This window comes from Streptomyces sp. NPDC037126, from assembly GCF_055605965.1.
Genome location: NZ_JBVJTD010000041.1, coordinates 1 through 46,307 on the forward strand (window position 1 = coordinate 1; position 46,307 = coordinate 46,307).

37 protein-coding genes and 6 pseudogenes are annotated in these 46,307 nt (G+C 70.1%); 25 read left to right on the plus strand and 18 right to left on the minus strand.

Going from position 1 to position 46,307, the window contains the following annotated elements; all coding sequences use genetic code 11:
- A pseudogene (locus tag ACZ7FF_RS42055) lies at positions 1-472 on the minus strand (substrate-binding domain-containing protein); the annotation flags it as partial.
- 998 nt (positions 473-1,470) lie between these two features.
- Here ACZ7FF_RS42055 and ACZ7FF_RS42060 point away from each other — a divergent pair.
- Both ACZ7FF_RS42060 and ACZ7FF_RS42065 read left to right on the plus strand, forming a co-directional pair.
- Positions 1,471-1,884, plus strand: a pseudogene (locus ACZ7FF_RS42060) (glycoside hydrolase family 78 protein); the annotation flags it as partial.
- Between the two features lie 746 nt (positions 1,885-2,630).
- Positions 2,631-4,745: a family 78 glycoside hydrolase catalytic domain gene (locus ACZ7FF_RS42065; RefSeq protein ID WP_470819677.1), complete on the plus strand. Its 2,115-nt coding sequence runs from the start codon at positions 2,631-2,633 to the stop codon at positions 4,743-4,745.
- Positions 4,746-5,108: 363 nt separating this feature from the next.
- Here the strand turns inward: ACZ7FF_RS42065 and ACZ7FF_RS42070 are convergent, their stop codons facing one another.
- Entirely contained in the window at positions 5,109-5,318 is a 210-nt protein-coding gene (locus ACZ7FF_RS42070) for a DUF6207 family protein (RefSeq protein WP_470819679.1), read from the minus strand.
- A gap of 199 nt (positions 5,319-5,517) precedes the next feature.
- Between ACZ7FF_RS42070 and ACZ7FF_RS42075 the strand changes: the two genes are divergently transcribed.
- The 5 genes from ACZ7FF_RS42075 to ACZ7FF_RS42095 all read left to right on the plus strand — a co-directional run bounded on the left by ACZ7FF_RS42075 (position 5,518) and on the right by ACZ7FF_RS42095 (position 9,528).
- On the plus strand, positions 5,518-5,757 hold the full coding sequence (locus tag ACZ7FF_RS42075) for a hypothetical protein (protein ID WP_470819681.1): 240 nt from the start codon (positions 5,518-5,520) through the stop codon (positions 5,755-5,757).
- Positions 5,757-6,134, plus strand: a complete 378-nt coding sequence (locus ACZ7FF_RS42080; RefSeq protein WP_470819682.1) for a fic family toxin-antitoxin system, toxin component — start codon at positions 5,757-5,759, stop codon at positions 6,132-6,134. The genes ACZ7FF_RS42075 and ACZ7FF_RS42080 overlap by 1 nt, the downstream gene beginning before the upstream one ends.
- 372 nt (positions 6,135-6,506) lie before the next feature.
- On the plus strand, positions 6,507-7,754 hold the full coding sequence (locus ACZ7FF_RS42085; RefSeq protein ID WP_470819684.1) for an ABC transporter substrate-binding protein: 1,248 nt from the start codon (positions 6,507-6,509) through the stop codon (positions 7,752-7,754).
- 56 nt (positions 7,755-7,810) lie between these two features.
- A complete protein-coding gene (locus ACZ7FF_RS42090; protein ID WP_470819731.1) occupies positions 7,811-8,698 on the plus strand; it encodes a carbohydrate ABC transporter permease in 888 nt (295 codons plus the stop codon).
- The gene (locus ACZ7FF_RS42095) at positions 8,695-9,528 is read left to right on the plus strand and encodes a carbohydrate ABC transporter permease (protein WP_470819685.1); all 834 of its coding nucleotides are present in this window, start codon (positions 8,695-8,697) and stop codon (positions 9,526-9,528) included. The genes ACZ7FF_RS42090 and ACZ7FF_RS42095 overlap by 4 nt, the downstream gene beginning before the upstream one ends.
- A gap of 41 nt (positions 9,529-9,569) precedes the next feature.
- On the opposite strand, the gene ACZ7FF_RS42100 is transcribed toward ACZ7FF_RS42095, so the two are convergent.
- Positions 9,570-10,385: a DeoR/GlpR family DNA-binding transcription regulator gene (locus ACZ7FF_RS42100; protein ID WP_470819686.1), complete on the minus strand. Its 816-nt coding sequence runs from the start codon at positions 10,383-10,385 to the stop codon at positions 9,570-9,572.
- 655 nt (positions 10,386-11,040) lie between these two features.
- On the opposite strand from ACZ7FF_RS42100, the gene ACZ7FF_RS42105 reads away from it, so the two are divergent.
- The 9 genes from ACZ7FF_RS42105 (at position 11,041) to ACZ7FF_RS42145 (ending at position 21,576) form a co-directional block, all read left to right on the plus strand.
- The gene (locus ACZ7FF_RS42105) at positions 11,041-12,375 is read left to right on the plus strand and encodes an ABC transporter substrate-binding protein (RefSeq protein ID WP_470819687.1); all 1,335 of its coding nucleotides are present in this window, start codon (positions 11,041-11,043) and stop codon (positions 12,373-12,375) included.
- Between the two features lie 7 nt (positions 12,376-12,382).
- Positions 12,383-13,324 carry a carbohydrate ABC transporter permease gene (locus ACZ7FF_RS42110; RefSeq protein ID WP_470819688.1) on the plus strand — a complete coding sequence of 314 codons (942 nt, stop codon included), beginning with the start codon at positions 12,383-12,385 and terminating at the stop codon, positions 13,322-13,324.
- Positions 13,321-14,220, plus strand: a complete 900-nt coding sequence (locus tag ACZ7FF_RS42115) for a carbohydrate ABC transporter permease (RefSeq protein ID WP_470819690.1) — start codon at positions 13,321-13,323, stop codon at positions 14,218-14,220. The genes ACZ7FF_RS42110 and ACZ7FF_RS42115 overlap by 4 nt, the downstream gene beginning before the upstream one ends.
- 64 nt (positions 14,221-14,284) lie before the next feature.
- Positions 14,285-15,241, plus strand: coding sequence for a carbohydrate kinase family protein (locus ACZ7FF_RS42120; protein WP_470819692.1), 957 nt, complete (start codon positions 14,285-14,287; stop codon positions 15,239-15,241).
- Complete coding sequence (melA, locus tag ACZ7FF_RS42125; protein WP_470819694.1) at positions 15,241-16,551, plus strand: alpha-galactosidase; 1,311 nt, start codon at positions 15,241-15,243, stop codon at positions 16,549-16,551. Before ACZ7FF_RS42120 ends, melA begins: the two co-directional genes overlap by 1 nt.
- 35 nt (positions 16,552-16,586) lie before the next feature.
- Positions 16,587-17,471, plus strand: coding sequence for an SIS domain-containing protein (locus tag ACZ7FF_RS42130; RefSeq protein WP_470819696.1), 885 nt, complete (start codon positions 16,587-16,589; stop codon positions 17,469-17,471).
- Positions 17,472-17,490: 19 nt separating this feature from the next.
- A complete protein-coding gene (locus ACZ7FF_RS42135; RefSeq protein ID WP_470819697.1) occupies positions 17,491-18,351 on the plus strand; it encodes a class II fructose-bisphosphate aldolase in 861 nt (286 codons plus the stop codon).
- A 389-nt stretch (positions 18,352-18,740) separates the two neighbouring features.
- Positions 18,741-19,697, plus strand: coding sequence for a 1-phosphofructokinase family hexose kinase (locus ACZ7FF_RS42140; RefSeq protein WP_470819699.1), 957 nt, complete (start codon positions 18,741-18,743; stop codon positions 19,695-19,697).
- Between the two features lie 1,009 nt (positions 19,698-20,706).
- Positions 20,707-21,576, plus strand: a complete 870-nt coding sequence (locus ACZ7FF_RS42145) for an endo alpha-1,4 polygalactosaminidase (protein WP_470819700.1) — start codon at positions 20,707-20,709, stop codon at positions 21,574-21,576.
- Between the two features lie 185 nt (positions 21,577-21,761).
- On the opposite strand, the gene ACZ7FF_RS42150 is transcribed toward ACZ7FF_RS42145, so the two are convergent.
- The 3 genes from ACZ7FF_RS42150 to ACZ7FF_RS42160 all read right to left on the minus strand — a co-directional run bounded on the left by ACZ7FF_RS42150 (position 21,762) and on the right by ACZ7FF_RS42160 (position 26,717).
- Complete coding sequence (locus tag ACZ7FF_RS42150) at positions 21,762-23,231, minus strand: glycoside hydrolase family 18 protein (protein ID WP_470819702.1); 1,470 nt, start codon at positions 23,229-23,231, stop codon at positions 21,762-21,764.
- A 428-nt stretch (positions 23,232-23,659) separates the two neighbouring features.
- A complete protein-coding gene (locus ACZ7FF_RS42155; protein WP_470819704.1) occupies positions 23,660-25,015 on the minus strand; it encodes a cellulose binding domain-containing protein in 1,356 nt (451 codons plus the stop codon).
- Positions 25,016-25,310: 295 nt separating this feature from the next.
- On the minus strand, positions 25,311-26,717 hold the full coding sequence (locus tag ACZ7FF_RS42160; protein ID WP_470819706.1) for a cellulose binding domain-containing protein: 1,407 nt from the start codon (positions 26,715-26,717) through the stop codon (positions 25,311-25,313).
- A gap of 626 nt (positions 26,718-27,343) precedes the next feature.
- Here ACZ7FF_RS42160 and ACZ7FF_RS42165 point away from each other — a divergent pair.
- Positions 27,344-28,870: a YwqJ-related putative deaminase gene (locus tag ACZ7FF_RS42165; protein ID WP_470819707.1), complete on the plus strand. Its 1,527-nt coding sequence runs from the start codon at positions 27,344-27,346 to the stop codon at positions 28,868-28,870.
- 733 nt (positions 28,871-29,603) lie between these two features.
- Here the strand turns inward: ACZ7FF_RS42165 and ACZ7FF_RS42170 are convergent.
- Together ACZ7FF_RS42170 and ACZ7FF_RS42175 are read right to left on the minus strand one after the other, a co-directional pair.
- Complete coding sequence (locus ACZ7FF_RS42170; protein ID WP_470819709.1) at positions 29,604-30,092, minus strand: DUF6281 family protein; 489 nt, start codon at positions 30,090-30,092, stop codon at positions 29,604-29,606.
- A 953-nt stretch (positions 30,093-31,045) separates the two neighbouring features.
- On the minus strand, positions 31,046-31,633 hold the full coding sequence (locus ACZ7FF_RS42175) for a flavodoxin family protein (RefSeq protein ID WP_470819710.1): 588 nt from the start codon (positions 31,631-31,633) through the stop codon (positions 31,046-31,048).
- Between the two features lie 243 nt (positions 31,634-31,876).
- Here ACZ7FF_RS42175 and ACZ7FF_RS42180 point away from each other — a divergent pair, with 243 nt between their 5' ends.
- Positions 31,877-32,605: a TetR/AcrR family transcriptional regulator gene (locus tag ACZ7FF_RS42180; RefSeq protein ID WP_470819711.1), complete on the plus strand. Its 729-nt coding sequence runs from the start codon at positions 31,877-31,879 to the stop codon at positions 32,603-32,605.
- A gap of 611 nt (positions 32,606-33,216) precedes the next feature.
- Here ACZ7FF_RS42180 and ACZ7FF_RS42185 read toward each other — a convergent pair.
- From ACZ7FF_RS42185 to ACZ7FF_RS42195, 3 genes and pseudogenes are all read right to left on the minus strand, one after another.
- Positions 33,217-33,603 carry a fic family toxin-antitoxin system, toxin component gene (locus ACZ7FF_RS42185; protein WP_470819713.1) on the minus strand — a complete coding sequence of 129 codons (387 nt, stop codon included), beginning with the start codon at positions 33,601-33,603 and terminating at the stop codon, positions 33,217-33,219.
- Positions 33,600-33,878: a hypothetical protein gene (locus tag ACZ7FF_RS42190; protein ID WP_470819733.1), complete on the minus strand. Its 279-nt coding sequence runs from the start codon at positions 33,876-33,878 to the stop codon at positions 33,600-33,602. The genes ACZ7FF_RS42185 and ACZ7FF_RS42190 overlap by 4 nt, the downstream gene beginning before the upstream one ends.
- Before the next feature lie 351 nt (positions 33,879-34,229).
- Positions 34,230-34,694: pseudogene (locus tag ACZ7FF_RS42195) on the minus strand (dihydrofolate reductase family protein); the annotation flags it as partial.
- A gap of 353 nt (positions 34,695-35,047) precedes the next feature.
- Between ACZ7FF_RS42195 and ACZ7FF_RS42200 the strand changes: the two are divergent.
- Positions 35,048-35,503: a DoxX family protein gene (locus ACZ7FF_RS42200; protein WP_470819715.1), complete on the plus strand. Its 456-nt coding sequence runs from the start codon at positions 35,048-35,050 to the stop codon at positions 35,501-35,503.
- Positions 35,504-36,307: 804 nt separating this feature from the next.
- Complete coding sequence (locus ACZ7FF_RS42205; protein ID WP_470819717.1) at positions 36,308-36,952, plus strand: protein-L-isoaspartate(D-aspartate) O-methyltransferase; 645 nt, start codon at positions 36,308-36,310, stop codon at positions 36,950-36,952.
- Positions 36,953-36,976: 24 nt separating this feature from the next.
- Here ACZ7FF_RS42205 and ACZ7FF_RS42210 read toward each other — a convergent pair.
- Together ACZ7FF_RS42210 and ACZ7FF_RS42215 are read right to left on the minus strand one after the other, a co-directional pair.
- Positions 36,977-37,339, minus strand: a pseudogene (locus ACZ7FF_RS42210) (transposase); the annotation flags it as partial.
- 40 nt (positions 37,340-37,379) lie between these two features.
- Positions 37,380-38,072, minus strand: coding sequence for a hypothetical protein (locus tag ACZ7FF_RS42215; protein ID WP_470819718.1), 693 nt, complete (start codon positions 38,070-38,072; stop codon positions 37,380-37,382).
- A 3-nt stretch (positions 38,073-38,075) separates the two neighbouring features.
- On the opposite strand from ACZ7FF_RS42215, the gene ACZ7FF_RS42220 reads away from it, so the two are divergent.
- Both ACZ7FF_RS42220 and ACZ7FF_RS42225 read left to right on the plus strand, forming a co-directional pair.
- Positions 38,076-38,240 (plus strand): hypothetical protein, encoded by a 165-nt coding sequence (locus tag ACZ7FF_RS42220; protein ID WP_470819720.1) that lies wholly within the window; start codon positions 38,076-38,078, stop codon positions 38,238-38,240.
- A 582-nt stretch (positions 38,241-38,822) separates the two neighbouring features.
- Positions 38,823-39,104, plus strand: a complete 282-nt coding sequence (locus tag ACZ7FF_RS42225) for a hypothetical protein (RefSeq protein ID WP_470819722.1) — start codon at positions 38,823-38,825, stop codon at positions 39,102-39,104.
- A gap of 547 nt (positions 39,105-39,651) precedes the next feature.
- Here ACZ7FF_RS42225 and ACZ7FF_RS42230 read toward each other — a convergent pair.
- Positions 39,652-39,792 (minus strand): hypothetical protein, encoded by a 141-nt coding sequence (locus ACZ7FF_RS42230; protein WP_470819723.1) that lies wholly within the window; start codon positions 39,790-39,792, stop codon positions 39,652-39,654.
- Between the two features lie 582 nt (positions 39,793-40,374).
- On the opposite strand from ACZ7FF_RS42230, the gene ACZ7FF_RS42235 reads away from it, so the two are divergent.
- Positions 40,375-40,857, plus strand: coding sequence for a hypothetical protein (locus ACZ7FF_RS42235; protein ID WP_470819725.1), 483 nt, complete (start codon positions 40,375-40,377; stop codon positions 40,855-40,857).
- 31 nt (positions 40,858-40,888) lie between these two features.
- Positions 40,889-41,566 carry a potassium channel family protein gene (locus ACZ7FF_RS42240; RefSeq protein ID WP_470819726.1) on the plus strand — a complete coding sequence of 226 codons (678 nt, stop codon included), beginning with the start codon at positions 40,889-40,891 and terminating at the stop codon, positions 41,564-41,566.
- Positions 41,567-41,822: 256 nt separating this feature from the next.
- Here ACZ7FF_RS42240 and ACZ7FF_RS42245 read toward each other — a convergent pair.
- The 4 genes and pseudogenes from ACZ7FF_RS42245 to ACZ7FF_RS42260 form a co-directional block, all read right to left on the minus strand.
- Positions 41,823-42,170, minus strand: a pseudogene (locus ACZ7FF_RS42245) (WhiB family transcriptional regulator); the annotation flags it as partial.
- A 131-nt stretch (positions 42,171-42,301) separates the two neighbouring features.
- Positions 42,302-42,643: pseudogene (locus ACZ7FF_RS42250) on the minus strand (GvpL/GvpF family gas vesicle protein); the annotation flags it as partial.
- 78 nt (positions 42,644-42,721) lie between these two features.
- Positions 42,722-43,135: a gas vesicle protein GvpJ gene (gvpJ, locus tag ACZ7FF_RS42255; RefSeq protein WP_470819728.1), complete on the minus strand. Its 414-nt coding sequence runs from the start codon at positions 43,133-43,135 to the stop codon at positions 42,722-42,724.
- 993 nt (positions 43,136-44,128) lie between these two features.
- Positions 44,129-44,746: a TetR/AcrR family transcriptional regulator gene (locus ACZ7FF_RS42260; RefSeq protein ID WP_470819729.1), complete on the minus strand. Its 618-nt coding sequence runs from the start codon at positions 44,744-44,746 to the stop codon at positions 44,129-44,131.
- Between the two features lie 68 nt (positions 44,747-44,814).
- Between ACZ7FF_RS42260 and ACZ7FF_RS42265 the strand changes: the two genes are divergently transcribed.
- Positions 44,815-46,137 (plus strand): alpha/beta fold hydrolase, encoded by a 1,323-nt coding sequence (locus tag ACZ7FF_RS42265; RefSeq protein ID WP_470819730.1) that lies wholly within the window; start codon positions 44,815-44,817, stop codon positions 46,135-46,137.
- Positions 46,138-46,307 lie beyond the last annotated feature (170 nt).

Below are 46,307 nucleotides of genomic sequence, written 5' to 3' on the forward strand. Positions count from 1 at the left end.
ACGAACGCGTTGCGGCAGCCGGGGGTGGTGTCGGAGTCGTAGGTGACGACCTTGATGCCGTTGCTCATCGCCTGCTTCAGCGCCGTGCACAGCGCGCCCGGGTCCTGCGCGGACACGGCGATCCCGTCGACTGCTGCTGGGTGAGCGTGTTGACGTAGGAGACCTGCCCGGAGGTGTCGGTGGCGCTGGACGGACCCACCTCCTTGTACTTCGAGCCCAGTTCGGCCAGCGCCTTCTCACCGCCCTTGTCGGAGGTGGTGAAGTAGGGGTTGTTGACCTGCTTGGGCAGGAAGCCCACGGTCAGGCCCTTCTTGGTCGCCGCGTTCGGATCGGCGCTGCCCGCGACGGTCTTGGGGCCGTCGGAGTCGGTCACGTCCTTCTTGCTGGTCCCGCTGCAGGCGGTCGCGGTCAGGACGGGGCACGAGACGGCGGTCAGAACCGCACAGGCACGACGGGATGACGACTTGTGCATGAGAGTGTTCCTTGCGGAGAAGGGTGGCAGGAGCGACAGGCGGCCTACGGCGTGGGTGTGTGCCAACCCGGCGTGGAGCGACGCATGACGGGCCCCGGATCCCGGCCATCACGAAGCAGGTTTTGAAAGGTTTCAGGAGAGTGGGGGGGAAGCTAGCTGCCGTCCGGTGGCGCGTCAAGGGTGTTCGCCGGGCCCGTGATCACCGCCGGCCCCTCGGCCTCGGGACATCGCATGGCGTCAGGTGCTCTGACCTGCCCGGTCATGCCGCAGCGTGCCTATCGGGAAGGCAAAATGCAATTCAACAACGAGCGTGCGGGCGTCCGCTCCGGACTCCACGCCGGGCGGGATCGCGACGGCGCGGTCGGGTGGGTTGCCCGGCGGGGCGACATCGGCGAACAGGTCCGCTGCGTCCCGCGCCCTGCCTGCCCTGTGCCATGAACAACTCCAGCTCAGGGCGTGCGGTCCGCCCGCCGAGCTGAGGCGGAGGGCGCCGCCGGCCCCGACCCCGGCCCGCCGTACGAGCCTGCGGGCCGGGGCCGCGCCGGTGGTCGGACCGACGGCAGGGCGCCGTTCACCAGCCGGGAAGCGGTCATGCGCAGATCGTCATCCGGCGTGAGCATTCGGGCGGCGCCTCTCCCGCCGGGAACCTCGGTGTGGAACGGGGCAGGATCCGGCCGGTCCCGCGAGGGTGGCGCGGCTGGAAGAGGAGGTCCAACCACCAGCGTCCACCTGCCCGTTCACGGCCGTGTCGGTGACGGATTCCCCGGAAGGCGCCGGCTTGGCGCAGGATCTCCCGGGAGACAGCCGGGGCCCGCCGCTGCTACTCGGTCCACACGGTGGACAGCACCCCGCCGCGGATGTCCGAACGTGCCTATTGAAGCGTGTGGGTGCCTTGCATAGCATCACGCCATCTTTGCCCGTGGTGAAACGTTTCAATCCCTGCACGGACACCTCTGCCGTTCCGCTTCCCGGTACCCGCACCCGTCCTAAGGACCACGATGACTCCTGACTGGCATCGAAGAAGCTTCCTGCGCACCTCCGCCGTCACGGCCGGCGCCGCCGTCGTGGCGGGTTCTGCCCTCGGGGCCGTGCCCGCGGCGGCGGCTCCCGGTCCGGGGGGCGACGGGCACGAGCGCCTTGAGGTAAGGCGCACGACGGTCGAGTACGCCGAGACCTTCCTGGGCACGAACGTGGCCAGGCCCCGGCTGGGCTGGGAGCTGTCGGCCGAAGGCCAGCGCGGGGCACGCCAGACGGCGTACCAGATCCGGGTGGCCCAGGACCCGGAGGACCTGGACCACCCGCGTCGACAGTACTGGGACTCCGGCCGGGTGGCCTCGGCCCGCTCCGTCGGAGTCGAGTACGCAGGCCCCGCCCTGAAGCCCCGAACCCGCTACTACTGGCAGGTCAGGGTCTGGGACGGCAAGGGGCGTCCTTCGCAATGGAGTTGCGTGCGCTGGTGGGAGACGGCACTGCCGGAGGACGGCTGGGCGGGCCACTGGATCGGCGCGGTGGGCGACGAGGCCGCCATCGACCTCGACGGCGCCGACTGGATCTGGTCGTCGGATGCGACGGTCTCCAGCGCGCCCAAGGGAACCCGGCAGTTCCGCGGGGCTCTGGACCTGCCGGCGAACACACAGGTGGCCAGGGCGGTCGTGGTGGTGACCGCGGACGACGACTTCACCCTTTATGTGAACGGCGAACAGGTCGCGTACCAGCCACAGGCATCCGAATCCTGGCGAACGGGGCACTTCGTAGACGTCACGGATCAGGTGGGCAAGGGCGGCCGGGTCGTCGTCGCCGCCACCGCGAACAACTACCTCTGGGGTGCCGGGCTCGTGGCGCGCCTCGTCGTGACGGCCACGGACGGCAAGAAGACCGAGCTGGTGACCGACGGGACGTGGAAGGTCACCAAGGACGCGCCGGAGGGCTGGTACACGCCAGGCTTCGACGACAAGGACTGGGAAGCGGCCACCGCGCTGGCCCCCTACGGCGAGGGCCCGTGGGGTCGCGGCGTGAACGTACCCTCCGGAGCGGAGACGCCGGCGCCCCTGCTGCGCCGGAGCTTCAAGGTGCGCAAGCGGGTCGCCAGCGCCCGCCTGTACATCAGCGGTCTCGCCTACTCGACGCCGAGATCAACGGCAAGCCCGTCGGCCACCAGGTGCTCGACCCCGGTTTCACCGACTACGACGACACCGTCCTGTACACCGTCCACGACGTCACCGACCACATCAAGGAGGGCGAGAACGCCATCGGCGTCACGCTGGGCCGCGGCTTCTTCGGCCTCATGACACCGAACGCGTGGAACTGGACGAACCCGCCGTGGCACGGTGAGCCGCGCATGATCGCCCAACTGGAGATCCGGTGCACCGACGGCAGCACCGTCAGGGTGGTCTCGGACGAATCGTGGCGCGTGACGGACGGGCCCACCCGCTCCAACTCGCTGTACGCCGGGGAGACCTATGACGCCAGGCTGGCTCCCAAGGGTTGGACCCGCCCCGGGTTCGACGACGACGGCTGGCGGAGCGCGCTGAAGGTGACGGCGCCCAAGGGCACGCTCACGGCGCAGCCGCACGAGCCGATCCGCGTCATCGAGACCGTGAAGCCGGTCGAGGTGAAGGACGTCGGTGACGGGATATACCGGGTCGACATGGGACGCACCATGGCGGGCTGGACCCGTCTCACCGTCCGCGCCGCCGCCGGCACCAAGGTGACGCTCGCCCACGGCGAGAAGCTGCGGGACGGCAGCGACCGGGTGGTGACGGACAGCGGCTTCACCCCGGGCCGCTTCCAGACGGACGAGTACGTGTGCGCCGGGACCGGTGGGGACGAGGTGTGGGAGCCCAGCTTCAGCTACAAGGGTTTCCGCTACGTCGAGGTCAGTGGCCTGGACGCGGCCCCGACGCCGGACCAGATGGTGGGCCGGCTGGTGCGCAGCGGGGTCGCGAAGGTCAGCGACTTCGCCTGTTCCGAGAAGCTCTACGAGCAGATGGACCAGGCGATGCGCCGTACGATCGGCAACAACCTGCACGGCATCCCCACGGACACGCCGACGTACGAGAAGAACGGCTGGACCGGCGACGCGCAGCTCGGTGTCCCGGCGATGATGTACTCGTTCGGCATGCAGCGCTTCTTCACCAAGTGGCTCGGCGACCTCAGGGACAGCCAGAAGCCCGAGGGCAAGATCTCGTCGATCGTGCCCAGCGGCGGCTGGGGCTACAACGAGTACAGCCCGGCACCGGAATGGACGACGGTCTACCCGTTCCTGCTGCGGGAGATGTACCGCGTCTATGGCGACGAGCGGATAGTGCGCGAGCACTGGAAGCCCGTGGTGAACTACCTCGACTGGGAGCTCGGCCGGGCGCAGGACGGCCTGGTGTCCGGTGTGATCGGTGACTACCTCGCTCCGGGCACCGGAGGCGAACTGCCGGGGGAGGACATCCGGCTCGTCGCGACCGCCTACCTCTACCGTGCTCTGACCGGCATCGCGGAGCTGGCGGACGTGATCGACGACGCGGTGGTCGGCGAACGGTACCGAAAGGCCGCGGCGGATACCATGACCGCGTTCAACAAGGCGTTCCTCACCCCGCAGGGGTACTACCGCGGAGCGGTCAGGGGGACGGATCCCGGATACCTGCAGACGAGCAACTGCGTTCCGCTCGCCTTCGGGCTCGTGCCCGCGGGCGCGCGGGCCACCGTGGCCGACTCCCTCCTCAAGGACATCGAGAACAGGGGGAACCACCTGAACACGGGCGCGCTCGGCACCAGCGTCCTGCTGCCCGCGCTCGCGGCCCAGGGACACGCGGACGTCGCCCACGCCATCGCCACCCAGACCACCTACCCCAGTTGGGGCTTCTGGTTCTCCAACGGGGCGGACACGATGTGGGAGTACTGGCAGAAGGAGTCCCGCTCCCGGAACCACCTCTTCAAGGGCACGGTGGTCCAGTGGCTCTACGAGAACGTGGCGGGACTGCGCCCCGGCGACGACGGCTACCGGACGTTCACCGTGCGCCCCGACAGCCGCGTGGGAGTCCACTGGGCCCGCACCTCGCTGCGCACCGTCCGCGGTGAGATCGACACCGCCTGGACGGAAGTCGACGGCACCGTCCGGCTGACCGTCGGGGTACCCGTCGGATCCACCGCCGAAGTGCACGTACCCGCCGCCGAGAACGCCGCCGTCTCCGCACCCGACGATGCGCAGAAGCTCCGCTACGAGGACGGGTACCAGATCTATCGCGTCAGCCAGGGCAGGTGGCACTTCTCCGCCAAGATCTGACCGGATACTGTTCCAGTGCGGCGAACGGCTGGGCCGGTCGGAGCCGCACTGGCCAGGGGCGGTGCCCTGGCCAGTGCGGCAGCGGCTTCAGGAACCCCTTCCCACGAGGGGGCACGGTCGTGGCTGGCCCGCGGATCGGCGGCGGTCAACCCGACCCGGGCGCGGGCCGTGGTCTCGCCCGGGCCGACTGGGGATGTGCGGTCCGCAGGCCGGAGGTGTGCGGGCCGCGGGGCCCTGAAGATCGCCCGCGGGTCACTCGGACAGCGGTTCGCCCCCGTGGAGCGACGTGCGCGCTGCCCTGACCGCGCCGTAGCCCTGATGCCCGAGCACCGGGCTCTTGCAAGGGAAGGGACAGGTGACGGTTCAGGGCCTGAGGGTTTGCCGCATGTCGAGGTAGCAGCGCAGCCGGACGCCGGACTGCCCGCCCTCCCGGGGCGTGCGTTCGACACTCGTGGTCACCCACATCGCCGCCAGGGCCGCGTGGAAGGCGAAGGCGGTGTCGTCGTCGGCGGCTGCGATGTCGAGCATCACCAGGCCCGGCTCCGACACATGAAGCTCGTGAAACGTGTCCATGACCGCCACGACGCCGCGGTGGCCACCGCGGGTTCGCTCGCAGCCGGGCCTTCACCCGCCTGGAGCACCACGGACCGGCCACCCACCCCAGCGCTGCCGATACCGCGCCCTCTGCCCGCGCGCAGGCCGGGAACGGGGAAGGCACGGCTCCAGACGTGCCCACCGCGCGCCCGGTGGTAACATCTGTTACCATCCTGGTATGGCGAAAACGCAGCTGGGTGCGCGAGTGGACGAAGACGTCGCGGAACTCGCGAAGAAACGCGCTGCCGACCTCGGACTGAGCATCGGCGACTACCTCGCTCGTCTCGTACAGGATGACGCCAGCGGCCTGCGTGCCCGCGCGGTCGACGCGGCCGCGCGCTTCCTGGCCGAACACCAGAGCGTCTTCGACGAGGCCGAGGACGCTCAGCGGACACCACGGGGAGCGCGCGCGGCCTGATGGATCTGAACATCGACGTGCCCTGGATCCTGCAGGTCGCCGAGGTGGCCGGGGCGAATGATCCGGCACCTGACGATTACGGCGTTCCCATCTCGGCGGTGGCCCGCCACCGGGCGGAACTGTTCGAGCAGGCTGTCTACGACGGTCCCTACGCCAAGGCCGCCGCCCTGGTGCACACGCTGGGCCGGTGCCGCTGGCTGGAGCGTTCCAACCTGGCCGTCGCCGCCGCATCCGGCGTCATGTACCTCGAGGCCGCCGGAATCACGGTCAAACCCGCCCGCGAGGACGCCATCGCCCTCAAGGACCTGCTCCTGGATCCGGCCTGCACGGCCGGGAAGATCGCCGTCCTGCTGCGGGCCTGGCCCGCCACGACCTGAAACGGCTCGGTGGCCCGCCCCGCACACGGGGACGAGCCTTCCGTGCACCGTGGCCGTCGCCGTGCGGCTCGGCTCCGTCGGCACCATGTCACGCGCCGGCGGCCCCCTGGACGCGCGGGTGCGTGCCCTCTTCGCTCGGGCTCTCCGACATGACAGACGCCACGATAGGCATTCGAGTGACCTTTCCCGACACAGGGGTCGCCCGGTGTCCGGCAGGGGCCGTACCCACATACCGTCAGTGGACCCGGGTCCATGTGAAAACACGCCGCCGAACCCGGACTTGCTGAACCCGAAGAGGTGGAGGGTGAAGCCTGCGAAGCGGATCCCGCGTGATGCCTGCCCGACAGCGGACCGAGACACACGGGCGCCTGCATGACGCGGACTCTCCTGGCTGCGCTCGCGCTTCTCGTCGTGCTGCTGGGCGGCTGCGGCACCGGCGGGACCGGTCCGCCCACCCTGAACTGGTACAGCTTCCCGGACGACTCGGGCGCCCTGGCGGGTGCCGCGGCCAACTGCACCCGGGCGTCGGGCGGCCGTTACCGCATCGCGTACCACAAGCTCCCGCGGACCTCCGACGGTCAGCGGCAGCAGCTGGTACGACGACTCGCCGCGCGCGACGCCACCGTCGACATCATGGGACTCGACGTCACCTGGCCGGCCGAGTTCGCCGCGGCCCGGTGGATCGTCCCGTGGACCGGTGAGATCCGCGAGCGCGCCGTCCGCGACACCCTCGCGGTGCCGCTGGACACGGCCACATGGAAGGGCCGGCTCTACGCCGTTCCGTACAACACCAACACCCAGTTGCTCTGGTACCGAAGCGACCTCGTGCCTCGGCCACCCCGGACCTGGGCCGAGATGCTGGGCATGGCCCGGGATCTGGCCCGCCGCGGCAAGCCGCACTACGTCGAGGTGCAGGGTGCCCAGTACGAAGGGCTGACAGTCTGGTTCAACACGCTCGTGGCGAGCGCGGGCGGCTCGATCCTCAATGCCACGGCGACGGCGCCCTCGCTCGGCCCGCCTGCCGTGCGAGCCGCGTCGGTCATGCGTGAACTGGCGGTGTCGCCCGCGGCGGACCCGTCGCTGCCGAACCAGATGGAGGACCAGAACCGGCTGGCCATGGAGGCCGGTGGTGCCGCATTCCAGCTGAACTACCCGTTCGTCTATCCGGCGATGAGGGCGGACAACCCCGCACTCTTCCCGCACCTGCGCTGGTCGTCCTACCCCGCGGTGGACCAAGGGCGGCCCGCACGACCGACCATCGGCGGCATCGACCTGGCCGTCGGAAGCTTTTCGCGCCATCGACAGCTCGCCTACGAAGCCGCCCTGTGCCTGCGCAACCGGCACAACCAGCTGACGGCCGCCTTGCAGGGCGGGCTGCCGCCGACCCTGCGCTCGCTGTACTCGGATCCCGCGCTGACGAAGGACTACCCCTTCGCGGCCGAGGTGCTGGCCTCGCTGGGACGTGCCAGTGTCAGGCCCAAGACCCCCGCCTACCAGAACGTGTCCATCGCGATCTCGCACACCCTCTCACCGCCTTCGCAGATCGATCCACGAGAAGACGTCCGGAGCCTCGGCAGCCAGATGGAGGACGCACTCCAGTCCAAGGGACTCATTCCGTGAACCCGACGCTTCCCACGGTCCCCGGCGCGCCCCCGTCCGCGCGGGGCCCGGCTGCGATCCGGTCCGGGAGCGGGCCGCAGGAGCGGCGGCTGGCCTGGCTGCTGTGCGCACCGGCGACCATCGTGATGCTGGCCGTCACGGTCTACCCCGTCGTGTACGCGGTCTACCTCTCACTCCAGCGCTACGACCTGCGCTTTCCGGACCAGGCTCACTTCGTCGGACTGAGCAACTACGGCGCCGTGCTGTCCTCGGCGTTCTGGTGGCAGGCCCTCTGGGTGACGCTCGTCATCACGGTCGTCTCGGTTTCCGTGGAACTCGCTCTCGGCTTCGCGCTGGCCCTGGTCATGCACCGCACGCTCTTCGGCCGCGGTGGCGTCCGCACGGCGGTGCTCGTTCCCTACGGCATCGTCACCGTCGTCGCGGCCTATTCCTGGCAGTACGCCTGGACGCCGGGGACCGGATACCTCGCGTCCCTGCTGCCGACCGGGGAAGCCCCGCTGACCGGGACATGGACCGCCATCGGCGTGATCGTCATCGCGGAAGTGTGGAAGACGACTCCGTTCATGGCGCTGCTTCTGCTCGCGGGGCTCACGCTGGTGCCCGAGGAAACGCTGGAGGCGGCCCAGGTGGACGGAGCGACCGCCTGGCAACGGCTGACCAGAGTCACCGTGCCGCTCATGAAACCCGCGATCCTGGTGGCGCTGCTGTTCCGGACCCTGGACGCGTTCCGCATCTTCGACAACATCTACGTCCTGACCGCGGGCGCCCATGGCACGGGTTCGGTGTCGATCCTGGGATACGACAACCTCTTCTCCGCTCTCAACCTCGGCATCGGATCGGCGATCTCGGTACTGATCTTCCTGTGCGTGGCGCTGATCGTCGTGGTGTTCGTCGCTGTCTTCGGCGTCGCCGCTCCCGACGCGCCGGACGGGGGGCGCCGATGACCGGCTCGGCCGGACGCCGCACGGCGGGCTGGGCGGTGGCCAACCTGATCGTGATCGCCTACGCGTTGTTCCCGGTGTGGTGGATCGTCGCGCTGTCGTTCAAGGACCCCAGCACCCTGACGGACGGAAGCTACATCCCCACCAAGTGGACGTTGGTGAACTACCGGGGCATCTTCGCGACGACGGATTTCACCCGCGCCTTCGTCAACTCCGTCGGCATCTCGCTCATCTCGACGGCGATCGCGGTGGCGCTGGGCACCTTGGCGGCCTACGCCGTGGCCCGGCTCCGGTTCCCGGGCAGACGCCTGCTCGTGGGGATGTCGCTGCTGATCGCCATGTTCCCCCCGATCTCCCTGGTGTCCCCGTTGTTCAACATCGAGCGGCTCCTGGGCATCTTCGACACCTGGCCGGGGCTGATCATCCCGTACACGACGTTCTCCCTCCCGCTCGCGCTGTACATCCTGTCGGCGTTCTTCCGCGAGATCCCATGGGATCTGGAGGACGCGGCCGCGGTGGACGGTGCCACGCCCGCGCAGACGTTCCGGCTGGTGATGGTGCCGCTGGCGGCACCAGGCGTGTTCACGACGGCGATCCTGGTCTTCATCTTCTGCTGGAACGACTTCCTCTTCGCGATCTCCCTGACCTCGACGAACGCGGCGCGCACCGTCCCGGCGGCGATCGCCTTCTTCACCGGAAGCAGCCAGTTCGCACAGCCGACGGGTTCGATCGCCGCCGCCGCGGTGGTGATCACCGTCCCGGTCATCGTCTTCGTGTTGTTGTTCCAGCGGCGCATCGTCGCAGGACTCACCTCCGGAGCGGTCAAGAACTAGGGCGGCGCAGGCGCCGGTGAGCGGGATCGCCGCCCACTCGGTCACGGTGCGTCGGGTCTCCCGGCCGTTTCGACCCGCACGCCGAGAACGGCCTCGATGCGGCCGACCTCTTCGGGATCCGCCTCCCAGTCCGTGATGAGAGACGTCACCATGCCGAGCGGGCAGATCCGGGCGAGTGTCGCCCTTCCCACCTTCGAGTGGTCCGCGACGACGACGGCCTTCGAACCGCTCTCCACGAACGCGCGGTTCGTGGCCGCCTCCAGGGGATCGTGTGTCGTGCAGCCGTACGCCGCGCTGATGCCGTCGACACCGAGGAACGCGATGTCCGTGTGATGCTCGGACAGGGCTCGTTCGGCGCCGGGACCGACCAGTTCGAATGTCTGGCTGCGCGCGTGACCCCCGGTCATGATCAGCCGGACGTGGGACTGGGGTGCCAGTTCGGCGGCGATGTTGATCGCGTTCGTCACGACGGTCACCGGGCCGCGAGCGGCGAGCAGCCGGGCGATCTCGAAGGTGGTCGTACCGCCGGTGAGACCGACGACGGCACCGTCGCCGACGAGCCGGACCGCGGCCTGCGCGATCGCGCGCTTCTGAGACCGCCGACTCTCCGCCTTACGCGGCAAAGGCAGTTCGAGCGTGCCGCCGACCGCCACTCCGCCGCCGTGCGTACGCCTCAGAAGACGCTGGTCGCTCAGGAACAGCAGGTCTCGCCTCACCGTGGCCGGGGACACGTTCAGCCACGTCGAGAGTTCCGTGACGCTGACGGTGCGTCGGCTGCTCAGGCGCTCAAGAATGCGCAGGTGCCGCTCGCTCCTTGTGCGAGGCCCCTGCGCCTCGTCGGTGCCGGTCTCCGTCATGAACGTCCTTCCCTTCTCCAGCGAACAGGGGCCGTCGTCTGCACAGCCGGGCCTTCGTGCCGAAAGCCGACCACGTGCGGCTCCGGCGGCGCTGAGTCGCTGCCGCGTCAGCAGCCGTCCTCCATGGTGCGTGATGCTGATCGGAATGAACAGTGAATGAGCGTTTCGTTGACGGGTCCCGCGTGGAGTTGTTTACTCCTTGCACGCTGAGGTTCGCGGACTTCAGCGCAGCGGTACGCCCAGCCGGTACGCCCCTCAGGCAAGTCCGGCCAAAGTCGCCAGGCGCCACGTTTTCCAGTGAGCCGACCGAGGCGGGGACGCACCCACGTCACATGGAGCACTTCCATGAACGTCTTTTCGAGCACAGGGCGTTGGGCGCCGCTCGTCGTGGCCGCAACCGCAGCCCGCGGCTCCGCGCGGGCTGCAGCCGTCACGCCGCAGCCGAACCCTCCGGACATCCACACCCGCGAGACCTGCTGACGCGTCAAGGGCGGGCGAGTCGTTTCCGCCCGTTCTCGGCGCACGTCCCGGCGGACCGCTGCGGCCGGCAAGGCCGTCGCCCCGGCCGGCGAGAACGCCGTCAGCCGCCCGACCGTCCTTCCTCGACTCCCGACCCGCATCCGCCCATCATGCCCTCGCCCTGCCAGGAGGTCCCATGCTCCCGCCCCAGCCCTGCACGAACACCCTCCCAAGCCGTCGGCGTGTGCTGGGCGGCGGGGGAGCGGTCGCCCTGACGGCACTGGGCGGTTCAGCGCTCACCGCCTGCGCAGGCCAGAACGGCGGCTCCGCCGACGGAGTCGTACAGATCGACATGTGGCACGGCCAGACGGACTCGGGACTGACCGCGATCAAGTACCTGATCGCGAAGTTCGAGAAGGAACACCCCACAATCCGCGTCGACCTCGGCGGTGGCGTCATTGCGGACAACATGCTGCAGAAGGTGACCGCCGGCCTGGCCGCCGGCTCCGTACCCGACATCGCCTACATATTCGGCTCCGACCTGGCCAGTGTCGCCCGCAGTCCCCAGCTGGCGGATCTCACGGAGTTCACCGCTTCCAGGCCGGTGCCGTGGAAGCAGTACTGGGCGGCCGCGCGCGACGCCGTGACGGTCAAGGGGAGAGTCCGGGCCACGCCGGCCCTGTTGGACTCCCTGGCCGTCGTATGCAACAAGAAGGTCTTCCGCGACGCGGGCGTGCCCCTGCCGAAGGCCGGTTGGACCTGGGACGACTTCGTCGAGACGGCCCGCACGCTCACCGACCCGGCGCACAACGTCTTCGGCACCGGCTGGCCGGGCGCCGGCGACGAGGACACCGTGTGGCGCATCTGGCCCATGGTCTGGGACCTGGGCGGTGACGTGATCACCGAGGACGGGCGGCGGGCCGGTTTCTCGGGCGAGCCCGGGCTACGGGCGCTGGAGACCATCCGGTCCCTGGTCGGGGACAAGAGCTGCTACGTCGATCCGAAGCCCGGCGGCGAGCAGATGTACCAGGTCTTCGCGGGGGGCCGGTTGGGCATGGTCGCCACCGGGCCCTGGCAACTGCCCGACATCCGGCAGGCCGGCATCGACTACGAGGTGGTGCCGCTGCCGAGCTTCAGCGGGAAGCCCGTCACCATCTCCGGCCCGGACACCTGGGCCGTCTTCGACAACGGTGCCGCCAAGCTCCAGGCGGCACGCACCCTGGTGGGCTGGCTCATGGACCCGGCCCAGGACGTCACCTGGGGGGTGCAGGCGGGCAGCCTGCCGCTCAGCCGCACCGCGGAGCGCCTGCCGCAGTGGACGCAGCACGCGAAGGAAGTACCCGGCCTGTCCGTGTTCACCGATGCTCTGGCTGGCGCGCGGGTACGCCCGGTGCACCCGGCGTACCCGAAGATCTCCAAGGCGGTCGGCGAGGCCGTCACGGCCGTACTGCTGCAACGCAGCAGCCCGTCCGCCGCCCTGCGGTCCTGCCTGAGCGAGGCCAACGCCGCTCTCGCCGAGACGAACGGGTGACGACGTCATGTCCCGGCCCGCTCCCATCACCCTCGCGCCGAACACCCACCGGCCCCGCCGGTCCGCACGGGGCCGCGAGTCGGCGACGGCCTGGGCGTTCGTATCGCCCTCGGCGGTCGTCATCCTGGGCCTGAGCGTCGTGCCCGTCGTCTGGTCCCTCCTCCTGTCGTTCCAGTCGTCCGACCTTCTCACCCCCAGTCACTGGGTGGGCCTGGACAACTACCACCGGCTCAGCCGCGACCCCGAGTTCACCGAAGCGGTCCGCAACACCCTGCTGTACACGGCGCTGTACGTTCCGCTCAGCATCGGGTTCGGTCTCGTGCTGGCGCTCGCGCTCAACCGCCGCATCCGCTTCACCGGGTTGTACCGCACCCTGATGTTCGTGCCGTTCGTCGTCTCGGCGACCTCGCAGGGCGTCCTGTTCTCCTTCATCCTCGACCCCGAGTTCGGCGCGGCCAACTCCCTGCTCACCAGGATCGGCGTCGGCGCTCAGGGTTTCCTCACCGATCCCGGCCAGGCACTCCTGGTACTGGTGGCGATCTCGGTGTGGAGCGGTACGGGGTTCTGCGTCGTGATCTACCTCGCCGCCCTCCAGGACGTTCCCCAGGAACTGATCGAGGCGGCCGCGCTCGACGGCGCCTCCGGCCGGCGCATCCTGCGGCACGTGACGCTGCCCGCCCTGGCTCCGGTCACCGTCTTCCTGCTCCTGTGGCAGACCATCAACGCCCTGCAGGTGTTCGACCTGGTCTACGTCACCACCAAGGGCGGTCCCCTGGGCTCGACCACCCTGATCGTCTACTTCGTATGGGAGCAGGCGTTCAAGAACTTCACCGCCGGATACGGTGCGGCGGCCGCCTACGTCCTGGCCCTCGCCCTCCTGCTGCTCGCAGTGGTGCCGACATCCGTGCGCCGCCTGCGCACCCTCCGGTCGAAAGGGGCCGGCGCATGACCGTCACTCAGGAACGCCGGCCGGCTGCGGGAGCGGGGAGCCGCAGGACACCGAGCGAGCTTCGCCGGGCGTCCCGTAGGCGTCTGCTTCCCTTCGACCCGTGGCACCTCGTCCTGGCTCCGCTCGCGCTGCTCTTCGCGGCGCCGCTGATGTGGCTGATGGTCAGCTCCGTCATGAGCAACGCGGAGATCAACCGGTTCCCCCCGGCGCTGTGGCCCTCGGGTGTGGATCTGGGCGGCTACCGCTTCGTACTCAGCAACGCGCTGTTTCCACAGTGGTTCACGAACTCCCTGATCGTCTCCGCCGTGGCCGTGGTGGCGAATCTGCTGTTCGGCACCCTCGGCGGCTACGCCTTCGCCCGGATGCGGTTCGCCGGCTCCCGGCTCCTGCTGCTCCTGCTGCTCGCCACCATGGCGATCCCCTTCCAGCTCACCATGATCCCGACCTTCCTGGTCATGAAGCAGCTGGGACTCATCGACACCCTCGGGGCGCTGATCGTGCCCTCACTGGTGACGCCGTTCTCCGTCTTCCTGCTCAGGCAGTTCTTCCTCTCCCTGCCCAGAGAGCTCGAGGAGGCGGCATGGATCGACGGCTGCGGCCGGCTGCGCATCGTCTTCCGGATCGTCCTTCCGCTCTCCCGGCCGGCCCTGAGCACCGTGGCCGTGCTGACGTTCCTCAGCACATGGAACGACCTGTCGTGGCCACTGATCGCGATCAACCACGACGCCGGCTACACGCTGCCCCTGGGCCTGACGACCTTTCAGGGACAGCACCACACGCAGTGGTCGGCCGTCATGGCGGGCAACGTCATCACCGTACTGCCCGTACTGATCGCCTTCCTCGCCGCGCAGAAGACCTTCATCCGGTCCATCACCACCAGCGGTCTGAAGGGCTGACCTTGCCCGGACCGCCGCCTCCACCGTCTTCGTACCCCCTGAACCCCATCTCCCAGGACACACCATGCCGCGCACCTTCGATCTGCTGGTCATCGGCGACGCCAACCCGGACGTCATCATCGGCCCCCTCAGTACCTCGCTCGTGTACGGACAGCGGGAACAACTGGTCGACCACGGCGCCATGACTCTGGGCGGCTCCGCCGCCATCACCGCGTGCGGCGCGGCCCGGCTCGGCCTCAGCGTCGCCTTCGCCGGCCGTGTCGGCGACGACGACGCGGGCCGCTACGTACGCGACCGCCTTGCCGCGCGAGGCGTCGACGTCAGCGCTCTCCACCTGGACAGCGCACTCTCCACACCGATGACCGTCAGCATCACGCGGGGCCGGGACCGCGCCATCGTCACGGCATCCGGAACCCTGAGCGCCGTGTCGGGATCCGACGTCCCCGAGCAGTTGCTGACCGGCGTCCGGCACGTGCACTCCGCCTCGTTCTTCCTCATGCCACGCCTGGCCCGCGAGCTGGCCGCCCTGTTCCGGACCGCACGGTCCGCGGGAGCCACCACGTCACTCGACACCAACGACGACCCGTCCGGACGCTGGGAATCGGCCGCTCTCGCCGAACTCCTCAAAGAGACCGACCTGTTGCTGCCGAACGCACAGGAGGCCCGCCGACTGGCCGGAGCCGGGGAGGACACCGGCCTCACCGAGGCCGCCCGGCTGCTGACCCGACTGGGGCCGGCGGTGGTGGTCAAGGACGGTGCCGCCGGCGCCCTGTACGACGACGGCACGAGACCGATCCGGGTGCCGGCGGCCGAGGTGGTGGTGCGCGACACCGTCGGCGCCGGTGACAGTTTCGACGCGGGGTTCATAGCCGCCCGCCTCCGCGACCGCACACCCCAGGAGGCACTCGCCGTAGCGGCGGCCTGCGGAGCCCTGTCCACGCGCGGCTCCGGCGGCACCGACGCACAGCCCACCTGGGCCGAAGCCCTCGCTTTCCCTTCCAGCACTGGAGTCGTTTCCTGATGACCGTCCCCAAAGTCGTTCTCCTCGGCGCCGGCAGCGTCGTCTTCACCCAGGGGCTGCTCGCTGACCTCTTCTCCTTCCCGGAACTCGGTTCGGCGCACATAGCCCTGCACGACATCGACCCCGAGAGGCTGGCCACCGCGGAGGCCGCCACCCGTCACATCGCCGCCCGCCGCCACGTCAGCCCCGAGGTGTCGGCCCACACCGACCGCCGCAAGGCGCTGGCCGACGCCGACTTCGTGCTCAACCTGGTCCAGATCGGCATGCGCGACGCGACGCGCACCGACTTCGAGATCCCGGCACGCTACGGCCTGTCCCAGACCATCGGCGACACGCTGGGCGTCGGCGGCATCTTCCGGGCTTTGCGCACCTTCCCCTTCCTGAAGGAGCTGGGTGAGGACATCAAGGCCGTCTGCCCGGACGCGTGGCTGCTCAACTACACCAATCCGATGGCCATGAACGTCCAGTACCTCTCCCAGGCGACCGGCCTGCGCCGCGTGGTGGGCCTGTGCCATTCGGTGCACTGGACCCTGCACGGCCTGTGCGAGCTGGTGGGAGCCCCCTTCGACGAGGTCACCTACACCGCGGCGGGAGTCAACCACCAGGCGTGGGTCCTGCGCTTCGAGCACAGGGGCGAGGACCTCTACCACCGGCTCGACGCCCTGATCGCCGACGACCCGCAGCTACGCCGGCGCACGCGCATCGACATGTACCGACGCCTCGGCTACTACCCGACCGAGACGAGCGAGCATTCGTCGGAGTACGTTCCCTGGTACCTGCACCGCCAGGAGGAGATCGAACGGCTGCGGCTGCCCATCGGCGCGTACCTGGAGATCAGCGACGAGAACCTCCGCGAGTACCGGGCGACCCGGGACGCGCTCGCCGCCGGCAGCGAGCTCGCTGTCGAGGGCACGATGGAGTACGCGCCTCAGATCATCCACAGCATCGTCACGGGCCGGCCGCGCACGGTGTACGGCAACGTACCCAACCGCGGGCTCATCGAGAACCTCCCGGCGGGCGGCACGGTGGAGGTGCCCTGCCTGGTGGACGGCTCGGGAATCCAGCCGACCCGGGTCGGCTCGCTGCCCGCCCAGCTCGCCGCCCTCAACCGCGCGTACCTCAGCGTGAACGAACTGGTCGTCCAGGCCGCGCTGCACGACGAGCCGCTGCATATCCGTCATGCCGCCATGTCCGACCCGGCCACAGCCGCGGCGCTGCCCGTCGAGCGGATCTGGGAGCTGTGCGACGACATGGTCCGGGCACACGCGCCGCTGCTGCAACCTTCGCTGCGCAGGCCGGTAAGCATCTGACGCCCCGGCTTCCTTTCGTCATTCCAGGAGTACCCATGTCCTATACATCTCAGGAAATCGCCTCCCAGCCCGTTGTCTGGCAGCAGGCCCTCGACAGCCTCGCCGCGCACGCCGGGGCGCTTCCCCGCCAGGGCGAGCGCGTCGCCGTCATCGGATGCGGCACTTCGCTGTTCATGGCCCAGGCGTATGCGGCGCTGCGCGAGGAGACAGGCCACGGTGTCACCGACGCGTACCCGGCCTCGGAGCCCAGGCTGGACCGCGGCTACGACCGTGTGCTGGCCCTGACCCGTTCGGGCACCACCACCGAAGTGATCACCGCGCTGCGGGAGACCACCGGCGCCGCCGTCACGGTCGTCACCGCGGTGGCCGGCTCACCCGTCACCGAGTACGCCGACCACGTCGTGTGCCTCGGCCACGCCGACGAACGGTCCGTGGTGCAGACCCGTTTCCCGACCACCCTGCTGCTGCTCCTGCGTGCTCATCTGGGGCTGTCCGTCCAGGCCGCCGTGTCGGACGTGCGCGTCGCGCTCGACCGCGCGCTCCCCGTGGAGCTGACCACCGCCGAGCAGATCACCTTCCTGGGAGCGGGCTGGGCGGCGGGCCTCGCCAACGAGGCCGCCCTCAAGGTACGCGAGACGGCGGGGTACTGGGCCGAGTCCTATTCGCCGATGGAGTACCGGCACGGGCCCATCGCGGTCGCCCGCCAGGGGCGCGCGGTGTGGAGTCTGACCCCGCTGAGCCCGTCCCTGGCCGCCCAGGTCCGCGCCACCGGAGCAGTGCTGCGCGAGCCTGCGCTGGACCCGCTCGCCGAGCTCGTTCTGGCACAGCGTGTGGCCGTCCGGCTCGCCGAGGGCGCTGGACGTGATCCGGACAGCCCCGAGCACCTCACCCGATCCGTCATCCTCAGCCCCGCCGGCTGAGCCGTCGCCAGGACATCGCGTGCCTCTCACCCCGACACACAAGCTGCTCACCTCCGCCCCGGCGGCCGTGGGCGCCTTCAACGCCGTCACTCTGGAACAGCTGCAGGCCATCCTCGACGGAGCCGGACAGGCCGGGCTGCCCGTCATCGTGCAGATCAGCCAGAACGCGGTGGACTACCACGGGGCGCTGGCCCCGCTGGCCGCTGCCGCGAAGGCCTCGATCGCAGCGACGGACGTCCCGGTGGCGCTCCATCTCGACCACGCCACCCGGACCGAGCTGATCGAGGAGGCCGTGGATCTGGGATTCACCTCGGTGATGTACGACGGCGCCCACTTGCCCTGGGACGACAACGTGACACAGACGGCGCAGACCGCCTTTCGGTGTCACCAGCGCGGTGTCTTCGTCGAGGCCGAGCTCGGCGAGGTCGGCGGCAAGAACGGCGCGCACACTCCCGGCGTGCGCACCAGCCCGCGGGAGGCGGCGCGTTTCGTGGCGGAGACGGGCGTCGACGCACTGGCCGTGGCCGTCGGCACCTCGCACCACATGACGCAGCGGACCGCCGCGATCGACCTGAATTTGGTGCGCGAGCTGCATGCCGCCGTGCCGGTGCCCCTGGTGCTGCACGGCTCCTCGGGCGCGGACGACACGACGCTCGTGGCGGCAGCGGCCGCCGGCATGCGCAAGATCAACGTGTCCACCTATCTCAACGTCGCCTTCACTGGAGCGGTACGGGCGCATCTGGCGGCCGAGAGCGACTGCGTTGACCCGCGCCGCTTTCTCGGGCCGGCCCGTGCCTCCATGGCCGACCGAGTAGCGCATCTGCTGAGGCTTCTCGCCTCGGCGGCGCGGCCTGCGCGGACGCCGACGCACACGGGCTGAGCCCGCCCACTGCCCGGCGGGGGCCGGGAAATCCGCGTGCAGCCGTTCAGTGCCTGCATGTGTTCAGGGCCTGCATGCGCACGGCAGGAACATGCCGGTGAATTGTCTGGACGGAGCAGGTTCAAGCATGGTGCTTAGATGGGATTCCGGAGGCTGCGCATGGCCGATGTGAACGCGAAGACAGGTAACACGCCCGGATACCGGACGGCAGCCGTCGCACGCCCTGACAACGCGTTGCCGGCCGGTCCCGATCCGTTTCACCGGGTGCCCGGCCGGCAGGAGTTCCCCTCTCCGCCGTTGTCACGGGCGGCGGTCCGACGAACCGACGGCTCCTGCGAAGCGCGGTGCGGGCCGCCGGCCGGGACTGTGCCGGCGTGGGAGCCGGCACAGTGATCCTCACCGTTACGCTCAACGCCGCACTGGACATCACCTACGAGGTCGAGCGGATCAACCTCACCACGGCCCACCGGGTGCGTGTCGCCGGGCAACGCGCCGGGGGCAAGGGGCTCAACGTGGCCGGAACCCTGGCCGCACTGGGGCACGAGGTGACCGTGACCGGTCTCGTCGGCGGTCGCGTCGGCGGGCAGATACGAGACGAGGTCGCCGTGTCGGGGCTGCGGGACGAATTCGTCTCCATCGGGGACGAGAGCCGCCGGACCGTGGCCGTCGTGGACCGGGGGATCGGGGACGCCACCACCTTCCTGGAGGCAGGGCCTTCGGTCACTCCTGCCGAGTGGGACCGGTTCCTGGCGCACTACCGGCTGCTGCTGCGGCACGCGCAGGCCGTGGTGCTCTCCGGCAGCGTGCCGCCGGGGGTGCCGCACGACGCCTACGGCACGCTCGTGGCCGAGGCCAAAGAGCTGGGTGTCCCGGCCGTTCTGGACGCCGACGGCCCGGCGCTCCTCGCGGGGCTGTCCGCCGGCCCCGAAATCATCAAACCGAACCAGCACGAACTGACCGAGGCGGCAGGGACCCCGGACCCCGTAGCGGCTGCCGGACTGCTGCGTGGGCGCGGCGCCGAGGCGGTGGTGGCGTCGTTGGGACCCGGCGGCCTGCTCGCTGTCACGCCGCACGCCGCATGGCGCGCCTGTCCACCCGAATCCCTGACCGGAAACCCCACCGGGGCCGGTGACGCCGTCGTCGCCGGCCTGGTGGCCGGGATGGTCCGTAATGACTCCTGGCCGACCCGGTTGGCAGACGCCGTGGCGCTCTCGGCAGCCACGGTCCTCGCCCCGCAGGCAGGTGTGTTCGACCACGCCGCCTACCAGCGTATGCGAAGCCGGGTGCGATTGGAGGAGACCTCGCTTCCCGAAGCACACAACAGCACTTCTACACCTGGCAGTTGACATCCTCGCAGTCCCAGCGACCGTCGCCGGCGCTGCGCGGTGGAATGCATCCGTGCCGCGCAGCCGCCGTCTCAGGGCCCGGGCCACCTGCGCAGCACTTGGCATCGCGACCGACGGCCGCGCTCATCTCGGCCCGGCCCGCACCCTGCACCGGGGGCTTTGATGAGCGACGGCTCGCTTGCGACCTCTCATCAGCCGAGGCCGACGTCGCCGCCGGATTGCGATTGCCGCGCGCGCCCCTGCACGTCCTTCGCACCGCAACACGGCGGGCGGGCACTTCACGACACACCGGTGGCCCGCGTGGGACCCTCCGAGCGTCTGAGAATGTCTGTCGACCGCCTCTTCGGTGCAACGGAGGTGCCGCGGCGGGAATCCCGCCGCGGCGAGGTGATCCTCGTGCGGATGCGCAGGCTGTCCCGTCCGTGAGAAGCGGCTACTCGTCCGACACGAGGGCACCGCACACGCCAAGCTCGCCCGCACGGCGCTGACGGCGTCGAAGGGCGGTGCCCGCCCGGCGAGTGCTCGGCCGTCCCCGACCCGAAGGGCCGGCGGATCCACGCCCTCGTCTCACCGGGGCCCGCGCACCGGCGACCCAGGCGAGCAGCAGTGCGTCAGGTCGGTAAACACCTCATCCTGAGGGAGTGTCACGGCGGTGTGCCGCACGAATGGTCATCCATGTGTGCCGGGGCCCGTCACGGCCCTCGACATCAGAGCAGCACATAACTCCGGGGCCGAATACGTGAGTTGATGATGGATCTTTGCAGACGCACCCCGGAACGTTCATCGCTGATCAATCTAAGATCAAGAGTGCAGAGAATGCTCATTTGAACTCTCTTGACTTGGCTTGTTCTCGCCGTTTAACTTCACGCCAAGTCGAAGTTCAGAACTTCGCATCAGAGGTACGCCCAGCCGGTGAGCGGTAGCGATCCGCACAAGTCCGGCCCGAGTCGCCAGGCCAATCTTTGAGGGGCCGAGGCGGGGACGTGCCCGCAAAGAAGGAGCTCGCCCAATGAGTCTTCTCAACAGAACCCGCTTCGGCGGACTTGCCGTGACTGCCCTCGCCACCACCGCGCTCTTGACTGCCACACCGTCGGCAAGTGCAGCGACAATCACTCTTCCGCCAGTCGCCGGACAGTTCGACTACCAGATCGGGAAGCCTTACACCCCGCCGTCCGGCGTGCAGGTGGTGAGCCGTGACTGGAAGGTGGATCCGGCGCCTGGGATGTACAACATCTGTTATGTCAACGCCTTCCAGACGCAGAAGGAGGGCGATCCGGACGGGCCGGCCGACTGGGACAAGAACCTTCTCCTGCAGGACGCCAACGGCCAGGTCATCATCGACAAGGACTGGCACGAGTCGCTGCTGGACATCACCACGGACGCCAAGCGTCAGGCGATCTTCAACCGGATCAAGGTCCAGATCGACACGTGCGCGAACAAGAAGTTCAAGGGCCTGGAACTCGACAACTACGACAGCTACACGCGCTCCAACAACGCCATTTCCGCTGAGGACGCACAGACCTATATGAGGATTCTGTCCGCGTACGGTCACCAGAAGGGTCTCGCTGTCGCTCAGAAGAACACCCTCGAGCTCGCTCCCAACCGCGTCGCCAACGGGCTGGACTTCGCGGTCGTCGAGGAGTGTGGCCAGCAGGCGGAACCCGAGTGCGGTGACTACATCAACGCCTTTGGAAACCATGTCATCCTCATTGAGTACACCACCGGCGGCATGGCGAACGCGTGCCAGTACGGTGACCAAGTGAGCGTTGTACTGCGCGACCTCGCGGTATCGGATCCGGCATCCGGAACGTACGTACGCGGAACCTGCGCCGACTATTCGTCCTCTGAGCCCGGGCCCGTCGACGAGGTGGACGAGTAGGGACAGCGGACCGTCAAACCGCTGGGAGTACGGTGCGGCAGGTAACTTGCCGGGGGCACCGCACTCCCAGCGGTAGGTGACGTTGCGGCGTCTGCTGTGGTCGCCGCCGGCCCGGAGCGCCGGCAGCCGGCTGAGCAGATCCGGCCGCACGGCTCCCGGGCCTCGGCGTGTGAGGGCCGTACGGGCTACTTCCCGTACGCTCCGAACGTCTTCGAGAACGCGAAGTCGCCCTGGTCGATGGAGCTGCAGTTGTTGTCGGGGCTGGACTTGGGGCCGCCCGGGCAGGCCTTGTCACGGTTCACCGACCACATCGAGATCCAGGCGATCCCCTTGGATTTCGCGAATGCCAGCAGCTGTGCGGCGTCGTCGACCGTGAAGGTTTCCGGCGTGACGTCGTTGACGCCGATCATCGGTGTCACGGCCAGGGCGTGCCAGGCAGCGGAGTCGCTGAGCCCGAGAGCGCTCTTGATCTGTCCCTGGGTGGAGGCGGCCGCCTGCTGGGCGTAGTCCCCCATGTCGCCGCTGTATTGCGTGCCGTAGTCCATCGTCATGATGTTCACGGTGTCGACGTGCGCGCCGTTGGCCTTGGCGTTGGCCAGGATGTTGACGCCGTCCTGGGTGAGGCCCTCCGGCATCACCGGAAGCGTGAAGGAGACGTTCAGGCCGGGATGCTTCGCCTGGAGTTGGGCGATGGCCTTGGCACGCAGCGTGTTCGCGGCCGTGTTGCCCAGTGTGGCCCCCTCGATGTCGAAGTCGACCTTGGTCAGCTTGTACGTGTCGATGACCTTGCCGTAGGCGCCGGCCAGCGCGTCCACGGAAGAACACGTGGTGGCCAGCTCCGCGTTGATGGCGCCGCCGAAGGAGGCCCGGACGTCGCCTCCCCCGGCCCGCACGGCGGCGATCCGCCTGGCCATGGTCGCGTCGGACAGATCGGTGACGGCACCCCACTTGGGAGTGCAGTTCCCGCCGTCGGTGATGAACGCGAGGTTGTAGTCTTTCACGCCGCTCGCCCGGGCCGTGCCGGCCATGTCGAATTCCGGGGTGAGGGTCAGGTCGACGTAGGGGGCGAACCCGGCCGAGCCGGTGGTGCGGGGGGAAGGCGTCGGATCAGGATCGGTACTCGGACTCGTCGACCCGGAGGGGGCGGGGGCCGGCTTTTGGCTTCCGGTGGGGGCGGGGGTCGGCGGCCGGCTGCCGGTGGGGTGCTCGCTCGGCTGCGGTGTGCTGGCACTGCCGGTGGAGCACGCACCGCCGTTGATGCGGCAGCCTGTCGGATCGCCGGCACCCTGGACGACGAAGCCGACCGTCACCGACGCGCCCGGGGCGAGGCCCTCGGTCGCCCAGGAGGCCGGCTTCACCGTGACGTGCGAACCGCGCACGGAGGAGGTGCCGTTCCACAGAGAGCTGAGCTTGGCGCCGGCGGGGAGATCGAACGTGAGCGTCCACTTCTTCTCGGTCCTGCCCGTGCTGTTGGTGACCACGTACTGCGCGGTGTAGCCCGTCGACCAGTCGTTCGTCTTCGTGTACACGGCGCCCACACCGGCCGCCTGCGCGCTGGCGGTGAAGACGAGCGCGCCGCCGCCGACCACTCCTGCGGCGACAAGGCCCGCTATCACCTTGTTCCTCGTACTGATCCTGCGCCGGTGCTCGCTCACGTTTGACCGCCTCTGTGTGCGAAGGAGTGGGGGAGGGAATGCCTGCAACGGCGTCGAGCCGCTGAGCAGCGCACACGCTAACGATCCGTGGGGTGTGCCGGAAAAGGGCTTCTGGGAAGCGTGAAAGGCAGGGCCGTTGCGTCCTGGGGCATCCTGCCGGGGGCCGCCGGCCGGTCCGACGCGCGGTGGCGTCCACCCGGCCGGACGCGCGGCGCACCACGTCTCTTGCCGGCCCGTGGGGCGACGCGCCCTTCGGCCCGACCCGCAGGGGACCACCCCTTCCCGCGTCCGGACGACGCGGGAAGGGGTGGCAGCGGCCGGGTGCGCCGGACCTGACGCTTCGCCTCCCGTCTCCCGGAAGGCCGCAGACACGCGTCCGCGCCGACGGGCGGGGCCACCGTCTCGTCGGCGCCGCGCGGGCACACTTCTCAGTGCGCGATCGTGCAGGACATGTGCGGCAGGGCCGACGGGGCGCCGCCCTGCACGGTCATCCCGAACGAAGTACTCGACGAAGCGGCCAGGGAGCCGTTGTACGAGGCGTTGGACGCGGCCACGGCGCGCCCCGACTGGACGAGTTCGGCGTTCCAGTGGGCCGTGGTCCGCAGGCCGCCGGGCCAAGTCCACCCGACCTTCCAGCCCTTGGACGCGGCAGCCCCGGTGCGCACCGTGACCTCGGCGTTGAACCCGCTGTTCCAGGACGTGGTGACCGCCATGCTCGCGCTGCACCCTGTCGCCGCGTTCGTCGCGGGGCCCGACGGCATGTGGCCGGAGGGCGTGGGGTCCGCGGAGGTGCCGGGTGACGAGGGGGTGCCGGACGGGGTGGGCGAAGCGGAGGGCGAGGCAGTGCCCGCGGGAGGCGCGGACGGTGAGCCGCCGCCGCTCGTCGTGTACGGCACGCCCGTGTAGGGAGCCGAGCACGGCGCACAGCCACCGGGCCGGCTGAAGGTGTACTCCCGGCCTCCGGCCAGTAGCTTGTCGTTCGCGTCGACGACCCGGATCCGGTAGTGGTCTCCGGCGGGGGTCTCCGGCCGGATCTCGTAGCGCTGGCCGTTGTCGGAGGTCATCGTGCCCTTTTTCCAGGCGCCGCCGTCGAAGTACTCCACTCCGTGGATGCCGTTGGGCAGATGCGTGATCAGAACGGGCGCGTAGTAGGTGTCGGCACCCTGGGCGAAACCGATCTTGATGTCGCCGGTGTAACCGGGTGCGGGGATGAACGACCAGTCCACCTCACGGTTGTTCCACTTACCGAGCGCGTCCAGATCGCCCACCTTCTTGCCGGCCAGCCTGAAGTCCGACAGGGCGGCGTGCGAGAGGTCCAGGTGGTACTTGCTGGACCGGCACCATTCGTTGCTGTCTCCGCAGCTGTCCGTGACAACGGCGTTCAGGGTCGCACCGTTGTACTCGTCGGCCTTCCACGCCCCGCCTTTGCAGATGCCGGCACCGGCGGCTCCTCCGTTGCTCACGGTGCAGAAGTCGCTGAGTCTGATCCGGACCCAGCGACCGCAGTTGAGGCCGTTGTCCCATACTCCCCGCACATCGCTGCGGGACGCGGGGACGGGACGCGGCAGGTCGGTGGCGAAGTCTCCGGGTGTGTTCCACACGTTGAGCGCCACGAAGTCCGTGCTCTCGATCTGCTTCGGCGGGACCCCGCAGCCCAAGCCGTCCTGCCCCTCCGCGTCGAAGTACGTCGCCACCCCCGAGTAGGACTCGGTCGCCTGCGCGGAGCCGGGCCCGAGGAGACTCGTGAACAGCAGGCCGAGTCCGGACGCGGCCGCCAGGCCCAAGGCGACTGCCTTTCCTCTGCTTCTGCGGTGCAAGGTCACTCCTATGGAAGAGTGGGGGGCGCCACGCGTGAACCGCCGGTCGTCGCATGCGTACGACGCGCCTGGCTCCGGTCCCTTGGACGGTTACCGGTCAGACTCTGCCCCACCACCGGAGCCGGCCGGGGCGTCCTGCCCGTTGGGCTGCCTGCTCGTGCCAGGGCATCGCGTCATGGGTCCACAGGCGGGCGGCCCTGGGCGGCGGAGGCGGGTGCCGCCCGGGCGGACCCCCAGGGGGGCGGGTGCTCGTGGCACCCGGTCAGGACGAGACGCAGGAGACCTTGTTGAGGACGACGTTGCTGGCCCAGTCGTCGCTGGTCGGTCCGTCGTAGACCATGCCGATGGTCAGTGAGCCTCCCGCGGCGACGGCGCGCTCGTAGTCGGCGGCCGTGATCGTGACCCGGCTGCCGTTGGTCGTACTGGTCCCGCCCCACGTGTCCCGGAGAGTGGTTCCCGCGGCGATGTCGAAGGACACCTGCCAGTCCGACAGAGCGACCTTCGACTGCACGATCAGGCTCACCGTCGCGCCGACATGCCAGTCGTCGACCACCTTGAGCCGGCTGGTGCACAGGGGGGCGGAGCCGCTCCGGCTCGTACGGGGCTTCGGCCCGGCGGGTGGCGCCTTCCGGGCCGATGCCGGGTGGTGGCCCTCCTTCTGTACGACGACGTTCGGGGACGGGGCGGTGGTGGGTCCCGCGCTCTCGGAGCGGGTGCGCACGGGTGGACCGGAAGGCGGCGACGGGGTGGTGCCCGCATGCGCCTCGGTCCGCCGGCCCGCCGGAGCGTGCGGTGCCGCCAACACCGTTACGGCCGCGACCAGCAGGCCGACGCCCACGACGGCGACCGCCGCGGCCGCGCCCAGGGCGGCCCGTCGCCGTGGCACACGCGGGATCGTCGACCGGGTGACAGGCCGCGGCGACACCGGCCGGCCGGCCGTGTGTGCGAACTCGCGCCGGACCGCGACGTAGGCGGCCCCCTTCCACCCCAGGGCGGCCGACGCGATCAGGTCACCCAGCGTCCCGTCGTGCGCGGCGTTCAGGCACGCCCAAAGGTCATCGCACTCGGCGCACCCGTCGAGGTGCTCCCGCAGTTCCGGGGGGAGCCGCGTGGCGCCCCGGCGGATACTTGCCGCCAGCATGCCTCCGTAGGAACGGCAGGTGCGCTGGCGCAGGGCATCCTCCATGTGCTGGGCTCGGCAGCGATCCACGAAGGCCGTGTGCACCTCCTCCAGGACACGAGCGGTGTACTCCGCCTCCCAGCCCAGCACCGTCGCCAGCAGGTGTGCGGGACGCGCCTCCACCCTGTGCCACCACAGCAGCTCCGCGTCGAGTGCGCTGAGGCCGTACAGGCCGCGCAGGTACAGGGGAGGCCGCTCGTCACGGGCGCCGAGGCCGTCGAGCCAGGTGACGTAGTCCGGGATCAGCAAAGAGGCCCGGTCGGGCAGCGTCCGCCATGCCGCGGCCGTGTCGTGCAGGCTCCGCAGCAGGCGGGGCACGGCGGGCAGTCGCGTGGCCGGTGCCCCCACCACGGACACCTCGAACGAATCCGCCCGCGCCATGGCCGACCGCACCAGTGCGCGGGCCGCCTCGTCGCTGACGGTGCACAGTGCGGCATACGAGAGGGCGATGTCGGCAGCGGCGTCGTCGAGGAGACGGCGGAATTCCATCGCAGAGGGCTCGGCGGCGAGCAACGACCGCCCGGGCCGCCATACGGGAAACGTCCGTTGGGGCAATGGACAACCTCCTCGACTCAACAGGCCGCCATACAGGGGGTCACGTCGCCGCCAGGCTGTTCCACGCCTGAAACGAAGGCGGAGCGAACGAAGTTCACCCTTTCACGTCGAGTGTCCCGGCACAACGAATCCGGCACGGGGCCTTTCCGACGGGCCTCTTCACAACTTCCCCTGCATGCTTAATCTTTCGGCGCTCTTACCGCATTCTCGGTACACGGTGTGCGGCATTTCGCGCAAAGGCACTTTCGGGCAGCCCCCGGCATCGGCCATCGGCCGCTTCCTCCTCGTCGCCGCCGCTTCCGGCCCGCGACCTGGCCGGCACCACAGCGGACCCGCCGGCCGCGCGGCGGCCGGGGACCCGGCCCGCCTCGTCGTCTCCGCGCCCGCCGCCAACATCGCCGTGCCGACCGGCCGCTCGAGTGGGGCTCCGTCGTCGGCGGCCCCGGGCGTTCCGTGTCCCCGACGGGCAGGAAAGGAACCCGATCGGCCTCCCGGACGCACCATTACTGGTTCGGAGGCACAGCGGACGATGAGGGCGCACTCTGCGACGGGACGGCCACATGATCACCGAATTCACGGACGAGCAGCTCACCGAAGTCGTATCGCTGCTGCAGGAGATCCGCGCGGAACTGACGGTGGACGTCCTCGCACCGCCGGACCGCGCCCTTCGGTCGGAAGAAACGGGTGAGGTGCTCGTCCGGGCCGTGGAGCGCGCGTGCGGGAAGTACGGGATCGGTGCCGCCGGATACATCTTCCGTCCGGCCCCCGGGATCGAGCTGGCCGGTGACACCGTGCTCGGGTACTTCACCTATCCCGTATGGCTGCTCCTCGACCACTTCCTGAGGGAGGGCCCGGGAGACGTCACGATGCTGCCCGACCTGGTCGAGAAGGCGTGGGACTCGTTCTCCACGACCATGACGCGCCGCCCGGCCTCCCAGGGGGTGCGCTTCGCCGCCGAGGCCGTCACCGACGACGATCACCACGGCGGCCACGCGGTCTCGCGGCGGCCGGACCCCGACGCCGTCAACGTCCCGGTCGTCCAGCAGATGAGTGACAAGATCTCCCAGGTCACGGAGTACTACGCCGGCATCCGGAACACCTTGGACCAGCTCTACGCGAGCGCGGTCGCCGAGGACGCCGCACCAGGGAACAACCCCACCGCCCGAGGTCCCGCCCTGGGCGCCTACCGGGACGCCGTCAAGAACACCTTGGGCATTCCGGCCGACCAGCTGGGGCCGAACGACATCCGGGCGGAAGTCGAGAGGCTTCTCAGTCCGTTGCAGCACCAGGTGGAGCTGGTGTTCGCGGACATCGAGGCCGATGGCGGCCCGCGGCTGAGAGCCGGTCGCCATCTGGCCGCGGTAGGAGCCCTGGCAGACCAACTGCGATGGGTCTCCGAAATGCTCAGCCGCTGTCTGCACGCCGCGCACCAGCTCCAGGCGTCCAACGGGCAGCGCGCCAAACTGCCCGGCATGACCGGATCCCTGCACGTCGGCGGGACTGTCGTGCCGGCCGTCTCGGCGAAGGGCGACACGGACCCGCACCCGGTCGTCGGTCACATCCTCGCCCAGATACCCCATCACCTGCGAGGCACGGGGCACGGCAAGTGCTCCGAGATGGTCGCCCTGTCCGCCTATCTCAGGCAGTGGGAAGCCGAGAACGCGCGGCTCCTGCACGACCACGGGCTGGCCGCGGGGACACCCGAGTACGCGGAGGGCGTCCTGCGGCTGGTGAGGAACCATCTCGAGCGCGGCGGCGCCGTCACCCATGCCACCTTCCTCTACAAGGGCTACTCCTTCTCGGTCCAGGCGTGCGCGACCTGCCGGTCGGTGCTCACCAAGCTGGCCGTGCACTGGGTCGTCCCCGAGGACGGACTGCCCTCGAACGAGGTGGCCGCGGCCTACCAGGACCCCGATCCGCAGGCAGCCCGGGAGCGGCTGTTGCGGCAGCGGCAGCGACGCGACGACGAGATGGACTACTGGGCGGGTCCCGGGCCGTACGACGTGGCCGATCATCCGATTCAGGCTCCGGGTCCGTCCGGCACGTCCCCCGGTACGGACTCGGGCCGCGGCGTGATCGGCTCCTGAGCCTCCGTTCACCGGACGAGGCCGACCGCCGGACGCTCGCCGCGCTCCCGGCGGCGGCCGAGGGACGTGCTGACACGGCTGGACCGCGGGCTCCTGCGGCGGCTCGTCTGTTCGCCGGGCGTGAGCAGTTGTCGCCGCGGGACGGTCGCGATCCGGGCCGCACGACGCACGCCTGGCTTCGTAGGCCTCCGGTTCCGCCCACCGCCGGCCTCCCGGGACGGCAATCCGACCGTCAGCGCGTCCGGGATGCCGTACCTCGCGCCGACGCGACGCCGCGCACCGCCGAGGCCTGCCGGACACCCTTGCCGCCCGGTGCCGCACGTATGTCCGGCCGGCCTCGCACCGGCAGGTGGACACTCGGCCGAAGCGGAGGTCCGGGGCCGCGTCCCCCCACGGCATCCGGCGGCGGCCGCGCCAACGCCCGGCAGCGGTCGCGGAACGCGGGGCGGTGAGCGGTCCCCGGACAGCCCGTGCACCGCGACCCGCCGCGTCGCTCACGGCCTGCGCGGGACGAAGGCCCGGTCCGCGGCGGGCCCGGACCGGCCTCGCGGGCGTGCGCCGGCCCGTCGCGGCCCCCGTGCCGGCCGGCGCGTCGAGTTCTCCGTGACCGGCCCGTCGTGGCCGGACCGGGGAGGGCAGCCACCGTGAACGCTCACGCCCGGTGAGCATTGCCGGTGGCCGCGAGCGGGCCGATGGCCCTTGGCCGTGGTGGACACGGCGCTCGCCACCGCCGTCACGGTCGTCCGCCATCCGCCTTCCGCCGCGCCCGAGGACAGGTCACCGACGGGGTGCCCGTCCGCATCCGGGTGGAACAGGTGCTGCTCGTCCGCGGTGGCGATGATGCGCTGTCGGGAGGACTGGCGTAGAAGGCCACACCTGGGGCCATGTCCACCGCGACGGCGACACGCGGGTCCACTCCCTCGATGCGGTGGACCACCGTCGTCCTCCTCCGCAGCTGCGGTTCGGCCAGAGGGCCTCCGGTGCGGCCGAGGAAGCACCTGTACTCGGCGCTCCCGAGCCGCGCACCGACCTTGAAGCCGGTCGGGCCGAAGGACAGGTACGTGCGGCCGCGGTACGCGAACGCGGACCTGTCGCAGTAACCCCCGTACGTAGTGGCTTCCTTGGCCGGGCGCTGGCCCGAGCAGGAGACGAGGGTCGCGGCAAGGCCTGCGACGAGAACGATGACGAGGACACCGCGGCCGCGCGGCAGTGCGGTCGGCATGGAGGAACTCTCCTTCGGACGTGTCCGCATCGGACAGGGAGGGCGCAGCAGACCTCGAGGATGTACAACCCGTTGCCCGTTGTCCCTGACTGATCGGCGTCCCCGACCGGTTCACCATCCGTCGACGGGCTCAGGCGTGGTCCCCTCGTGATGGCGGTGGCCTGGGCCTTCGTCCGCACGGCCGCCTGGGACGGGGAACGCACCCATGTCCCGCACACCGATCAAGTCCCGTGATCACTGAGTCGCACCGCTCGCTCAAGTCCGTTGCAGATCCACAGGCTTGCGAGGAGACCAGGACGACACCCGCGTCGTGCGACGGGTGGGCCAGGTCCGGGCGCACGTGCTCGTGTGCCGTCCGGCGCGTCGTAGGGCCCCCGATCGACTGATCGAGGGCCCTGGCCGGTCTGCCGTGAACGGGACAGCCGGTGCTGCGTCAGCCGTGCAGAATGCGCCCCGCCTTGTCGGTACGGTCCTTACTCACCAGAAAGAGGTGTTCCGGCGGACCGTACTGGGCTGTCGGGGCCCCCGTGGCACCACGGTGGAGGCCCCCGCGGTCCTGACCGGTACGCGCCCCGGCGTCGTGTTCCTCCCCTTCCACTACGGCTACTTCGACCAGGCCGCCCCCCCCAACGGCACACACGGGCCGCCAACCGCGCCGTCGCCGACCGCCAGGCCGCCGACCACGGCACCCACCACCCCTGCCTCACCCTCGCCCAGCAGTGCGACACCCACGCGGCACGCGTCCGCGAGATGTCCGACCACTACGCCAAGAAGTCCCTGACTGCCTTGTGGTACGCCTCGCGCGTCCTTTCGCCGAACCGAACGATTCTGCTGGGCACGCCTGCCGGCATGACCCTTTGGACCGGGGCGGATCCCACCCGTGACTTCCTGGTGCGGGGTTGCTTTTCGCTCGTGCAGGGCGGGGCTGCCGGGGCAATTCACGGACGGTTGTTTCAGTGCGTTGCGGCGGTCAGTCCGGCGCGGTGGATCCGGGTGTGCTCGGCGACGCGCCGGCCGAGGTGGCGGGCGGTGTTCAGGTCTGCGTCGTGGACCTCGGGTGTGTCGTTGAAGCTTTGTGCGCCGGCGCCGAGGTAGAAGCCGAGGCGGTTGTCGTCCTGGGGGCTGGATGTGGTGGTGTTCCAGCCCGGCAGGAGGTTCAGGCTCACCCAGAGCATTCCGTGCTGGGCCGCCAGGAGTGACAGGTACTGCAGGGTGTGCAGCTTGTCGCCGCTCATGGAGCCGGAGTTGGTGAATCCCGCCGCGAGCTTGTCGCTCCAGGCGCGGGTCATCCACCGCTTGCTGGTGGCCTCGGCGAAGGCGTGGAACGCCCCGGACGCGGTGCCCATGTAGGTGGGGGTGCCGAAGATGATGCCGTCCGCGGCGTCCATCAGTTCCCAGTCGGCGTCGCTGAGGGAGGCGACGTCCACGCGGTGGACCTGCGTCCCGGCGACGGAGCGTGCGCCGTCCGCGACGGCCGTGGCGATCTGCGCGGTGTGGCCGTAGCCGGAATGCGACGCGATGACGATCGAGGTGTCGGACATGGGGTGTTCCTCTCCTGCCGCGATGGCGGCGTGTTCGGTGGTGGTGCCGGCGGGCGACGAGCGGCCTGCTGCGACGGTCGGCCGTACTGCTCCACGAGTGAGGGCCGGTGGCCTCGGTCGGGGTGCGGCGATGCCCAGCCCCCGCGGGCCGGGCGCCGCCCACCCTCAGGCATATATCGCCGTTCCGCTCGAAACGGTAGCACTGATTTAGCGGCGATATGCAAAATCGGATATCGTTGTTCCATGGACGAGGGACGACGCGCCGCGCGGCGCCAGGTACTGCAGGTGGCAGCCAAGCTCCTGGAGGAGGGCGGCAGCGAAGCGGTCTCCACGCGCGCGGTCGCCGCGGCCGCGGGCATCACGGCCCCCGCGCTCTACCGGATGTTCGACGACAAGGACGGACTCCTGGCCGAGCTGGCCGCCTACGGGTTCGAGATGTACCTGGCCGAGAAACGGGAGGCACTGGCGCTGACCCCCGACGACCCGGTGGCCGACCTCTACCGCGGCTGGGACCTGCACGTCGACTTCGGACTGCGGCACCCCGCCTTCTACATGCTCATGTACGGCACTGTGCAGCCCGGGCGGCGGCCCCCCGCCGCGGACGAGGCGCACGCCCTGCTGGTGAGACTGCTGCGCCGCGCGGCCGAGGCCGGGCGTCTTCGGGTTCCTGTGGAACCGGCGACGCGCGTCATTCACGCGGCAACGACGGGTGCCACGCTGGCACTGATCGGCGAAGCGCCCTCAAAGCGGGACCTGACCACTTCGGCACGGCTGCGGGACACCGTCATCGCCTCCATCACCACGGACGAGCTCGTCTCGTCCGGGTCGGACCTGGCCTCGCGCGCACTCGCCCTCGACGCAGCACTGGAAACCGCGCTCACCACCGGACCCCCTGCCGCGGACGCCGGGGTGCCCCTGAGAGCCACGGAGACGGCTCTGCTGCGCGAATGGCTGCAGCATCTGGCAGGCTGAACCGGCCGCGTGCGGACCGGGGCCGGGCTTGGGTATCTGGCCGCCGGTACGGCCCAGGACGCCACCGGTGGCCAGACTGTCCAGCTTCGCGACTGAACGCGCCACACGGCCGGCGTCGCTGACTGCGCCAGCAGCCTGCGAAGCCCTCTCGCTCGGCCGGCTCGAAGCGGACTTCTGACACGGCCATCGTCGTTTCCCGGGCCAGGGCCCCAACAAGGCGGCGCTCCGGAGGCGGCTCCGTGAGCGGTTCAGGGCCGGCCCTGCCGCCGGCGCGGCTACCTACGTCGCGCCGGATCGACAGAAGGACAACCGGAGGACTGCGTCAGGCCGTTCACCGAGATGGTCTTCCCGTGCACACCGTCCGCTGCTGCAGCGCTGCCCATACCTTGACCGTATGACAGCCCGCCGCACCCTGGGCATCGGCCCCGAGGACTCGAATGGCATCCGTGCCGCCCAGGCCGACCTTCTGGGCGCACTGCCCGGCGCCCTTTACCTTGATTGGCCAGACGGGCAGCCATCTCCTGGAGCGGGCAGGCGGTCTTGTTCGTTGGCCTGCCCCGCGCACATCGCGTGACAGGGTCGGGGCCTGTGCCGTGGCAGGGTGAAGCAGGTCAGGTGATGGTCCAGTCGCGCAGCTGACGGGCGATCCCTGCGACGCCGAGCGCTCCGGAGGCTGCATCATGCACCAGCGCGACGGCCGCCTTGGGCGGGTAGTCGGGTTCGCGCGCGTTGAGGATCAGATAGGCCTCGGTCGCGTGCCAGGCGAAGGCCGAGTTGGAGTGTTCCAGGCACGGCAGTTTCGCCAGGGTCTGCAGCAGCGCGCCGGCCTTGAGGTACAGGGATCCGTAGATGTCGCGGTCCATCGCCCGCGCGTTGACGCGTGCGACGGCGGCGTAGAGCGGTCCGTAGTCGTCGACCTGTGGATCGCCGTCGAGCAGTTCGGCGGCATGCAGCAGGAAGGCCACGTCGAGCGGGTGGAGCGGTTCAGGCTGGGTCACGCGGCGTGACCTCGCTCCTCTTGCTCGACTTCGCGCCGAATTTTCTGCTCGGCCGCGCGCTGCTCGGCGTCGGGATCCAGGGGGCTGGGCTCGGCCGCGAAAGCTGCACTGCTGCGGGCCATGGATGCTTTGAAGCCGTCCAGGAACCGCTGCTCCACGGCGGTCGCGCGGTCATAGGCGGCGGAGAGGATGTACTCCTGCATGCTGACCCCCGCCTGCTTGGCCGCCGCCGCGATCGCGGCCCGCTGCGCAGGGTCGGGAAATCGCAGGCTCATCGCTTTGGGATCCGACATGGTATCCACGGTACCAGCGATACCAGGGCCCGTCATGGGAAGAGCGCTGCGGAACCGCAGGCGCTGCGGTTCCGCAGGCAGGCAGAGGACACCGGCAGCCCTGGAGGCGCGTGAGGTGTCGTGATCAACGGGTGGTCCGGGCGGAGGTATGCGCTCGGTCGCCGCCTCGCACGCCGCGGTCGGGTGCGGTCTTTCCCCCGTGGCGGGTGTGCCGTCGGCCAGCCCGTAGCGCAGGTACACGGTGCCCTTGGGGCTGGCGACGGGGGGTGCGAGGAGGGTGACGTTGGTGGGCACCGCGCCCCCGTCGAACACCTTCTTGCCGACGCCGAGCGTGATCGGGTGCAGCCAGAGGTCCAGACGGTCGAAGAGCTTCTCGCGCAGCAGGGTCTGCACGAAGTCCAGGCTTCCGACGACCTTCACGTGCTCGTGCCGGTCGCGGAGATCGCGCACCGCGTCGACCAGGTCCGGACCCAGCCGTGTGGAGCCGGCCCAGGAGAGGTGGGGCGTGCCGCGCGAGGCCACGTACTTCGGGACGCTGTTGAAGAGCGTGGCGATCTCGCCGTCCCCGCCGCCCTTCTGGTGGGGCCAGTACGCGGCGAAGATGTCGTACGTCCGCCGGCCGAGCAGGAGGGCGTCGGTGCCTTCGTACGCTGCGACGACCTGCGCGCCGGCGACGTCGTCGAGCATGGGCGCCTGCCAGCCGCCGAACGGAAACCCCCTCGGGTCCTCGTCGGGGCCGCCCGGCGCCTGCGCGACGAGGTCGAGGGTCGCGAACAGCTCGATGTGGATGAGGCCCATGGTCTGCTCCCGATGAGTCGTTTCTCTCCGTCGAGGGACAGACCCCCGGGTGTCGGCGAACTCATCGCCGCCCCGGACGCCGCGCCTCCTGGCCTCCTGCCTCTTGGACGAACGGCGGGCGCGGCGGCCAGGGAGCCCATGCCTCCCGGCGGGTCGGTCGACCACCGCGCTCCTGCAGCGCCGCTCGCGGCGCGTGTCACTGAGGGGGCGGGTCCGGCCGGAACTTGAGCAGGCAAGCAACCTTAGGTCGGCTTTAGCGGGGCTTGCGACGCTCGTTCGGTAGCGCCGTCCTCCACGACCGGCCTGCTTGTCCCCAGCCGGTCCGACCGACACCGAAGAGGAGAAACCGCCTCATGACCGCTCGCCTCAGCTCAGCCCAGCCCTACGTCCTAGGGCTCTTCCGCATCGTCGTCGGCCTGCTCTTCACCGTGCACGGTGCCACCTCCCTCTTCGGCGTCCTGGGCGGCGCCATGGGCAAGGGCGGCACCATTGACGCCGGCACCTGGCCGGGCTGGTACGCGGCCGTGATCCAGCTGGTCGCGGGTGGTCTCGTGCTCGTCGGCCTCGGCACCCGCGGGGCCGCGCTGCTCGCGTCGGGCTCCATGGCGTTCGCGTACTTCGACATCCACCAGAAGGCCGCCCTGTGGCCCATCCAGAACGGTGGCGAGCCCTCGGTCATGTTCTGCTGGGCGTTCTTCCTGCTGGTCTTCACCGGCTCTGGCGCCTTCGGCCTCGACCGTCTCCTCGTCCGGCGCACCGCGGCGGAGCAGCGCAAGCCCGTCGCCGAGCGGGCCCCGGTAGCGGCCTGACCCCGCGGGCGCCCCCTCCTGGAGGTGCGGGAGGGGGCGCCCGCGCGTCACGGCACGAGCCGCCCGGACACTGGTGCCACACCCCTGCGTACGAACGGCCGTTGCCGACCGGCCACGTTCCGGAAGCGCCGGCGCGCCCCACCCCGCCGGCCTCGCGAGGCCCAGAAACTCCCACGCGCCCCGCTCCCGAGGTGCCGATGGCTCAGGGCTCGTCGTCCGGCGGCAGGCTGGGCACGTCGGCGCGGAAGAGGCTGACCAGCAGGCCGTACGGCTCGCCACGCGCGGGGTCCGTCGGCGGGGCTCCGCGGCCATCGTGCGCAGCCGGGCCTCCAGTGCGTGCGCCTCGGCCTCGGTGAGCCAGAGATGACGCAGCACGGTGTGGGAGGCCTGTCCGGGCCGGCTGGGCAGCATCTCGCCGGGCGCGGCATCGCCCGGGGCTTGGCCGACGGCGGCCGGCTGCTCGCCTGCGACGTGAGCGAAGCCATAGGCCCGAGGGTGTACTGGAAGTCAGCAGGATCCGCGCAGCGAGAGATCCGAAGCGTGTGCGTGATCAACGATGACGTGTGCGCACGCCGCGTATCACCCCCATGAGAGGCCGGGGCGCGGCCCGTGACCCGGCGGTCGCCCCTGGCGGGCGGGGTCTGATCCGGCGCCGCGCACGTCATGGCTGTGCCCGCGACACGCTGCACGGGACTCCAGGCGACCGGCGACCCTGGACCGGTTGAGCCACTTCTGCGGCTCGCGCATCAACCGTGAGCCCTACGGCACCACCACCCTCTGGTCATCGCTCGGAAGGCAGCGAACATGACCGAAGCCGCCCATCCACCCGAGGATCTCCTGCGGGCCGTTCGAGAGGCCGGCATCAGAGACGAGCGCCTGCTCCAGGCTGTGCGGGCGACGCCCCGGGCGGCATTCGTCCCCGTTGGTCATCAAGCGCACGCCTACCATGACGTGCCCCTTCCGATCGGGCACGGACAGGTGACCACGCAGCCCTCGCTCTCGGCGATGATGATCGAGGGCCTTGATCTGATCGGGGACGAGCACGTCCTTGAGATCGGCACCGGTCTCGGCTTCCAGACCGCGCTACTCGCCCGGTTGGCCGCCGATGTGGTGACCATCGAGATGTGGCCGGAGATCGGCCGGCAGGCACGGCGCAATCTCGCCCGACAGGGCATTCGCAATGTCGAGCCGCACATCGGGGACGGCAGCGGCGGCGTTCCGGACCGTGCTCCGTACGACGCAATCATCGTGTCCGCCGCGTTTCCGGAGGTTCCCGCACCCCTCGCAGAGCAACTGTGCTTCGGCGGCCACCTCGTACAGCCCATCGGGCCGGGAGGCCGGGAGCAGGTCGTGTCCTTCCTGCGCACCGCGTCGGGACTGGAGCGCCGGCGGATACTTACGCCCGCGCATTTCGTCCGCCTGCAAGGACGGTACGGCTTTTCCTCCTGAACCCTGAGGACCGCGCCGCACCATGATCACCGCTGCTAACACGGCTGCGGAGCGATAGACGACCGCAAGTGTGTCGTAACGGGTTGCCAGGCCCCGCCACTGTTTGAGCAGGTTGAAGGACCGTTCCACGACGTTCCTGCGCTTGTAGGTCTCGGCGTCCAGAGTGCGGGGGCGTCCGCCGCCGCGGCCCCTTCTCCTGTGGTTGGCCTGCTGGTCGAGGCGTTCGGGGATCACAGCGCGTACGCCGCGGGCCGCGAGGTCTGCGCGGATCTGCTTGGAGGAGTAAGCCTTATCTCCGAGCAGTGTGTCCGGTGTGGTTCGGGGCCTGCCACGGCCCAGTCGCGGGACCCGGATGTCGTCCAGCACGAGGGGCAGGACCTGCCCGCTAGGGCCTGTCCCGGGTCGTGATCAAGACACGGAACGCCCCTTAGGAGCTGGGGCCATCGCTCCGTTCCACGAAGTCCTGGATCAAGACGGTGGGGTCGCTGGCGGGGGCGAACCGGTGCAAGCGCGAGGCTTCGTAGCCAGCCTCTCCAGCGACGCCCAGATCACGACGCATCGCCTCTCTCATGGCGTCTATCAGGGGCCAGAGAGCATGTTGCGCTTCAGCGGCTGATCGCAGGGTCTCGTCTGGCCGCGGATTCCCCTGTTCCAGGCGTTTGACCTGTCCGTGTACCCGGGTCAGCGTCTCGTTCACCTCGTGAGCCGGAGCAATCACAGCGGCGGGGGCGATCATCAGCGCCTCGGACCAGCGGTTGCGGTAGGCGTCCTTGGTTTCTTCCAGCGCCCGAATGTCCTCTTCCGCGGGTGCACGGTCTCGCATGACGTACAGGTGACGACTGAGGGCCGTGGCGAACTGTCGTGCATCCCGGTGCAGTTCCGAGTAGCAGCTCCGTCGCAGTTCACGGCTCTCGCGGGCCTCCTGGATAGCTTGGGTCATCTCCAACTCGCGCCTCTTTGCCCGGTCGGCGCCCCGCTGGGTGAGCAACGCACCCCCGAGCGTCCCCGCTACACCAGTCACCGCGATCAGTACCGACCCAACGTCCATTGGATCACCGTAGACCGCCACCGCCGCGTCGCGAAGCTCGCCCTCACCCCGGCCGGGCAGCGCGTGGTGCACCAGGTGACCCAGCGCCGCCAGGAGGAGATCACCCGGATCGTGGAGGCCATGCCCGCCGAGCGCCGCAGTGCGATGGTCGAGGCACTGCAGGCGTTCGCCGACGCCGCGGGCGAACCGCAGGTCGACCCTGGGGCCTACGGCGGGCTGCTGCTGCCCGGCTGGGACTGACTCACTCTCCGCCCTGGTCCCCGCGTCCGGGGTGGGCGCCTGGGCGTGGGCCAGCACGGCCGCCAAGCCGGCCAGCATTCCGTACAGCGGCGCGCCGGGCCGGGCGAAGCGCGGGCTCAAGCCGGACGCGTCGGGTCCGGCCAGAACGCGGGCACGGCAGGCGGTCCCTGATCCGGACCGGGTTCGCTCGACCTGCGCGGGTCGATTCCCGCACGGTCATTCTGGATTGCGTGCGTCGAAGAGGGTGGTCAGTCGGTGATTGCCTGGCGCCGCCCTCGACCCCAAACAGCGGATCCTTGAACAAACCGGCCGTCGGCAGCACGTCGCTCTGCACCCGGCACGCGCCCGGGCCACCCCTTCCGCCGCCGCGAGGCTGGAGCGCGCCGGGCCCCAACCAGGGTGGACTCTCGCTGTAGGCCGAGGTGTCCTGCTCGAGCGCGGACTTCCCATGGTCGACGCGCGGGTGAGGCTACCGACCTCGCTGAGAAGGGCGCCACGGACGAGGAGCTCGTGGACGCCGGCCGCTGGGCCAAGGGATCGTCTATCCATCGCAGGCTCTACGTGCGCCCGGCGCAGGCCGGGATGCGTTCACGAAGGTGCCCTTGCGAGTCCCCCTATGGCGCCTTCGTCGACGCGGCGATCAGCTTCTTCCTCCTCGCCGGCGCCCTGTACTTCCTGGTCGTGCTCCCGATCAACAAGCTCCACGAACGCCTCGCCCCGCACCAAGACGTCCAGGCCCCCAAACGGGACTGCCCCGAATGCCTCAGCCCCGTACCCGCCCAGGCCCGACGCTGCGCCTCCTGCACCGTCGCCCTGTCCGCCGTACCGGCACAGGCCATGGGGACGGCCCAGCGCGCTGGGTGACCCGACCTCCATGGGCCGGCCATGGCTGCCGGGCACATCTGTGGTGACGGGAGTTACCAGCGGCGTCCGATGCCGAACCGGCTGCATGGCTTCACGGCCGGCACCGAGCCCGACTACCACGGCCTGGGCCGGTCCCGGGGGACGGGGGCAGGCCGAGGGCCAGGAGGCGGAGGTCGTCGGGGCGCAGGGAGTCGCCGCGTTCGGCGAGGGCGTCCGGGTCACGACCGGCGCGACGGTGAGGCGGGTGTCGGTGCGGGCCCGCACCCAGACGGCGCGCAGGTCGACGCTCAGCCCGGCGGCCGCTTCGTCGAGGGCCTGGCCGTGCCGCAGGGCGGTGATGAACCGGTCGCGCCAGGCGGCCGGGAAGCGGGGCGGGGCGGTCAGGCCCGCACCCTACAGGCGGCGCGCCGAGCTGCGCTCCGGCCGCAGGTGGCGCAGGTCAGACGGTGATGGCGAAGACCCAGAGGTGAAGGTCGGGGCGGGGCAGGATGACGTAGTGGACGATGGCGGCGCGCGTCGTGATGACGCGCACCGTCTCGTCCATCTCCTACTTGTCGGCCTGTGGCCACGAGTAGGGGTCTTCGCAGGCCCGCAGGATCGCGCCGTGGAGTTCGTCCCTGTCGGGGACGGGCAGGTTTTTGATCGTTTCACCGACGTTGGCGGCGAACCGGGCGGGGACTGCCGTCACCCGAACACCTCATCTATGGTCATGGCGCCGGCCTCGGACCGGCCGGTGCCCAGCCACCGCTTGTAGGCGACGGCGGCGTGCGCGCGGGCGCGGGCCTGCCGCATGTCTTCGGGGCCTCGGCTGCCTCTTCATCGGCGGCGAGGACGTCAGCGACGTAGTCCTGCACGGACATTCCTGCGCGCTGCGCGCGGGCGCGGACCGATGCGGCCGGCTCCTCCGGGACGCGTGCGTTGAGTTGTGTGAGGGCAAGGCCGCGCAATGGCCGGCACCCAGACCGCCCGCGGCACACGCCCAGCGGTATCCCCCCGGGGCCCCGTCACCCATGACGCCGTCCGCCACGGTCTACGGCACCCGGCCCGACGTCTCCGACCCGTCGTCCGAAAGACGCAAGGACCCGGCAGCGAAAGTCGGCTCGCGCAGCCGACAGGCGCCTGCCCGGAGGGTGCCCTTCACACGCAGGCACGGGCAGGCACGGGCCCCGGGCTTCGGGGTACAAGCTGGAGGGTGCGCGGCGGCCGGCCGGGCAGGACGAGGCGCCGCGCCCACCCCAAACGGCTGACCCGGCAGACGAGGACGTTCCGCGTGCTGTCGCTGACGCTCGTCGGCGTCATCGCGGTCAGCAACCTCGTGGCGTTGGTCATCCTGATTCATGAGCTGCTCTACGCCGGGGTGAAGGACGGCCGGTCCCTGCTGGTGGCCGCGCTGCAGGTGTGGCTGACCAACATCATCGTCTTCGGGCTGGCCTACTGGGAGCTGGACCGGGGCGGCCCGGTCAGCCGTACCCAGGCGCCGCGCTCCGCCCTGCCGCTGGCGGACTTCCGTTTCTCCCAGGACGAGAACGACGACGCCGTCCAGGAAGTCGCCGACGGTGCCAGCGCCACCTCGGACTGGGTTCCCACGCTGATGGACTACCTGTACGTGTCCACCACCAACTCCACCGCCTTCAGCCCGACCGACACCATGCCGCTGTCGACCCGCGCCAAGGCCATGATGAGCATCCAGAGCGTCTGCGCCCTGCTGACCTCGCTCCTGGTGATCGCGCGAGCCGTCAGCATCCTGCACTGAGCCGCCACCCACCGCTGCCCATCCCTAGCCCATGGCGTGCATGCACCGCACCTTCGGCGTACCCCGTCGGCCTCAGGGCGCCGTCACCCAGGCTGGCAAGCTCTACACCGCCGCGCTGGCGGTGGTGGGTGTCGCGGTCTTCGTCGCGGTCCTCGGACTGATCGGGACGGCACTGGTGGAAGGACGGTTCGGGCCCGCGGGAAGAAAACGGCGGATGCGGCATCGCATCGGCGCGCTGTGCGACCATTTCATCGTCTGCGCCAACGGGCGGGTCGGCCAGGCCGTGGCCCGCGAGTTCGAGGCCGGGGGCGTCCCCTTCGTCGTCATCGAGAACAACGCCGCCCTGGAAGAGCAACGCCGCCTCCGAGCAGGTGCTGAACCGCGCGGGCATGGACCACGCCCGCGGCCTGGTCTGCGCGGTCGACTCGGAAGTCGAGAACGTCTACATCACCTGATCGCCCACTCGCTCAACCCCTCGCTCGCCATCGTCTCGCGCGCCTCGGAGGCCGCGTCGGCCGAACGCCTCACCCACGCCGACGCCAGCAGCGTGGTCTCTCCCTACATCACCAGCGGCCGGGGGATGGCTCTGCTGGCGGTCCGCCCGCACGTGGTGGTGGAGTTCACCCGGGCCGGCAGCTCCGACGTACGGATCCCGCCTCGTGGGCCCGGCCCCTGCGCCAGGTCTGCGGGGGAGCGCTGTCCCTGCTGATCCGCCGCGCCGACGGCTCCTTGGAACCCGACCCCGATCCCAAGACCGCCGTGCAGGCCGGCGACACCGTGATCGTGTTCGGTGACGCCGGCGCCCTGCGCCCCATCGAGGACGAATAGGGAAGCCGCGAGGAGGAGTCCCCGTAGCCGGGGGAGCGGGGGAGAGCTGGTAACTCGCCACCGTCTTCCGGCTCGTCGCGCGGGCGCCTGGTCGCGCGGACGGGTTCCGTGATTGCGCGCCGGATCGAGCGGCGTTGAGCGGCGGTTGTGGCCCCCCAGATGCCGTCGTCCTCCCCGTGGTCGAGTGCCCAGGTGCGGCAGTCGATGATCACAGGGCAGCGGCGGCATATGGCTCGGGCCAGGGAAGCCTCCGCATCGGGGGCCAGGAGATCCGAGAGAGGAAAGAAGATGTCGGGGTCCTCTCCGACGCAGGCCGCGCGATCGCGCCAGTCATGCCTTGCCGGATCTCCGCTGGATGTGCAGGACACTACAAACCCCTTCCCGGCTGTCCGCGGGCACGGCGGATCATCGCTGCGGCGCGCACAGCGCCGCAGTTCCGGCAGAGGTTTGGAGAATATTAAACCGGTTGCGAACGGTTTCGCCATGGTTGGGTGCCCTGAGGGCTCGGCTGAGCCCGCGCGTCCAACGCCCAGAGGTTCGGCGCCCGTACCGGGCGCGGCAGCAGGCAAGCCCGGCCTGTGGTGACGCCTTCCCAGCCGCCGGGGCAGGGGCTGGGTCAACCGGTGGGCTGAGCTGCCGCGTTCCCGAACGCTTCGCTGATCCCGCCTTCAGCCTGCCCCGAGGAGGAGGCGTCGACGAGACTGTAGGGCGGTAGCGGGCCGTTGACGTGCAGTTCGAGATGCGGGTGCCGGGGACGGAATTCGACGACCGTCGACAGGAACTGCTCCTGCGCATCACGGTTCACCAGGAAGGAGACATTAGCCAGCCACCCGATGCCCTGCGGTCCGGTGCTGACCGCCTTGGCCTGCGACGCCATTGCCTGGTGCAGCAACTCGGCGTCACTCGCCTCGCGTGCCTGGACGGCGGTGGCGATCATCTCCCCACGCTGGAGCTTCTGCCTCCAGGAAGTGTTCTGTGCGCTCGTCGAGCACCGTGGTCACCGTGTCGTCGTCCGCCGAGACGCTGTACGCATCCCTCATTCCTCTCTCCCGCGCGAGGCCCGCTCGCCTTGCCGCTCCCGGCCCTCGCCGCGTGCCTGGTTGAAGGCGTCGGAGACGGTCTCGGCTGCACCGGAGAGTGCGCCCTTGGCCTTGGACTCGGACAGCTGTTCACCGCCGCCGGACTGGGTGAGCTTTCCGGTGAGATCAGTGAGCCCGGCCGGCTTGTGGGGCCCGGCTTCCAGATCGAGGCGGTTGCAGGCCTCGGCGAAGCGGAGGTAGGTGTCGACGCTGGCGACCACGACCCGGACGTCGATCTTGAGTATTTCGATCCCCACCAGGGAGACCCGCACGAACGCGTCGATCACCAGTCCGCGGTCGAGGACGAGTTCCAAGACGTCGTACAGGCCGCTGGAGCCGCCTCCGCCGCCCTGCTGCGTGGTCATGGTCATCGCGACCATCCCCTTGCCTACGTCGGTGGCCCCGTCGGCGCACACTGCCTCGGCAGCAAGACCGCCCGCCTCGCCGCCTCTGACCGAGGCGCGGGCTTTCGCCTGCGAGTAGCCCCCACCACCCGGGGCGAAACACCGGTACGGAGCGAGCACTGCGGACCTGTAGTCGGGGCGATGCCACTCGGTTCGCTTCACGGAACGAAGCCCCGGCGCGTACCACGCGACCAGAGCCCAGGCGGTGTCAGGAGTGCTTTCTCGGCGACGCCGCGCTGGGGTGCGCGGATGCTTCCGCAACCTGCCTGAGCCCCTGGATCCTGGGAGCATCCCAGACTTTGGCGGGGTGCTCGTGTACGTGGCCCTCGCGGTGGTGGAAGTGGGAGGGCAGGAACCTGTCGCCGGCACCCGAGCGAGAGGACGGAACGCCGCCGGGTTTCGCCCCGTCGAGCCGGGAGCGCCCGCGGTGGGGGTCTTGTACTCCGTCACCGTCTCCCCAGACACCTCTGTTCCGATGCGGGGCTGCGCTTGCCGATCGGGCTGCGTTTGCTGTGCTGGCCGCGGCTGGGTCAGACATGCGACGGAGGCACCGGTGAGAGCGGCCGGCCATTCCACCACCCCGGTCACGCTCAGTACTCCGGCTCCGGCATTAGACCGCCATCCGGCGGCCGGGGAGAGAACTCAGGGTCCGATCCATCCCCGCCTCGGCGCCGACGTTCGCGTCGGCATCCGCCCCACCATCACGGTCGCCACGACCGCCTCCGGCTGTCCTCGCCGTCCCCCCAGACGCCGGTCGCCGACTGGCTCGCGCCGCTCCCTGTGGAGGCCTCGCACGGGCATCGGGCCGCACCAGGCTGACGCCGCGATGGCCAAGCTCAACAGCCTCTAACGGGGTCCGACCGATGGTCGGCCGCAGCTGGTTGACCTTGGCATGCCGGTTTTCACCGACCACGCACCCGGCAGGGACCGGGAGGGCCCCGATAACCGGCCCTGATCCTGTCAATGAGCGAGTTCTGCTTCGCGAAGGCTGCGGAACACCGCCGGGGTCGTCCATCCGCGCAACGTGGCGTGAATCGCCGAGCGGAATGCGGACTCGGCCGTCGCGGCGTCGAAGGCCCCAGCCAGTTCAAGAGTCACCAGTCCGTGGAGGGCGGCCCAGATCGACAGGGCGATCGCCGTTGCCTCGCCGACGAGGACGGACGCTGTCACGGCACGATCGATCGCCGCGAGGAGCGGACGGATCGGGTCACTGGTACCGACCTCCCCCGACGGGTTGAAGGACTGCACACCACCGAACAGCACCGTGTACAGGTGGCTGTGTCCTCGCCCCCAGCGACGGTAGGCGAAGGCCAGGGCGTAGAGGTCGGCGAGAGGGTCTGCGGAGGTCTGCACCGCCGACAGGTCCTGGAACAGGCCGGCGACGGCTCTGTCTCGCACCGCACCGATCAGCCCGTCTTTACCGCCGAACAAGGAGTACACCGCCGTCGTGGACGCCTCGGCGGCAGCGGCCACTGCGCGGACCGTGAGCGACTCCCGCGGACGGGTGGCGAGCATCTCGGTCGCGCACTCCACAAGCCGCTCTTTGACGGCCTCGTCGTTTGTTCTGGGCCTACCCACGGCCGGCAGCCTACCTCATTTGATAACGTCGTTTTGAAACGATGTTCTGAAACAGTCGGAGGTCTGCTGTGCCCACGTCCGCCATACGTCTCGCCCGCTTACTGCTGACCCTGGCCGGCATCGCGACGCTGGTCGTCGTCTTTCTCGCACTGATCGCCCTCACGGACGGGGCCGGTTCGGGGCTCGCCGCGTGGTTGACGACCCTCGGGGCCGGGACTGTTCTCGCGCTGTGGCGGGGCCGGCGCCGCCCCTGGCCGGCGCGGCTCGTGCCGTTTCTGCCGGTGGTCGTCGCGGCGGCGTTGACAGCGACGGTCTGCATCCCGACCGTGTCGAAAACCCGGCAATACCCGCCAGCCTTATCCTTCGTGGCCACGCAGCACTGGAACCTGGCCACCGGCAGCCGGGTCGCGGTGTACCACTACCCGCCCGCGAACTCCGGCACCCGGCACCCCATCCCGCTCGTGTACCTCAACGGCGGACCGGTCCGCGGCATCTCGGTGCTCGACCACCGGTTCCTGCAACTCCTGGCACGCCAGGGCTATGACGTCTACGCCTACGAGCAGGCCGGCGGCGGACGAAGCGACCTGCTCTCCATGGACCACTACACGATCTCCAGGTCGGTCCGTGACCTCGCCGCCTTCGTCGACCGCCTGAACAAGGGCAAGGTCGACATCCTCGGATTCTCCTCAGGCGGGGCCGTGCTCACCCGAGCCCTGGCCGACCCGAGCGTCGCTGCCCGCCTGCACCGGGCGATCATCGCCGAGCCCGGCCCCATGGACGGCCCCACCGCACACATCACCGGGCACAAGGGCCGAGAATCCGCGCGCGGCCTCGCGCCGGCCATGACCGGACCGCGATCGACGCACGTCCCCCGGTACGCCGTGGCATTCGGCCTCATGCGACTCGGACTCCTCACCCCCGACACCGGACTGATCGGACAGGCCGAAGGCGTCAACGCCTTCACCGCCGCGGACCTCGGCAGCGACACCGCATCCGCCTACTGCGCTCGCGACGCGCACCGCATCCCCGCCGAAGACACCGCACAGAACTTCTCCTTCAGCCCCGCAGCCAGCCTCCGCATCCAGCAGACGGTCAAGGACTCGCCCTCCATCGCCCCGCAACTGAGGCGCTCCCGGATCCCCGCGATGCTGATGATCGCCGAGTGCTCCTCCCAGGTCCGTCAATGGGAGACCACCGTCCTTGCCAACGACCCCGCCATCCAGCGCACGCAGTACATGCCCGGAGTCGGACACCACATGTGGAACGGCCTCGACGGCAACAACGGCCGGGCCGCCGCCGTCATCACTGCGTTCCTTCAGGGCAAGCAGGCCCCCCTGCCGAACTACCCGACCCGCGACGAGATCCCTGCCTTCTCGCGCGACCACAAATGAAGACGCTGCAGCCCGTCAACGGCTGTGGTTGGCGAACCCTCGAAGCCGTCCGGGCCCTGCGTCAGCCAAGGACGACCTCTTAGTGGGCGGTTCGTGAGCCTTTGACTGCATCTGGTGTCGCCTGATCGTGTGGCTGCGGGGCGGACTCTGCCGGTCCGCGGTTGGTGGTC

Bases quoted from the DNA above. Each gene is read 5' to 3' on its own strand.
- ACZ7FF_RS42070 (WP_470819679.1), bottom strand. From the start codon at position 5,318: ATGGACACGTTTCACGAGCTTCATGTGTCGGAGCCGGGCCTGGTGATG.
- ACZ7FF_RS42075 (WP_470819681.1), top strand. From the start codon at position 5,518: ATGGCGAAAACGCAGCTGGGTGCGCGAGTGGACGAAGACGTCGCGGAA.
- ACZ7FF_RS42080 (WP_470819682.1), top strand. From the start codon at position 5,757: ATGGATCTGAACATCGACGTGCCCTGGATCCTGCAGGTCGCCGAGGTG.
- ACZ7FF_RS42085 (WP_470819684.1), top strand. From the start codon at position 6,507: ATGACGCGGACTCTCCTGGCTGCGCTCGCGCTTCTCGTCGTGCTGCTG.
- ACZ7FF_RS42095 (WP_470819685.1), top strand. From the start codon at position 8,695: ATGACCGGCTCGGCCGGACGCCGCACGGCGGGCTGGGCGGTGGCCAAC.
- ACZ7FF_RS42100 (WP_470819686.1), bottom strand. From the start codon at position 10,385: ATGACGGAGACCGGCACCGACGAGGCGCAGGGGCCTCGCACAAGGAGC.
- ACZ7FF_RS42105 (WP_470819687.1), top strand. From the start codon at position 11,041: ATGCTCCCGCCCCAGCCCTGCACGAACACCCTCCCAAGCCGTCGGCGT.
- ACZ7FF_RS42110 (WP_470819688.1), top strand. From the start codon at position 12,383: ATGTCCCGGCCCGCTCCCATCACCCTCGCGCCGAACACCCACCGGCCC.
- ACZ7FF_RS42115 (WP_470819690.1), top strand. From the start codon at position 13,321: ATGACCGTCACTCAGGAACGCCGGCCGGCTGCGGGAGCGGGGAGCCGC.
- ACZ7FF_RS42120 (WP_470819692.1), top strand. From the start codon at position 14,285: ATGCCGCGCACCTTCGATCTGCTGGTCATCGGCGACGCCAACCCGGAC.
- melA (WP_470819694.1), top strand. From the start codon at position 15,241: ATGACCGTCCCCAAAGTCGTTCTCCTCGGCGCCGGCAGCGTCGTCTTC.
- ACZ7FF_RS42130 (WP_470819696.1), top strand. From the start codon at position 16,587: ATGTCCTATACATCTCAGGAAATCGCCTCCCAGCCCGTTGTCTGGCAG.
- ACZ7FF_RS42145 (WP_470819700.1), top strand. From the start codon at position 20,707: ATGAGTCTTCTCAACAGAACCCGCTTCGGCGGACTTGCCGTGACTGCC.
- ACZ7FF_RS42160 (WP_470819706.1), bottom strand. From the start codon at position 26,717: ATGGAATTCCGCCGTCTCCTCGACGACGCCGCTGCCGACATCGCCCTC.
- ACZ7FF_RS42165 (WP_470819707.1), top strand. From the start codon at position 27,344: ATGATCACCGAATTCACGGACGAGCAGCTCACCGAAGTCGTATCGCTG.
- ACZ7FF_RS42170 (WP_470819709.1), bottom strand. From the start codon at position 30,092: ATGCCGACCGCACTGCCGCGCGGCCGCGGTGTCCTCGTCATCGTTCTC.
- ACZ7FF_RS42175 (WP_470819710.1), bottom strand. From the start codon at position 31,633: ATGTCCGACACCTCGATCGTCATCGCGTCGCATTCCGGCTACGGCCAC.
- ACZ7FF_RS42180 (WP_470819711.1), top strand. From the start codon at position 31,877: ATGGACGAGGGACGACGCGCCGCGCGGCGCCAGGTACTGCAGGTGGCA.
- ACZ7FF_RS42190 (WP_470819733.1), bottom strand. From the start codon at position 33,878: ATGAGCCTGCGATTTCCCGACCCTGCGCAGCGGGCCGCGATCGCGGCG.
- ACZ7FF_RS42200 (WP_470819715.1), top strand. From the start codon at position 35,048: ATGACCGCTCGCCTCAGCTCAGCCCAGCCCTACGTCCTAGGGCTCTTC.
- ACZ7FF_RS42205 (WP_470819717.1), top strand. From the start codon at position 36,308: ATGACCGAAGCCGCCCATCCACCCGAGGATCTCCTGCGGGCCGTTCGA.
- ACZ7FF_RS42225 (WP_470819722.1), top strand. From the start codon at position 38,823: ATGCGTTCACGAAGGTGCCCTTGCGAGTCCCCCTATGGCGCCTTCGTC.
- ACZ7FF_RS42240 (WP_470819726.1), top strand. From the start codon at position 40,889: ATGGCGTGCATGCACCGCACCTTCGGCGTACCCCGTCGGCCTCAGGGC.
- gvpJ (WP_470819728.1), bottom strand. From the start codon at position 43,135: ATGACCATGACCACGCAGCAGGGCGGCGGAGGCGGCTCCAGCGGCCTG.